General features: G+C 47.3%; 55 protein-coding genes, 1 tRNA gene and 1 pseudogene (2 of these 57 running past the window's edge). 39 read left to right on the top strand and 18 right to left on the bottom strand.

The features are described from left to right. Positions 1–349 carry the beginning of a tRNA (adenosine(37)-N6)-threonylcarbamoyltransferase complex transferase subunit TsaD gene (tsaD, locus tag KEF85_RS14075; RefSeq protein WP_215581639.1) on the bottom strand. Its footprint begins 668 nt before the window's first position, so 349 of the gene's 1,017 nt are visible here — the first part of the coding sequence; it begins with the start codon at positions 347–349; its stop codon lies beyond the left edge, outside the window. A 102-nt stretch (positions 350–451) separates the two neighbouring features. Here tsaD and rpsU point away from each other — a divergent pair, with 102 nt between their 5' ends. The 7 genes from rpsU (at position 452) to ahcY (ending at position 7,462) form a co-directional block, all read left to right on the top strand. Beyond that, positions 452–685 (top strand): 30S ribosomal protein S21, encoded by a 234-nt coding sequence (gene rpsU, locus KEF85_RS14070; RefSeq protein WP_215581636.1) that lies wholly within the window; start codon positions 452–454, stop codon positions 683–685. Between the two features lie 9 nt (positions 686–694). Continuing rightward, positions 695–1,144 carry a GatB/YqeY domain-containing protein gene (locus tag KEF85_RS14065; RefSeq protein ID WP_215581634.1) on the top strand — a complete coding sequence of 150 codons (450 nt, stop codon included), beginning with the start codon at positions 695–697 and terminating at the stop codon, positions 1,142–1,144. Between the two features lie 17 nt (positions 1,145–1,161). Continuing rightward, positions 1,162–2,895 carry a DNA primase gene (dnaG, locus tag KEF85_RS14060; RefSeq protein ID WP_215581632.1) on the top strand — a complete coding sequence of 578 codons (1,734 nt, stop codon included), beginning with the start codon at positions 1,162–1,164 and terminating at the stop codon, positions 2,893–2,895. A gap of 83 nt (positions 2,896–2,978) precedes the next feature. Beyond that, a complete protein-coding gene (gene rpoD, locus KEF85_RS14055; protein ID WP_215585179.1) occupies positions 2,979–4,790 on the top strand; it encodes an RNA polymerase sigma factor RpoD in 1,812 nt (603 codons plus the stop codon). A 26-nt stretch (positions 4,791–4,816) separates the two neighbouring features. Further along, positions 4,817–4,893, top strand: a tRNA-Ile gene (locus KEF85_RS14050). A 70-nt stretch (positions 4,894–4,963) separates the two neighbouring features. Then, positions 4,964–6,124 (top strand): methionine adenosyltransferase, encoded by a 1,161-nt coding sequence (metK, locus tag KEF85_RS14045; protein ID WP_215581630.1) that lies wholly within the window; start codon positions 4,964–4,966, stop codon positions 6,122–6,124. Between the two features lie 18 nt (positions 6,125–6,142). Next, the gene (ahcY, locus tag KEF85_RS14040; protein WP_215581628.1) at positions 6,143–7,462 is read left to right on the top strand and encodes an adenosylhomocysteinase; all 1,320 of its coding nucleotides are present in this window, start codon (positions 6,143–6,145) and stop codon (positions 7,460–7,462) included. Between the two features lie 94 nt (positions 7,463–7,556). Here ahcY and purD read toward each other — a convergent pair whose 3' ends face one another. From purD to KEF85_RS14025, 3 genes are all read right to left on the bottom strand, one after another. Next, entirely contained in the window at positions 7,557–8,837 is a 1,281-nt protein-coding gene (purD, locus tag KEF85_RS14035) for a phosphoribosylamine--glycine ligase (RefSeq protein WP_215581626.1), read from the bottom strand. Positions 8,838–9,107: 270 nt separating this feature from the next. Continuing rightward, positions 9,108–10,520, bottom strand: coding sequence for a glutamate--ammonia ligase (gene glnA, locus KEF85_RS14030; RefSeq protein ID WP_215581624.1), 1,413 nt, complete (start codon positions 10,518–10,520; stop codon positions 9,108–9,110). A gap of 164 nt (positions 10,521–10,684) precedes the next feature. Further along, a complete protein-coding gene (locus tag KEF85_RS14025; RefSeq protein ID WP_246534957.1) occupies positions 10,685–12,079 on the bottom strand; it encodes a porin in 1,395 nt (464 codons plus the stop codon). Positions 12,080–12,766: 687 nt separating this feature from the next. Between KEF85_RS14025 and KEF85_RS14020 the strand changes: the two genes are divergently transcribed. The 5 genes from KEF85_RS14020 to KEF85_RS14000 all read left to right on the top strand — a co-directional run bounded on the left by KEF85_RS14020 (position 12,767) and on the right by KEF85_RS14000 (position 17,410). Beyond that, on the top strand, positions 12,767–13,105 hold the full coding sequence (locus KEF85_RS14020; protein ID WP_215581622.1) for a P-II family nitrogen regulator: 339 nt from the start codon (positions 12,767–12,769) through the stop codon (positions 13,103–13,105). Between the two features lie 21 nt (positions 13,106–13,126). Continuing rightward, complete coding sequence (locus KEF85_RS14015; protein ID WP_215581620.1) at positions 13,127–14,527, top strand: ammonium transporter; 1,401 nt, start codon at positions 13,127–13,129, stop codon at positions 14,525–14,527. Between the two features lie 211 nt (positions 14,528–14,738). Next, the gene (locus KEF85_RS14010; RefSeq protein ID WP_215581618.1) at positions 14,739–15,077 is read left to right on the top strand and encodes a P-II family nitrogen regulator; all 339 of its coding nucleotides are present in this window, start codon (positions 14,739–14,741) and stop codon (positions 15,075–15,077) included. 234 nt (positions 15,078–15,311) lie between these two features. After that, positions 15,312–16,589: an ammonium transporter gene (locus tag KEF85_RS14005; RefSeq protein ID WP_215581616.1), complete on the top strand. Its 1,278-nt coding sequence runs from the start codon at positions 15,312–15,314 to the stop codon at positions 16,587–16,589. Between the two features lie 56 nt (positions 16,590–16,645). Next, positions 16,646–17,410, top strand: coding sequence for an inositol monophosphatase family protein (locus tag KEF85_RS14000; RefSeq protein ID WP_215581611.1), 765 nt, complete (start codon positions 16,646–16,648; stop codon positions 17,408–17,410). Between the two features lie 99 nt (positions 17,411–17,509). Here the strand turns inward: KEF85_RS14000 and ssb are convergent, their stop codons facing one another. After that, positions 17,510–17,989, bottom strand: coding sequence for a single-stranded DNA-binding protein (ssb, locus tag KEF85_RS13995; protein WP_215581607.1), 480 nt, complete (start codon positions 17,987–17,989; stop codon positions 17,510–17,512). Positions 17,990–18,017: 28 nt separating this feature from the next. Next, on the bottom strand, positions 18,018–19,409 hold the full coding sequence (locus tag KEF85_RS13990; RefSeq protein ID WP_246534956.1) for an MFS transporter: 1,392 nt from the start codon (positions 19,407–19,409) through the stop codon (positions 18,018–18,020). Positions 19,410–19,482: 73 nt separating this feature from the next. Here KEF85_RS13990 and uvrA point away from each other — a divergent pair, with 73 nt between their 5' ends. Further along, positions 19,483–22,299 (top strand): excinuclease ABC subunit UvrA, encoded by a 2,817-nt coding sequence (gene uvrA / locus KEF85_RS13985; protein ID WP_215581604.1) that lies wholly within the window; start codon positions 19,483–19,485, stop codon positions 22,297–22,299. A 74-nt stretch (positions 22,300–22,373) separates the two neighbouring features. Here the strand turns inward: uvrA and KEF85_RS13980 are convergent, their stop codons facing one another. The 3 genes from KEF85_RS13980 to glgB all read right to left on the bottom strand — a co-directional run bounded on the left by KEF85_RS13980 (position 22,374) and on the right by glgB (position 27,094). Continuing rightward, entirely contained in the window at positions 22,374–23,180 is an 807-nt protein-coding gene (locus KEF85_RS13980; RefSeq protein WP_215581601.1) for a hypothetical protein, read from the bottom strand. A gap of 288 nt (positions 23,181–23,468) precedes the next feature. Next, positions 23,469–24,902: a glycogen synthase GlgA gene (gene glgA, locus KEF85_RS13975; RefSeq protein ID WP_215581589.1), complete on the bottom strand. Its 1,434-nt coding sequence runs from the start codon at positions 24,900–24,902 to the stop codon at positions 23,469–23,471. A 14-nt stretch (positions 24,903–24,916) separates the two neighbouring features. Beyond that, a complete protein-coding gene (gene glgB, locus KEF85_RS13970) occupies positions 24,917–27,094 on the bottom strand; it encodes a 1,4-alpha-glucan branching protein GlgB (protein WP_215581587.1) in 2,178 nt (725 codons plus the stop codon). A 203-nt stretch (positions 27,095–27,297) separates the two neighbouring features. Here glgB and glgC point away from each other — a divergent pair, with 203 nt between their 5' ends. From glgC to malQ, 3 genes are read left to right on the top strand one after another with little or no spacing between them, the layout of a single operon-like run. Continuing rightward, positions 27,298–28,578: a glucose-1-phosphate adenylyltransferase gene (gene glgC, locus KEF85_RS13965; protein WP_215581585.1), complete on the top strand. Its 1,281-nt coding sequence runs from the start codon at positions 27,298–27,300 to the stop codon at positions 28,576–28,578. Continuing rightward, complete coding sequence (locus KEF85_RS13960) at positions 28,568–30,256, top strand: glycoside hydrolase family 57 protein (RefSeq protein ID WP_215581583.1); 1,689 nt, start codon at positions 28,568–28,570, stop codon at positions 30,254–30,256. The genes glgC and KEF85_RS13960 overlap by 11 nt, the downstream gene beginning before the upstream one ends. Before the next feature lie 18 nt (positions 30,257–30,274). Next, on the top strand, positions 30,275–31,765 hold the full coding sequence (gene malQ, locus KEF85_RS13955; protein WP_215581581.1) for a 4-alpha-glucanotransferase: 1,491 nt from the start codon (positions 30,275–30,277) through the stop codon (positions 31,763–31,765). A 107-nt stretch (positions 31,766–31,872) separates the two neighbouring features. Here malQ and KEF85_RS13950 read toward each other — a convergent pair whose 3' ends face one another. From KEF85_RS13950 to KEF85_RS17015, 6 genes and pseudogenes are all read right to left on the bottom strand, one after another. Next, positions 31,873–32,727 (bottom strand): quinoprotein dehydrogenase-associated putative ABC transporter substrate-binding protein, encoded by an 855-nt coding sequence (locus tag KEF85_RS13950; protein ID WP_215581579.1) that lies wholly within the window; start codon positions 32,725–32,727, stop codon positions 31,873–31,875. Between the two features lie 293 nt (positions 32,728–33,020). Further along, positions 33,021–34,874, bottom strand: a complete 1,854-nt coding sequence (locus KEF85_RS13945; protein WP_215581578.1) for a methanol/ethanol family PQQ-dependent dehydrogenase — start codon at positions 34,872–34,874, stop codon at positions 33,021–33,023. 376 nt (positions 34,875–35,250) lie between these two features. After that, positions 35,251–36,642, bottom strand: a complete 1,392-nt coding sequence (locus tag KEF85_RS13940; RefSeq protein WP_215581576.1) for a DUF6513 domain-containing protein — start codon at positions 36,640–36,642, stop codon at positions 35,251–35,253. After that, a complete protein-coding gene (locus KEF85_RS13935; protein ID WP_215581574.1) occupies positions 36,639–37,178 on the bottom strand; it encodes a flavoprotein in 540 nt (179 codons plus the stop codon). Before KEF85_RS13935 ends, KEF85_RS13940 begins: the two co-directional genes overlap by 4 nt. An 81-nt stretch (positions 37,179–37,259) precedes the next feature. Further along, positions 37,260–37,706 (bottom strand): ComF family protein, encoded by a 447-nt coding sequence (locus KEF85_RS17020; protein WP_343222200.1) that lies wholly within the window; start codon positions 37,704–37,706, stop codon positions 37,260–37,262. 66 nt (positions 37,707–37,772) lie between these two features. Continuing rightward, positions 37,773–37,958: pseudogene (locus KEF85_RS17015) on the bottom strand (double zinc ribbon domain-containing protein); the annotation flags it as partial. 72 nt (positions 37,959–38,030) lie between these two features. On the opposite strand from KEF85_RS17015, the gene bioB reads away from it, so the two are divergent. The 10 genes from bioB to KEF85_RS13880 all read left to right on the top strand — a co-directional run bounded on the left by bioB (position 38,031) and on the right by KEF85_RS13880 (position 47,534). Beyond that, positions 38,031–39,020: a biotin synthase BioB gene (bioB, locus tag KEF85_RS13925; RefSeq protein WP_215581570.1), complete on the top strand. Its 990-nt coding sequence runs from the start codon at positions 38,031–38,033 to the stop codon at positions 39,018–39,020. After that, positions 39,020–40,180 (top strand): 8-amino-7-oxononanoate synthase, encoded by a 1,161-nt coding sequence (gene bioF / locus KEF85_RS13920; RefSeq protein ID WP_215581569.1) that lies wholly within the window; start codon positions 39,020–39,022, stop codon positions 40,178–40,180. The genes bioB and bioF overlap by 1 nt, the downstream gene beginning before the upstream one ends. Continuing rightward, entirely contained in the window at positions 40,177–40,935 is a 759-nt protein-coding gene (gene bioH / locus KEF85_RS13915) for a pimeloyl-ACP methyl ester esterase BioH (RefSeq protein ID WP_215581567.1), read from the top strand. Before bioF ends, bioH begins: the two co-directional genes overlap by 4 nt. Then, the gene (bioC, locus tag KEF85_RS13910) at positions 40,932–41,723 is read left to right on the top strand and encodes a malonyl-ACP O-methyltransferase BioC (protein ID WP_215581565.1); all 792 of its coding nucleotides are present in this window, start codon (positions 40,932–40,934) and stop codon (positions 41,721–41,723) included. Before bioH ends, bioC begins: the two co-directional genes overlap by 4 nt. Positions 41,724–41,726: 3 nt before the next feature. Beyond that, positions 41,727–42,386 carry a dethiobiotin synthase gene (gene bioD, locus KEF85_RS13905; protein ID WP_215581562.1) on the top strand — a complete coding sequence of 220 codons (660 nt, stop codon included), beginning with the start codon at positions 41,727–41,729 and terminating at the stop codon, positions 42,384–42,386. A 95-nt stretch (positions 42,387–42,481) separates the two neighbouring features. After that, positions 42,482–42,877, top strand: a complete 396-nt coding sequence (locus KEF85_RS13900; RefSeq protein ID WP_215581560.1) for a bacteriohemerythrin — start codon at positions 42,482–42,484, stop codon at positions 42,875–42,877. Between the two features lie 246 nt (positions 42,878–43,123). After that, entirely contained in the window at positions 43,124–44,257 is a 1,134-nt protein-coding gene (coxB, locus tag KEF85_RS13895; RefSeq protein ID WP_215581558.1) for a cytochrome c oxidase subunit II, read from the top strand. A 53-nt stretch (positions 44,258–44,310) separates the two neighbouring features. Next, on the top strand, positions 44,311–45,939 hold the full coding sequence (gene ctaD, locus KEF85_RS13890; protein WP_215581555.1) for a cytochrome c oxidase subunit I: 1,629 nt from the start codon (positions 44,311–44,313) through the stop codon (positions 45,937–45,939). Between the two features lie 162 nt (positions 45,940–46,101). Further along, entirely contained in the window at positions 46,102–46,644 is a 543-nt protein-coding gene (locus tag KEF85_RS13885; protein WP_215581553.1) for a cytochrome c oxidase assembly protein, read from the top strand. A gap of 14 nt (positions 46,645–46,658) precedes the next feature. Further along, positions 46,659–47,534 carry a cytochrome c oxidase subunit 3 gene (locus tag KEF85_RS13880; RefSeq protein WP_215581551.1) on the top strand — a complete coding sequence of 292 codons (876 nt, stop codon included), beginning with the start codon at positions 46,659–46,661 and terminating at the stop codon, positions 47,532–47,534. A gap of 68 nt (positions 47,535–47,602) precedes the next feature. Here KEF85_RS13880 and KEF85_RS13875 read toward each other — a convergent pair whose 3' ends face one another. Further along, on the bottom strand, positions 47,603–47,863 hold the full coding sequence (locus tag KEF85_RS13875; RefSeq protein ID WP_215581549.1) for a twin transmembrane helix small protein: 261 nt from the start codon (positions 47,861–47,863) through the stop codon (positions 47,603–47,605). Positions 47,864–47,950: 87 nt separating this feature from the next. On the opposite strand from KEF85_RS13875, the gene KEF85_RS13870 reads away from it, so the two are divergent. The 12 genes from KEF85_RS13870 to KEF85_RS13815 all read left to right on the top strand — a co-directional run bounded on the left by KEF85_RS13870 (position 47,951) and on the right by KEF85_RS13815 (position 55,913). Further along, complete coding sequence (locus KEF85_RS13870; protein ID WP_215581547.1) at positions 47,951–48,682, top strand: SURF1 family protein; 732 nt, start codon at positions 47,951–47,953, stop codon at positions 48,680–48,682. Then, complete coding sequence (locus tag KEF85_RS13865; RefSeq protein WP_215581545.1) at positions 48,679–49,275, top strand: hypothetical protein; 597 nt, start codon at positions 48,679–48,681, stop codon at positions 49,273–49,275. The genes KEF85_RS13870 and KEF85_RS13865 overlap by 4 nt, the downstream gene beginning before the upstream one ends. A 3-nt stretch (positions 49,276–49,278) precedes the next feature. Then, a complete protein-coding gene (gene ftsY / locus KEF85_RS13860) occupies positions 49,279–51,273 on the top strand; it encodes a signal recognition particle-docking protein FtsY (protein WP_215581542.1) in 1,995 nt (664 codons plus the stop codon). 3 nt (positions 51,274–51,276) lie between these two features. After that, positions 51,277–51,933, top strand: coding sequence for a cell division ATP-binding protein FtsE (gene ftsE / locus KEF85_RS13855; protein WP_215581540.1), 657 nt, complete (start codon positions 51,277–51,279; stop codon positions 51,931–51,933). A gap of 2 nt (positions 51,934–51,935) precedes the next feature. Then, the gene (gene ftsX, locus KEF85_RS13850) at positions 51,936–52,898 is read left to right on the top strand and encodes a permease-like cell division protein FtsX (protein ID WP_215581538.1); all 963 of its coding nucleotides are present in this window, start codon (positions 51,936–51,938) and stop codon (positions 52,896–52,898) included. Positions 52,899–52,902: 4 nt separating this feature from the next. Continuing rightward, entirely contained in the window at positions 52,903–53,331 is a 429-nt protein-coding gene (locus KEF85_RS13845; protein ID WP_215581537.1) for a YcgN family cysteine cluster protein, read from the top strand. Positions 53,332–53,457: 126 nt separating this feature from the next. Then, positions 53,458–53,937, top strand: coding sequence for a bacterioferritin (bfr, locus tag KEF85_RS13840; RefSeq protein WP_215581530.1), 480 nt, complete (start codon positions 53,458–53,460; stop codon positions 53,935–53,937). Positions 53,938–53,955: 18 nt separating this feature from the next. Then, positions 53,956–54,438, top strand: a complete 483-nt coding sequence (bfr, locus tag KEF85_RS13835) for a bacterioferritin (RefSeq protein WP_215581529.1) — start codon at positions 53,956–53,958, stop codon at positions 54,436–54,438. Between the two features lie 117 nt (positions 54,439–54,555). Further along, positions 54,556–54,738: a (2Fe-2S)-binding protein gene (locus KEF85_RS13830; RefSeq protein ID WP_215581527.1), complete on the top strand. Its 183-nt coding sequence runs from the start codon at positions 54,556–54,558 to the stop codon at positions 54,736–54,738. Positions 54,739–54,983: 245 nt separating this feature from the next. Continuing rightward, entirely contained in the window at positions 54,984–55,214 is a 231-nt protein-coding gene (locus tag KEF85_RS13825; RefSeq protein ID WP_215581526.1) for a type II toxin-antitoxin system CcdA family antitoxin, read from the top strand. A gap of 1 nt (position 55,215) precedes the next feature. Continuing rightward, a complete protein-coding gene (locus tag KEF85_RS13820) occupies positions 55,216–55,497 on the top strand; it encodes a CcdB family protein (RefSeq protein WP_246534955.1) in 282 nt (93 codons plus the stop codon). A 92-nt stretch (positions 55,498–55,589) separates the two neighbouring features. Next, positions 55,590–55,913 carry a RipA family octameric membrane protein gene (locus tag KEF85_RS13815; RefSeq protein WP_215581525.1) on the top strand — a complete coding sequence of 108 codons (324 nt, stop codon included), beginning with the start codon at positions 55,590–55,592 and terminating at the stop codon, positions 55,911–55,913. A gap of 595 nt (positions 55,914–56,508) precedes the next feature. Here the strand turns inward: KEF85_RS13815 and KEF85_RS13810 are convergent. Both KEF85_RS13810 and KEF85_RS13805 read right to left on the bottom strand, forming a co-directional pair. Further along, entirely contained in the window at positions 56,509–56,847 is a 339-nt protein-coding gene (locus tag KEF85_RS13810) for a histidine triad nucleotide-binding protein (RefSeq protein ID WP_215581524.1), read from the bottom strand. Between the two features lie 42 nt (positions 56,848–56,889). Next, on the bottom strand, positions 56,890–57,408 hold the full coding sequence (locus KEF85_RS13805; protein WP_215581523.1) for a methylated-DNA--[protein]-cysteine S-methyltransferase: 519 nt from the start codon (positions 57,406–57,408) through the stop codon (positions 56,890–56,892). Positions 57,409–57,616: 208 nt separating this feature from the next. Here KEF85_RS13805 and KEF85_RS13800 point away from each other — a divergent pair, with 208 nt between their 5' ends. Continuing rightward, positions 57,617–57,671: the beginning of a YebC/PmpR family DNA-binding transcriptional regulator gene (locus KEF85_RS13800; protein ID WP_215581522.1), read on the top strand. 671 nt of this gene lie beyond the right edge of the window; the window shows 55 of its 726 coding nt (coding positions 1–55); it begins with the start codon at positions 57,617–57,619; its stop codon lies off the right edge, out of view.

Raw genomic sequence — 57,671 nt, 5'->3', positions numbered from 1 at the left:
GTAAATGGCCCTCCATATGGTGTACGCCGATGACTGGAATGCCCCAGGTCCATGCCAGGCTGCGGGCAGTGGCCGCTCCTACTAATAGCGCTCCCATCAATCCTGGTCCGGCAGTATAAGCTATGCCGTTTATATCATGCGGAGTGAGCTTGCCGTCTTGGATAGTCTGTTTAATTAGTGGAACCAGCTTGCGGATGTGATCGCGGGAGGCCAGTTCCGGTACTACCCCGCCGTAGGCGCTGTGAGTTTCGATCTGGCTGTATAAAGTATGGCTGATCAAGCCTTTTTCGGCATGGTAAATGGCAGTTGCCGTCTCGTCACAAGAAGTTTCTATGCCTAAAACGTACATTAAGTTTTTGAAAAAAATAATTTGCGGGTATAATCGATCGTTTAAACGGGTTATGATGCCCGTCAGCTCGATAGAATACTAACATAAATCGGATTTTTGATAATGCCATCAATTAAAGTTAAAGAAAATGAACATTTTGACGTAGCGATTCGTCGCTTTAAACGCGCTTGTGAAAAAGCGGGTGTTTTGGCCGAAGTGCGTCGCCGCGAGTTTTACGAAAAACCAACCACCGAGCGTAAACGCAAAGGTGCTGCTGCTGTTAAACGCCATTTGAAAAAATTGGCGCGTGAGCGTTATGCTTTGAAAAATCTGCGTCGCGGTCGTCCGCAAATCTAAGGCTGCAGGATGACCTTATTAACGGAACACATCAAGGACGAAATGAAAGCCGCTATGAAGAGTGGCGAAAAGTCCAGATTAGGTGTAATTCGTTTAATTCTGGCTGCCATCAAGCAAGTTGAGGTTGATGAGCGTATAGAGCTGGATGATGCCCGAGTAATTACCGTACTCGACAAAATGCTCAAGCAGCGCCGTGAATCCATCAAGCAATACCGGGATGCCAATCGTGTCGATCTTGCGGAAATAGAAGAATTTGAGATTGTGGTTATCCAGGGCTTTTTGCCGCAACCGCTCAGCGAAGTCGAAATAGACGCTTTGATTGCGGCGGCTGTAGCAGAGACTGGCGCTACTTCAATTAAAGATATGGGTAATGTCATGAGCTTGCTCAGGCCGCAAATGCTGGGGCGGGCGGATATGGCTTTTGTCAGTGCCAGAATCAAGGCTAGTTTAGTAGCCTGAACGTCGGCATCAGTAAAATGTCGGGCAAAATACCTCGGCAGTTTATAGATGATTTACTAGTGCGGGTCGATATTGTTGATCTGATCGATTCGCATGTCCCTCTTAAAAAATCAGGCAGCAGTTTTGTCGCGCGCTGTCCGTTTCATACCGAGAAAACCCCCAGTTTTTCTGTCAGTCGTCAGCGTCAGCTTTATCATTGTTTTGGCTGTGGAGTCAGTGGTAATGCCATCAGTTTTCTGATGGACTTTAATCATTTGGATTTTGTGGAAGCAGTGGAGGATCTGGCCGGTTTTATTGGGGTACAGGTTCCCAGAGAGGCCTTTGTCAATCAAAAGTCGGTTGATGATAAGCAGGATATTGCTCGGCTTTATGTCGTACTGGAAGGTGTTGCAGCATTTTATTCTGAACAATTGCGCAGCCCGGAAGGTCAAAAGGCGGTTGAGTATCTAAAAAACCGGGGATTGAGTGGTGAGGTGGCGCGTGATTTTGGCTTGGGTTATGCACCACAGGCTTGGGATGCCTTATTGGCTCGCTTCGATCAAAAAAGTCTGTTGGATGCCGGCATGCTGGTGCTCAAAGAAGATGGGAGGGCTTACGACCGGTTTCGCGGCAGATTAATGTTTCCGATTCGGGATAAGCGTAAGCGTGTTATTGGTTTCGGTGGTCGTGTACTGGATGCCTCTCAGCCAAAATATCTTAATTCTCCAGAAACCGTATTATTTTCAAAGGGTAAAGAGTTATATGGCCTTTGTGAATTGTTGGAGAAAAATGCCCGGCCTGCCCAAATTTTGGTGGTTGAAGGCTATATGGATGTCATCGCTCTGGCGCAATTTGGGGTTGTCAACGCAGTTGCTGCATTAGGTACAGCGACATCCAAAGCTCATGTCGATTTGCTGTTTCGCTTTAGTCCTGAGCTGGTGTTTTGTTTTGATGGCGATGCCGCCGGTTTGCAGGCTGCTTGGCGAGCTGTTGAGGCGGCCTTGCCATGTTTGCGTGATGGCAGGCAAATCAAGATCATGTTGCTGCCTCAAGGGTATGATCCAGATAGTCTGGTGCGAGAAGAGGGTCTGGTTGCTTTTCAGCAGCGCATTACTCAGGCAGAAGTGTTGTCCGATTATTTTTTTGGGCGTATGGGTGTTGACTTAAATTTAACGACTATGGAAGGACGATCCCGTTTGCTGGCCGCGGCAAAGCCGCAATTGGAAAAAATCCCTCAGGGTTTTTTTAGGGATTTAATGTTTAACCGTTTGCACGAATTATCAGGCGCCCGGGTTTCAGAAAAAGTCGAAAAAACCGCTAAACTTATGACTAAGAATTCGGTTAAGCGGCAGTTGCCTAAAAAGTCTCCAAAATCGAATTTAATGCGAAAAGTTTTGTCTTTGTTATTGCAGCACCCGCAGTTAGCAAAACAATTTGAGCAGCAACTTCTGGATCTTGATGTGCTGGATTTTGCGGGGGCTGATTTGTTGCGGGATGTGTTGAAGGTTATTGCGGCAACTGGGCCGGAAAATAATGCCATGCTCCTTGAAAATTATCGGGACACCCCGCATAACAAAACTATTGTGGCATTATCCAATTTGGTTTGGGATATTCCTGATGGCGGAGAAGCTGGTGAGTTTTTAGGCGCTCTGCAACAATTGGTGAGGTTGTCCAGAGAAAGCCGGATGAGTAAATTGATAGAAAAAGTCAGCCGTGGCGAAGCTTTGACTCCAGCAGAAATGGAGGAGTACAAGATGGGCGGTAAATTATAATCCAGGATGACAGTGGCGTGTTAAACATTTATAATACGCTGTTATGCCGTGATTGGTGCTGAAAAGTATTTTGTGAGTTAATGATGAATCAAGAGCAACAGCAATCCCAACTTAAACAATTGATCGCCAAAGGCAAAGCGCAAGGTTATCTGACCTATGCGGAAGTCAACGATCACTTGCCTAGCGACATCATGGATCCTGAACAAATCGATGACATCATTGGTATGATCAATGACATGGGTATTCAGGTTTATGAAGTTGCTCCAGACGATGACGATTCGCTGATTACTTCGGATGCCGTTGTCACTGCAGATGACGATGAGGAGGTTGCTGAAGTGGCGGCCTTGGCTTCTGTGGACAGTGAATTTGGTCGAACCACCGATCCGGTGCGGCTCTATATGCGGGAAATGGGTTCAGTGGAATTGTTAACCCGCGAAGAAGAGCTGAAAATAGCCAAACGGATCGAAGAAGGTCAGCGGCAAATGGTTAACGCCATTGCCCATTCCGGTTTTATTGTTGAATCATTTTTAGCCTCTTTCGATTCTTTGCAAAATGATGATTCCGAGCTGCGCCTGAGTGATATGGTGTTGGGCTTTGTGGATCTCACTGAAGTTGAGCTGGATGTCGCTGAAGAGCTGGACGCAGCCCCTGTTGAGGAAGCTGAGGAAGAAGAAACTCGGTCTATCGATTTCGAAGAAGTTAAACAAAAGGTGGATCTGGTTAGAAAAGCGCTTAAATCGGTTAATTCAGCGCTTAAAAAACATGGTTATGGTCAAGAGAAAACCGAAAAAGCTTTTGACGCATTGTCCGAGGTGTTTTCCGAATTCAAGTGGGCTCCACAATACCTGAAAAAAATGGTAACGCTTTCCGATGAGCTGGTGTTGGAGATACGCAATCAGGAAAAATTGTTGCTGGATATTTTTGTCAAGAAAGCCAAAATTCCGCGCAAAGATTTTGTGGCAGCTTTTACTGCAAACGAAACCAATAGTAGCTGGCTGCCTCAATACATCGAAGCTCATCCGCATTATGCGGCGGCATTGCAGGAACATCAGCAGCAGATTATAGCTTCCCAGCAAAAGATGGCTGAAATTGAGTCCAATTATGGTTTGAGTGTGGCGGCTCTGAAATCGATTTGTCGGAATATTACCCAGGGCGAAGCCAAAGCCAGACGCGCTAAAAAGGAAATGATAGAAGCCAATTTGCGCTTAGTAATTTCCATAGCCAAAAAATATACCAACCGTGGTTTGCAATTTTTGGATTTGATTCAGGAAGGCAATATCGGTTTGATGAAGGCGGTGGATAAGTTTGAGTATCGACGCGGTTACAAATTTTCTACCTATGCAACCTGGTGGATACGTCAGGCCATTACTCGATCAATAGCCGATCAAGCCAGAACGATTCGGATCCCGGTGCATATGATCGAAACCATTAATAAGCTGAATCGTGTATCCAGGCAAATTTTGCAGGAACTGGGGCGGGAGGCAACTCCAGAAGAATTGGCCGAGCGCATGGAAATGCCCGAAGACAAAATTCGTAAGGTACTGAAAATTGCCAAAGAGCCGATTTCCATGGAAACACCCATCGGTGATGACGAAGATTCGCATTTAGGTGATTTTATTGAAGATTCAAAGATGCTATCGCCGGTAGAATCTGCTACAATCGCCGGTCTACGCGAATCCACGCAAAATGTTTTGGCAGGTTTGACCGCGCGTGAGGCCAAAGTTTTACGGATGCGGTTTGGTATCAATATGAATACTGATCATACATTGGAAGAAGTTGGTAAACAGTTTGATGTAACCCGTGAGCGGATACGTCAAATTGAGGCGAAAGCGTTAAGAAAATTAAGACATCCATCCAGATCCGAACAATTAAGATGTTTTCTGGATGGTGAATAAAGCGGTATAAAATCGCAAAATTATCGGGGCCCTTAGCTCAGTTGGTCAGAGCTTCCGACTCATAATCGGCAGGTCGTAGGTTCAAGTCCTACAGGGCCCACCACTACTCAGGCCGTCTGGAGACGGCCTTTTTTATAACTACGAATTTTTTATTTTGGATTGAGGACACGCCCGTGAATAAAAACTACCTTTTTACTTCTGAATCCGTATCCGAGGGGCATCCTGATAAAGTTGCTGATCAAATTTCCGATGCTATCGTCGATGCTTTGCTGGCGCAAGATCCACGATCCAGAGTCGCCTGCGAAACTTTAGTCAAAACTGGCATGGTGGTATTGGCTGGTGAGATCACTACCAATGCCTGGGTGGATACAGAAGAGCTGGTTAGAAAAGTTGTTTGTGATATTGGTTATGATGACGGCGCCATTGGCTTTGATGGTCATAGTTGTGCTGTGTTGAATGCTATCGGCAAACAATCGGCTGATATTGCCATGGGGGTTGATGAGAGCGACAATCATGAACAGGGCGCAGGTGACCAGGGTTTGATGTTCGGCTATGCCAGCAACGAGACCGATGTATTTATGCCGGCTCCAATTACTTATGCTCACCGTCTGGTAGAAAGACAGGCCCAGGTGCGTAAAAATAAAACTTTGACTTGGTTGCGTCCAGATGCCAAAAGTCAGGTAACATTCCGTTATGAAAACAGCAAGCCGGTGGCAATTGATGCTGTTGTGCTGTCGACTCAGCATTCCCCAGAAATCGGCGGTAAATTGCTGGTAGAAGCGGTTATGGATGAAATTATCCTGCCGGTTTTACCAAAAGAATGGCTACATAAAGATACCAAATACTTTATCAATCCAACCGGACAATTTATTATCGGCGGCCCGGTCGGGGATTGCGGGCTGACCGGACGTAAAATCATCGTCGATACCTACGGTGGTATGGCCCGGCATGGCGGCGGTGCATTTTCCGGTAAAGATCCATCCAAAGTGGATAGATCGGCGGCTTATATGGGTCGATATGTGGCTAAAAACATCGTTGCAGCCGGTCTGGCCGAACGCTGTGAAATCCAGGTATCTTATGCAATAGGCGTGGCTGAACCCACTTCCATCAGCATTGAAACTTTTGGTACCGGTAAACTGGCCGAGGATGTGCTGGTTAAAATTGTTCGCGAACATTTTGATTTACGACCCAAAGGTCTGATTGCGCAACTGGACTTACTGCGGCCAATTTATCAGCCTACTGCGGCGTATGGACACTTTGGTCGAAACGAGCCTAGTTTCAGTTGGGAAAAAACAGATAAAGCTCAAGCCCTAAAAGATGCTGCCGGTCTTTAATCTAAAAGGAAATTAATCATGAGCCAAGCCGAATATAAAATTGCTGATGTTCCTGGTGACTATAAAGTCGCTGATCTTACTCAAGCTGAGTGGGGCCGTAAGGAAATCAATATTGCCGAAACCGAAATGCCGGGCTTGATGGCTTTACGCGAAGAGTTTGGAGCTAGTCAGCCTTTGAAAGGCGCACGTATCGCCGGCTGTTTGCATATGACTATTCAGACTGCAGTTTTGATAGAAACCTTAACCGCCCTGGGTGCCGAAGTACGCTGGTCGTCCTGCAATATATTTTCTACCCAGGATCATGCTGCGGCAGCCATTGCTGCTGCGGGTATTCCGGTATTTGCCTGGAAAGGCGAAACTGAGGCCGAAGCCGAATGGTGTATCGAACAGACCATTATCGGTGTGAATGGCTGGCGACCCAATATGATACTGGATGATGGCGGTGACTTGACGGTAATGATGCACGACAAGTTTCCGGAATTGATGGCCGATGTCAAGGGCTTGTCCGAAGAAACCACCACGGGTGTACTGCGTCTGTATGATATGGTCAAAAAAGGCACTTTGAAAGTACCGGCATTTAATGTCAATGACTCAGTGACCAAATCTAAGTTTGATAATTTATACGGTTGCCGGGAATCATTAGTAGATGGCATCAAACGTGCCACTGATGTGATGATAGCCGGTAAAATTGCTGTGGTTGCCGGTTATGGCGATGTAGGTAAAGGCTGTGCGCAATCATTGCGTGGTTTGGGTGCAACGGTGTGGATCACCGAAATTGATCCGATCTGTGCCTTGCAAGCAGCTATGGAAGGTTATCGTGTGGTGACTATGGAAGATGCTGCGCCCATTGCCAATATTTTTGTTACCGCCACCGGCAATTTTAGTGTTATTACCCATGAGCATATGCTGGCCATGCGCGATCAGGCCATAGTGTGCAATATCGGCCATTTCGATGCCGAAATTGAAATTGCCGCCTTGCGTCAATATACTTGGGAAAACATCAAACCCCAAGTTGACCATGTGATTTTCCCGGACGGTAAACGCATTATCGTGCTGGCAGAAGGTCGTCTGGTGAATCTGGGCTGCGCTACCGGTCATCCTAGTTTCGTGATGTCCAACTCATTTTGCAACCAGGTTTTGGCGCAAATTGAATTGTGGAACCATGCCGACCAATATCAGAATCAAGTTTATATTCTGCCGAAAAAACTGGATGAAAAAGTCGCACGCTCACATCTGGCGCAATTGGGTGTCAAACTGACCCAGCTAAGTCCTGAACAGGCGGCCTACATTAATGTAGCTGTTGAAGGGCCTTATAAATCCGATCATTACCGCTACTAAACAATTTGCGCAGTAACAAGATTGTTGCTGCGCGGCAAGATTTGCTAGCGTTTGAAATTAACCGGCGAGCAGTATTTTGCTTCTCGCCGGTTTTTTAGCGCTTAATCGCTTTAAAGCCTATGTCAGTGCGGTAATAAACATCCTGCCAATCTATGTTTTGGCACACAGCATAGGCTTGAAGTTGAGCTTCTGCTATATCATTTGCTAGTGCGCATACACATAATACCCGACCACCATTGGTTACTATTTGCCCAGTTTCATTCAGGCGGGTGCCGGCATGGAAGACTTTGCTGCTAGTACTGTTTTTGTCAGGCAAGCCGCTAATAACATGGCCTTTGGCGTATTCATCAGGATAGCCGCCTGCCGCTAATACCACGCCCAGAGCAACCCGCTCATCCCATACCGTTTGTATTTCAGCTAAATTCTTATCAAGCGCAGCCAAGCACAGACTAACCAGATCACTCTGTAAGCGCAACATAATCGGTTGTGTTTCGGGATCGCCAAACCGGCAATTATATTCCAACACCTTAATGTTGCCCTGTTTGTCTATCATCAGTCCGGCATACAGAAAACCGGTATATTCGTTACCGTCATCACGCATGCCGCGTAAGGTTGGCATAATGACTTCATCCATCACCCGTTGATGAATTTCCGGGGTAACCACAGGTGCCGGCGAATATGCACCCATTCCACCGGTATTCGGTCCTAAGTCGCCATTATCACGGGCTTTGTGATCCTGCGATGTTGCCATAGCCAGGGCATGTTCGCCATCAGCAATCACAATAAAGCTGGCTTCTTCACCTTTCAGAAACTCTTCAATTACGACCCTATGTCCAGCTTCTCCGAAACTATTGCCGGACAACATATCTTGTACTGCCTCAACGGCCTGTTGTTCTGTTTCCGCAACTATCACACCTTTGCCGGCCGCCAATCCATCAGCCTTAACCACAATCGGCGCACCTTTGGCTTTGATATAGGCAATAGCTGCAGTCTGGTCGGTAAAGGTTTGATATTCTGCGGTGGGGATAGCGTGGCGGGCCATAAAATCTTTACAAAACGCCTTGGAACCTTCCAGTTGAGCCGCTTTGGCGCTAGGGCCAAAACAGCGCAGACCGGCAATTGTGAAGGCATCGACGATGCCCTTTACCAATGGTACTTCAGGGCCAATAATCGTTAGATCGATTGCTTGTTTTTTAGCAAAATTCAGTAATGATTCGATATCGTCGGCCAGAATATCAATATTTTCGATGCCGGGCTCCATCGCTGTACCTGCATTGCCGGGAGCAACGAAGACAGATTCAGCCAGAGGAGATTGTTTAGCTTTCCAGGCCAGTGCATGTTCGCGACCGCCGTTGCCTACGATTAAAATTTTCATCAGGTCTATAGGTAAGAAACTGTTTAGTTAAAAAATTCCATAACTGCACAGCTGATATTCAATGAGAAATAGTGACGGAACTTCGCTGTGCTTGGTGGCTTGTATAATGAATTCCGCGCATAGCATTTAAAGGTATGGCTTCCGTATCACCGATAATTTTGTAAGTATCAATTATAAATGAGTTATGCCGGCTTTTGGACATGAAAAACCCCGCTAAGCACGAATGCTCGCGGGGTTTAAGCTCAAATCCAGAAAAAACGGAGTGAGAGCTTATAAGCTGTAATACAGATCCAGCTCAACAGGATGAGTGCTCATGCGCAGACGTTGTACGTCCTGGCTTTTCAGCTCAATATAACCATCAATGGTATCGTCGGTGAAAACACCGCCACGAGTCAGGAATTCACGATCATTATCCAGCGCATTCAAGGCTTCATCCAGAGAGAAAGCAACTTGTGGGATAGCTTTTTCCTCTTCCGGCGGCAGATCATACAAATCTTTATCCATGGCTTCGCCTGGATGAATTTTGTTTTGGATGCCATCAAGACCCGCCATTAGCATGGCGCTGAATGCCAGATAAGGGTTAGCGGTGGAGTCAGGGAAACGCACTTCGATACGTCGGCCTTTAGGGTTGGTAACAAAAGGAATCCGGATAGAAGCCGAGCGGTTACGGGCAGAATAAGCCAACATCACCGGTGCTTCAAAGCCAGGTACCAGTCGTTTATAGCTGTTGGTTGAGGCATTGGTGATGGCATTCAGGGCTTTCGCATGTTTAATGATGCCGCCAATATAGTACAGAGCCAGTTCAGACAGGCCGCCATAAAGGTTGCCCGTGAACAGGTTTACGCCATCTTTAGACAGAGATTGGTGGACATGCATGCCGCTACCGTTATCACCAACCAGTGGTTTAGGCATAAAAGTTGCGGTTTTGCCGTATGCATGGGCAATATTGGCCACTACATATTTCAATCCCAAAACTTCGTCGGCTTTTTTAACCAATGTATTGAATTTTACGCCAATTTCGCATTGACCGGCAGTAGCCACTTCATGGTGGTGTACTTCAACGGTTTGGCCTAACTCTTCCAGTACCAGACACATTGCAGAACGGATATCCTGGAATGAATCAACTGGCGGCACCGGAAAATAGCCGCCTTTAATGCCTGGGCGGTGACCGATATTACCGTTTTCATAAACTTTGGCAGAATTCCAGCCGGCTTCTTGAGAGTCGATTTCATAAGAACAGCCACCAACACCAGCATTCCAGCGCACGTCATCAAATACGAAAAACTCATTTTCCGGTCCGAAGAAGGCGGTATCGGCAATGCCGGTCGATTTCAGATAAGCTTCAGCGCGTTTGGCAATAGAACGAGGATCGCGGCTATAGCCTTGACCGTCTTTAGGTTCAATAATATCGCAACGCAAAATCAGAGTTTTGTCGTCAAAAAATGGATCCAGAACGGCTGTGCTGGCGTCCGGCAACAGAATCATGTCTGATTCGTTGATATGTTTCCAGCCGGCGATGGATGAACCGTCGAACATATTGCCTTCTTCAAAAGTGTCGGCATCTATGGTGTGGGCTGGATAGGTAACGTGTTGTTCTTTACCGCGAGTATCGCAAAAACGGAAGTCAACGAATTTAACATCGTTTTCCTTGATTAAATTAAGTACATCATCTACTGAGGACATCGTCAATGGTCTCCTACAAAATTATTATTATGATAGTGTGGTAAAACGTTGGTAACAATAGCATCAATTACCAGTTACTGCAAAGAGCTATAAAAGCAAAAGCTTCCAAGGCATCGCTGCAATGGAAGCTAAAGGGAACAAGCAAAACCTAGTTCATGATAACTTTAGAATATCACCACAGCGTCTGCGGTGAACAATACTTGAGTGTGCTCTTTCCCGCCAGCAAATTGTGCTGCGTTAGCATAGTCGAAGCGCACGTTAGGACGCAGATTCAACCATTTGATAGGTTTGTAAACCAAACCTGCGGTCAGCTCATAATAGCCGCTGCCTGCAAATGGATATGCGCCGAAGGCACTTGAATTACATGCGTAGTTGTAGTTGGTTGCTGAGGCGCCATAACCGTTGGTATTTGCCGCTGCGCCGCAACGACCCGGGCCGTCTATCCGCCAGCCGTTGTTGTCACGGAACCATTCCGCACGTAAACCGGCACCGAGTTTGTCCGTCACATCATATAACAGATAGGAGTTAAGACCATACCATTCGGCATTTTGCAGTGCACTGGTTGTTGATCCAGCTGCCACAGCATTCAGGCCGTTGCCGGTGATGACGTTATTGGCATAACCGTGGTCATGTTGCAGGATCAAGTGGAGTTTGTCGGTGATATTGTGTTTGCCGACGATACTGAAAATACCCCAGAAGCTACTGTTGTTATCAGATTGTGGGCCGGCGGTACCGGAAATATATAAAGAGGTACCCGCATCATCGCTGGTCCAGGTGCCGCCCAGCAAGCCTGACCAAGTTGCCAGATTGCGGTTGAAACTGCCGTCCCAACCACCAGTCGAGCTACCTGTCAGGGCACCGGCTGTTACGTTCCAGTTGGGGTTGAAAGTATAGCTACCCAACAAGCCGGTGTGTGTGAAAGGCTCCCCGTATTGGAAGGTATAGGGCTTGGTGACAAAGAAGTTATCCGGTGCGGTTACAACCTCATAGCCAACAGGCGTATAAAAATGACCCGCTTTAATATTCAAGCCTTCACCCATAGGCAAGTTGAATTCGGCGTAGGCATTCGGCATGGCAAAGCCGTAAAAACGATCGCCGCTGAGCTTAAGATCCCAGTTGCCGCGAGGTTCTGCGGCTCCAGTGTTTGGATTATAAGTAGGGTTACCATAGGCTTGAGTAAAGATGGAGTCGCTGCCAAACATGATGTCGAAACGACCGCCCCAATCGAAGGTATCTCCGCTAGCAGTTACACCTTTTTGCAAAAACATATTTAGCTGATTGAGCTGCAACTCTGAAGTACGATCCTGGAAAGTTACCGGGCCGTTAAAGCCATCGTGTCTAGCGTTATCATTGGCGCTGATACTGGTTTCTACCCAGCCGCCCAGCTTAAGATTGTTTTTCTTAAAAAAATTAAGATCATTAATATTATAGCCGCTGGCTTCAAACGCACCTGAAGCATCTTTCCAGTTGTCGGCATGAGCGGTGGTGGCACTCATTAAAACCAGGCTGGCAAGACAAGTGCGGGTCTGCAGCTTGTGGGTAACCTTCTTTAATTTCATGATAATTTCCTCTTGTTTTTAGTTACTACTGAAAATACTAATGCATTTTCTAGGCCAGATTTACTTCATTGAAAATCAAAGGGATAGCGATGTTTTGGGCGGGAAATGTTGCTCCAAATTGGTGCGACCATTGTTGGTCGCACCAATCCAATGCATTTTTGAAGCTTATTGGTGCAAGCAATGATGTTGATTGAGCTAAATATGAGTATATAGATAAGCCTGATAAAAGTTCCTGTATCAAGTTACGGTAATGGGTTGATAGAAGCTGGCAATCTCATGATTTTAGTCACTAAACAGATAGTGTGAGGGATCGTTATGAGCTGATCACTATCGCGATTCTGGCAATTTATGGGGTATCTGTTGCCAGAGATATTGGATTGATCCTGACAGACTGATGGGCCATAAATGATCTAGCTTTGGTCTCTGTATTCGCCTGGGTTTTGAGGTTTTAGTTGGTTTTAAAAGGGTTGTGGGGTGGCTAATGTGTTGGTAATTGGTTGGGCGTTCACTTAATGCGATGTGTTGTGGTGCGGTTAGCGCCTGTCTGCACCTAAATAGTGCGTTAAAGCTTAATTTCAACAAGGGATAAATTAAAAGGTAATATAAATCATTAGCTTGTAGAGTGGCATATATCATGCTTGCGTGATAGTGGGAATTTTTAAACTCAAGCATTAAAGGTGGTTAAATATGAAATTAATAACAGCGGTCGTTAAGCCTTTTAAGCTGGATGACGTGAGGGAGGCGTTATCCGAAATAGGCGTGTCCGGCGTTACGGTGACAGAGGTCAAAGGTTTTGGTCGCCAAAAAGGTCATACTGAATTGTATCGTGGCGCAGAGTACGTTGTGGATTTTTTACCTAAGGCGAAAGTTGAAGTAGCTGTAGCCGATAGTTTGCTGGAACAGGCGGTAGAAGCAATTGTTAAAGTTGCCAATACCGGAAAAATTGGGGATGGCAAAATTTTCGTCACTAATCTGGAACAGGTAGTCAGAATTAGAACCGGCGAATCCGGCGAAGAAGCGCTTTAATTTTTTACGAGGAGACATAATATGAAACGATTGTTAGCTGTCCTGGCTTTAATGGCAATGGCCGTTTTTAGCGGGGTTTGTTCGGCTGAGGAAGCTGCTGCTGCGCCGGTAATATCCATAAACAAAGGTGATACCGCCTGGATCATTGTTGCGACTATCTTGGTTGCTTTGATGGTCATTCCAGGGTTGGCATTATTCTACGGCGGTATGGTTCGCGCTAAAAACATGCTGTCCATTCTGATGCAAGTGTTTGTGATTTTTGCCTTGACTGCTATTTTATGGGCTGTCTATGGGTATAGCATCGCTTTTACCGAAGGAAATCCGTTTTTTGGCGGTTTGAGTAAAGCCTTTCTATTCGGAATTACCCCGGAATCTCCCGCAGCCACTTTTAGTAAAGGTGTCTATATTCCGGAATTTATCTATGTTGCCTTTCAGTTGACTTTTTCGGCAATCACTCCGGCGTTGATTATCGGTGCCTTTGCTGAGAGGGTTAAGTTTTCGGCCATCCTGTTATTCACTATCATCTGGTTTACCTTTGCTTATTTACCAATGGCCCATATGGTTTGGTACTGGGCTGGTCCAGATGCTTACACCGATGCAGCTGCAGCAGAAAAAGCGGCGGCTACTGCGGGCTTTATTTTCCAAAAAGGCGCACTGGATTTTGCCGGTGGAACCGTTGTGCATATCAATGCCGGTATTGCTGGTTTAGTTGGCTGCTTGTTGGTTGGCAAACGCATTGGTTACAAAAAGGAATTTATTGCGCCACATAGTGTTACCATGAACATGATAGGTGCTTCCTTGTTGTGGGTGGGTTGGTTTGGCTTTAACGTAGGCTCCAATCTGGAGGCTAATGGTTTAGCAGCATTGGTATTTGTAAATACCTTATTGGCTGCTGCTGCGGCCACCTTATCATGGGTTGCCGCCGAATGGCTGATTCGTGGCAAACCCAGCATGTTGGGTGCGACATCAGGTGCGGTGGCTGGCTTGGTGGCAATTACCCCTGCTTGCGGATGGGCCGGTCCTATGGGCTCCATTGCCCTGGGATTTGCTGTTGGTGCCGTTTGTTTTTGGTCAGTTACCAGCCTGAAACAAGTGCTTGGATACGACGACTCTCTGGATGCCTTCGGTGTGCATGGTGTCGGTGGTATTCTCGGTGCATTGGGCACAGCGATAGTTGCTAATCCCGCTTTAGGCGGCACTGGTGTGTACGATTACGTCAGTAATGCAGTGGCCGAATACGATACTGTTACTCAATTAATCAGTCAGGCTTGGGGTGTGGGTATTGCTCTGGTCTGGTCTGGTCTGGTTGCCTTTGTTGCATTTAAAATTGCCGATTTGACCATTGGTCTGAGAGTCAGTGAGGCGACTGAGCGGGAAGGTCTGGATCTTGCCGAACATGGTGAATCAGCCTATCACCAATAGACTGTTTTAGACTTTGTTATAGCCCAAAAAAGCGGGCCGTCTGACGACGGACCGCTTTTTTGTTTTTACACTGGATTGCATAATACTTGTATGAAAGCAAGCGCTTTAAGTGCAAAGTATTCACACAGTATGCGGCAATGAATTGTACCTTGCCCAATAATTCTTTATTATTGGCAATACAGATTACTTAAAATTATTTCGAGGGGAACACATGAAACTTATTACTGCGATTATCAAGCCATTTAAGCTGGATGATGTTCGAGAAGCATTATCCGAAATTGGTGTGTCCGGGGTTACGGCGACCGAAGTCAAAGGCTTTGGCAGACAAAAAGGTCATACCGAACTGTATCGGGGAGCCGAATATGTAGTTGATTTTTTACCTAAAGTAAAACTAGAAATCGCTGTGGTCGATACCATACTCGATCAGGCTGTAGAAACCATAGTTAAAGCCGCCAATACCGGTAAAATTGGTGATGGTAAAATTTTTGTATCAACTTTGGAGCAGGTTATCCGCATCAGAACCGGAGAAACCGGCGAAGAAGCGATTTAGTCTCAAATCTTGAGTGCCTAGAGCTTTAATAAGCTTTAAGCCAGCTGTTTACCATACCTACGCTGTACTAAGCGTGGTGTGGATTTAATCTAAATAATATTTATGGCCCTGCGAGTTTGGTGGCAGGGAGTGCAGTGGATGCCCTATGCCTCTCTAGGCTCTCCCAGTTGCCAAACCTCTGCCAGTTACCTGCCGCCAAATGCCTAAAATTGCAGTGCGATTGGCATTTTGATCATGAAAATCATAATAATTTTGGCTAGCTTAATGCTGCCTACCTGGGGTTCCGCACAAGAAATCAACCAGGCTAATACAGTCTGGGTACTAACATCTACAGCCTTGGTGTTGTTCATGACCTTACCAGGTTTGTCTCTATTTTATGCCGGACTGGTGCGCAGTAAAAATGTGTTATCCGTGATGATGCAATGTTTTGCCATCACCTGTCTGGTTTCTTTATTGTGGTTAGCGGGTGTTTATAGCTTTGTCTTTGCAGATGGGGGGGCTAATCAGCCATTAATTGGTGGTGCGGCAAAAATGTTTCTCCCAAACTTCAATACTTTGACGTTGATAGGCGATATTCCAGAAACCGTGTATTTTATGTTTCAGATGACGTTTGCCATCATTACCCCGGCTTTAATAGTCGGTGGCTTTGCTGAACGAATGAAATTTTCGGCAATGTTATGGTTTTCTGCGCTGTGGCTGATTATCGTGTATATGCCTATTTGCCACTGGATGTGGGGCAATGGTTGGCTGGCGCAACTGGGTGCCAAGGATTTTGCCGGAGGTATCGTCATCCATGTCAATGCCGGTGTAGCCGCCTTGGTTGCGGCGCTGGTATTGGGTAATCGACGCGGTTTTCCGGCAACGGCCATGCCGCCGCATAATATGACTATGGTTGTTACCGGTGCCGGGATGCTCTGGTTCGGCTGGTTTGGCTTTAATGGTGGCAGCACTTTAAAAGCGGACGGTTCCGCAGGTATGGCCATTGTGGTTACACATCTGGCTGCAGCCGCCGGATCGCTAACCTGGATGGCAATTGAATGGCTGCGCTATGGTAAGCCCAGCGTATTGGGTATAGTTACCGGCATGGTGGCCGGCTTGGGTACTATTACCCCGGCATCTGGTTTTGTTGGGCCTATAGGCGGGGTAGCGATAGGCATCATCGCCGGAGCCGTTTGTTTTTCAGCTACCCAATATGTGAAACGGGTACTGAAAATTGACGACTCACTGGATGTTTTTCCGGTGCATGGTGTTGGTGGGGCTGTGGGTTCCTTACTTACTGCGGTGTTTGCTGCCGAAAGCTTTGGTGGCTTGGGCTTGGGCAATATCAGTATCGCTCATCAAGCTGTTGTGCAAATTTTGGCAGTATGTGTTACCGCACTTTGGAGTGCCGTGTTCAGCTATCTTATTTTAAAGTTGCTGGAAAAACTGATAGGTCTGCGCGTCAGTGCTGATGAAGAAGTAGAAGGTCTGGATATTGTCCTGCACGACGAAACCGGCTATCACAAATTGTAATGAATCGCGGGTATTGTAGCGACTTGAAAGTACCCATCAAGCTATGAGAGAAACCAATGCCGATAACAGCGGATGCACTTGAAAAAACTGTCAGAGAAGCTGGCGCAATAGCTTTGCGCTATTTTAGTGATTTAAACGGACTAGCGGTAAAACACAAAAGCGCCCGAGACCTGGTCACCGATGCCGATGTTGCCGTAGAGCAATATCTTCAAGATGCATTAGGCAAGCAATGTCCCGAATACGGCTTTTGGGGAGAAGAAAGTGGCCAGTCTGCCAACCAAGTCAGCCGTTGGATTGTCGATCCTATAGACGGCACCCATTCATTTTCCAAAGGCCAATATTTTTGGAGCATCAGTGTGGCTCTGGAAATTAATGGTGAATTAATCATGGGGGCTGTGTATGCTCCAGCTCTGGATGATTACTATGCAGCAGAAAAGGGCAAGGGCAGTACTAAAAATGGTCGGGTTATCCAGGTTTCAGCCGAAACTCATTTGGCGGATAGCATGATTTCCACCGGTTTCGCTTGTTTACGCTCTTATCTGCACGAAAACAATCTGCAGCGCTTTTGCCGTATAGCTGAAGTCAGTACCGGTCAGCGCCGTTTCGGTTCCGCAGCCCTGGATCTTTGTCTGGTGGCGGATGGTCAGGTTGATGCCTATTGGGAACAGGAGCTCAATCTTTACGATGTTGCTGCAGGCGCTTTAATTGCTTTGGAAGCAGGTGGCAGCGTTACTGATTTTAAAGGGAATGCCGGCATATTTCCCAAACAGATTCTGGCCACCAACGGCAAACTGCTGGCGGAAATTTTGCCATTAATGTAATTAATCTAGTGGTTTTAATCACGCCATGCGCTGCTTGATGCGGCGCATGGGAAAACGGTTAGAGCTGAATTTAAAAATTCATACTGTAGATATCTCACCTTAGAAAGGAATATCATCATCAAAATCATCAAACGCCGCTGGCGCTGAGGCGCTTGATGATGCCGCAGAGGATGCAGACGAAGAACCTGCGCCATGATTGTCATAAGTGCTGAGTGGCGGGGCATTATCGGCGTAATTCGCCGTGCCGCCGCTGCGGCTGTCCAGCATGTGCATTTCGTCGGCAATAATCTCAGTGGTGTAGCGATCCTGTCCGTCCTGACCTTGCCATTTATTGGTGCGAATGCGTCCTTCCACATAAACTTGGCTGCCTTTTTTCAGGTATTCTCCGGCTACTTTAGCCAAGCCGGCAAAAAATACCACCCGATGCCATTCGGTCTCTTCTTTGCGCTCACCGCTATTGCGGTCTTTCCAGCGCCGGCTCGTCGCTAGCCGGATAGTAGTAATAGCATCGCCGCTGGGCATATAACGCACCTCCGGGTCAGCCCCCAATCGGCCTATGAGTGTGACTTTATTCAGCATGGTTGTCTCCGTATTGATATTGCTTTGGTCAGTGTGACTGCCAATGTTTTAAAAAGTGACTTAAAGCTTGTTTATCTAGTTTTTGGCTATCGACTTTTAAGTACGCTGCATTTTCAGCAAAATGTAGACGTACTTCCTCAACACCGCTGACTTTGAGTAACTGTTGGGAGAAGGCGGCACCCTGTTCTGGCGGGATGGTTTCCAGTGATAACAGCAGATTTGCCCAATAACGCGGGGTCGACATAAAACTGGCCAGTAGTATCCAACTGGCAGCCACTGCAGCCGAAAAAATAAATACTGCACCGACACCGTATTCGCCGTATAACCAGCCACCGCTGGCGCCGCCTAAAAAAGCACCGATAAATTGTGAACTTGAATAGATACCCATGGCCGTGCCTTTCAGGTCGCCAGGTGCGGTTTTGGAGATCAGTGAGGGCAGGGTGGCCTCGAGCAGATTAAAACCGCAGAAAAACAGCCATAAACAGGCAATCAGGCCGATCAACTGGTCATGAAAGATCAAAAAACCGATATTGGCCAACAATAAGATGCTGATCGCGCCGATAAAGACTTTCTTCATTTGGCGTTTTTTCTCGGCAATAATGATGAACGGTATCATTACCGCCATTGATGTCACCAATACCGGTAAATACACCAGCCAATGGCGGCCGCTGTCCAGGCCGGCATCCCGTAACAATAGGGGCACCACCACAAAGCTGGCCATTAAAATCAGATGTAATGCAAAAATACCGTAGTTCAATCGCAACAAATCGGGGTTTTTAATGACGGTACTCAGCTCCGAAGGGATATATTCAGCATCTCGATGAATTTTAATTTTGGTAGGATTCGGTACCACAAAACGGATCACCGGTATGGCCAGTGTGGCTAATAGTGCGATAATCCAAAAAATGCCGCTGATGCCAAACTGGTGGGCAATGATAGGGCCCATCGTGATAGCTACGCCAAACGATACGCCGATACTGGCGCCGATAGTTGCCATGGCTTTGGTGCGGTGCACTTCCTGAGTCAAATCAGCCAGCAAGGCCATGACCGCTGCGGAAATAGCGCCACAGCCCTGTATGGCCCGGCCCAACAGCACGCCGTAAATATCGGTAGCGAGGGCGGCGATTACACTGCCCAAGATAAACAGCAGTAAGCCAATGATAATGACGGCCTTTCGACTGATGCGATCAGAGAGTAAACCGAACGGAATTTGCAGTATGGCCTGGGTCAAGCCATAAATACCCATGGTCAACCCAACCAATTTTGGTGTGGCGCCCGGCATTTGTTCGGTAAATAGCGATAACACCGGCAATAACATAAACAAGCCTAGCATTCTCAGTGCGTAAATACTGGCCAGTGAGACGGTTGCCCGCTTTTCCATGGCAGTCATCGGACTGGTAATATCCTGAACCTGTGTCAAAACCAACTCCCCTTTGCTTTAAGACATTAAAGACACGTATAGTATCAGGTTCTTCAAGTTGCAGGAATCAACAGTGGACACGATTAGCATTCGCGGCGCCCGTACGCATAATTTAAAAAACATAGATTTGGATTTACCCAGGGACAGTCTGATTGTGGTTACGGGTCTGTCCGGTTCCGGTAAATCATCACTGGCTTTTGATACCATTTATGCGGAAGGCCAGCGCCGTTATGTTGAATCGTTATCCGCTTATGCCAGACAATTCCTTTCCATGATGGAAAAACCGGATGTCGACCATATTGAAGGTTTGTCACCGGCTATTTCCATAGAACAAAAATCCACATCGCATAATCCGCGTTCGACAGTGGGGACTATTACCGAAATTTACGACTATCTGCGTCTGCTGTACGCCAGGGTAGGTATACCGCGTTGTCCGGAACATGATGTTTCGCTGCAAGCCCAAACCATCAGTCAAATGGTCGATCTGGTATTGGCTCAGCCTGAAGGTGAACGCTGGATGCTATTGGCTCCGGTGGTTAATCAGCGTAAGGGTGAACATGTGCAGCTACTGGAGGATTTACGCGCTCAGGGTTTTTTGCGTGCCCGCATTGATGGAGAAGTGTATGAACTGGATGAACCACCGACGCTGGATCTGAAAAAGAAACATACCATAGAAGTGATTATCGACCGCTTCAAAATTCGCGACGATATCAGCTTACGTTTGGCTGAGTCCTTTGAAACAGCATTGCGGCTGGCCGACGGCTTGGCCATCGCCGCTTCCATGGAAAATAATCAGCAACTGCTGTTTTCTGAGCGTTATGCCTGCCCGCATTGCGGTTATAGCCTTAGTGAATTGGAGCCACGCATATTCTCCTTCAACAATCCTAAAGGGGCTTGCCCCAGTTGTGATGGTTTGGGGGTGCGCCAGCACTTTGATCCGCAATTGGTGGTACATAATGCCGACATCAGCCTGGCAGGTGGGGCCATACGCGGTTGGGATAGACGCAACGCCTATTATTTTCAGATCATTTCTGCGCTGGCTGCCCATTACGGCTTTGATCCGGAACAACCCTTTTCCAGCCTGCCAAAGTCTTTGCAGGCTATTATTCTGTATGGCAGTGGGGAAGAAAACATTAGTTTTAGTTTTCAGATGGGTACAGCCAAACCTAAGCTCAGCAAACATCCATTCGAAGGCATTATTGCCAATATGGAACGCCGTTATCATGAAACTGATTCACAAATGGTGCGTGACGAACTGGCCAAATATCTGGCGCAGCAGGTTTGCAGTACCTGTGAAGGTGCCCGTTTAAATCTGGCGGCTAGGCATGTGTTTGTCGAGAACCAGCCATTGCATCACATTACTTGCTTGCCGATCAAGCAAACCCTGGCGTTTTTTAAACAACTCGATATTCCCGGACATCGAGGTGAAATTGCCGCCAAAATCAACAAGGAAATTCAGGAAAGACTGGAGTTTTTAGTCAATGTCGGGCTGGATTATCTCACGCTGGATCGTAGCGCCGATACTCTGTCCGGCGGCGAAGCCCAGCGGATTCGTCTGGCCAGTCAAATTGGTGCGGGTTTGGTGGGCGTGATGTATGTGCTGGATGAGCCGTCTATCGGTCTGCATCAGCGCGATAATCAGCGCCTGCTCAATACCTTGTTTCGCTTGCGTGACCTGGGTAATACTGTGATTGTGGTAGAGCACGATGAAGATGCGATTCGCGCGGCTCAATATGTAGTTGATATTGGGCCGGGTGCCGGTGTGCATGGTGGTCATATAGTTGCCCAAGGTACGCCAGAACAGATCCAGGCCAATCCGGCCTCGTTAACCGGCCAATATTTATCGGGTGTTCTCAGTATTGCTGTACCCAAACACACCACACCGCGCAATCCTGACAAACTGATCAAGATTAAAAACGCCAGCGGTAATAATCTGAAAAATGTTGATGTCAGTTTTCCGGTAGGCTTGCTGACCTGTGTTACCGGGGTGTCCGGTTCCGGTAAATCGACACTGATCAACGACACCTTGTACAGCTATGCTGCCCGCCAGATCAATGGTGCCGGCTGTATACCGGCCCCTTGTGATGCTGTGGAAGGCCTGGAACAATTTGATAAAGTGGTCGATATCGATCAGAGTCCGATTGGCCGCACACCACGCTCCAATCCGGCTACCTATACCGGTATTTTTACCCCGGTGCGGGAGCTGTTTGCCGCCACCCAGGAAGCTCGCTCAAGAGGTTATACGCCGGGACGTTTTAGTTTCAATGTTAAGGGCGGACGTTGCGAAGCTTGTGCCGGTGACGGGGTTATCAAAGTGGAAATGCATTTTTTGGCCGATATCTTCGTGCCTTGCGATATTTGCCAGGGCAAACGCTACAATCGGGAAACCCTGGAAATTCGTTACAAAGGCAAAACCATACACGAGGTGCTGGAAATGACGGTGGAAGATGCTGCGCAATTCTTTGCTGCGGTACCCATGCTGGCCCGCAAGCTGCATACTTTGATAGATGTGGGCTTGAGTTATATTACGCTGGGCCAGAATGCCATTACTCTGTCAGGCGGTGAAGCACAGCGGGTTAAACTGGCCAAGGAACTTTCCAAGCGCGATACTGGTGCCACCCTGTATATTCTTGATGAGCCTACCACTGGCTTGCATTTTCATGATATCAAGCAATTGCTCACGGTCCTGCATACCTTGCGCGATCACGGTAATACCGTAATTATCATTGAACACAATCTGGATGTCATCAAAACGGCCGATTGGGTAGTGGATATGGGCCCGGAAGGTGGCAGTAGCGGTGGCTTATTAATTGCTGAAGGCAGCCCTAAACAGGTTGCCAAGTTGTCTGCCTCGCATACCGGTCATTATTTACGGCGATTTTTCAGTTAGTTTGGGGCCAGGCCGTATGAGTCAAGCGGTTGAAGTTTGCAATTCAGCCGCACTCTGTTGGCCTGGATATCAATTTATTCGGCAAAAGTGTGGCCGATATTGATTTCCCCTGATACGGCTTGACCATCAATCTCAGCGTTAGTGATGCTGATGTTAATGGCGTCTGTAGTAATGCTTTCCGCTGTGGTTTGACAGCCGCCGCTGGATGGACCGACAGTGCAGGACACCAGTGCCGCAATTAATTGTCTGTTCAGTGTCACGGTGAGTTGCTGGTTCTGAAATAAAACATAATCCTTACTTGGGTGCCCTTTATATTGCAAAGGCGTTTTACTGTTTATCAAGCTGCCGCTCAGTTGTAAAAACCCGATATTGGTATCGCCAGTCGGGGTAGTAAAGTTAGGGAAAACCCGATTAAAGCTTGAGCTTGAGCTGAGCCGATTTACAGTAATCTGCAAAAAAGGCTGTGGATATAACTGCGCTGATTTTGTAGGTGGTGGTGGATTCAGGGCTAGACTGATAACGGTGTTGTCGATAGCTGAATCTGCCAGAGTGGATGCCGTATCTATTTGGATGCCACTGGAAAAAATTTTGGATCTGATGCCATTGGCCGTTACAGTCAAAGTCGGCGTGGGATAGTGAGGAAGCAGGCCTACACTTTTATTGAAATGCGCCAAGTATTTGGGGTTGTTAAACGGTGCAGAGCTGTTTTGCACGGTGCCGATTAGGCCAGTCGTTGTTGTTAGGCCCTCACTGGAAAAATTGCCGAAAATAGCGGTTGCTGTCGCTGATGCCGCTTCAGCAGGCGCCAGAGAAATACCGCTAAGCAGGCTGCTTAACAATATGAGTTTGATCCGGTAGATCAAAATCTGTGAATTCTTCATCTCGTAACCTATAATAATTTTTAAAATTAATGAGTTGACTTATTTTGTATGCAGTATTTTTGGGCGTACTGAGTGCTATCTGCCAGTGAAAGTGTATTAAACATGGTCTAAATACGATGATCGTCAGCTGACAGCATAACATGTAAAATCAGTCAGTCAACTCTGGTAATGTCGAGTGTGGGCTAATAAACGCCGCCTATGTTTTGGCAAACACAAACGGCGCTGCTGGCTGGACAGATAGAAGTAAAGGTTTTTTGCTGCTATTCAGTGAAGCTTGTCCGTCAATATTTAAATTTGGCTATACAGCTCTAAATATTGAGATGCGCTATTTTGCCAGGAAAAATCCTTGGTCATGGCGCTGAGCTGAATTTTTTGCCAGGTAGGCTTATGGGCAAACAATACCAGACTGCGTTTGATAGCTTCTAAAAGTGCTGCCGGTACCGGATCGTTAAACACGATACCGCTGGCAGTCCCGTTTGTCATGCTATCCGGTAAGCTGTCCACTACCGTATCAGCCAGTCCTCCGGTTTTACGAATAATGGGGAGAGTTCCATAGCGCTGGCTGTACATCTGATTAAGCCCGCAAGGTTCAAAACGCGAGGGCATCAGAAAAATATCGGCACCGGCTTCAATTTGATGAGCAAGCGGTTCGTTGTAACCGATGGTGATGGCAATTTTGTCGGGATACAGTCTGGCAAAATCCTCCAGCTTCAGTTCTATGCTTTTGTCACCGCTGCCCAGTAGCACAAACTGCAAAGGTAGTGTGGTCATTTCCGGCAGGCAGCTTAGCAGCAAATCGATGCCTTTTTGTTCAACCAGACGCCCGATCAAGCCAAACAATGGAATATCTGCATTAATGGGTAAGCCTAGTTTTTCCTGCAATTCAAGTTTGTTTTGCAGTTTGCCGGATAGATTTTCGGCACTGTAATGATGATTAAGATAAACATCATCAGCAGGATTCCAGATTGAGGTATCAATGCCATTGATAATGCCGGACAAGATATCGTGCCGGTAGGCCAGTAATCCTTCCAGACCATAACCAAACTCCGGGGTTTGAATTTCCTGAGCATAGGTGGGACTGACTGTTGTGATTCGGTCAGCAAATTGTAAACCGCCTTTAATAAAAGACAGCATACCATGGTATTCCAGGCCATCTTGATGCCAGAGTTGACCAGGCAGATTCAAAGGCGTGTAAGCACTGGCCGGGAATATCCCCTGGTAAGCCATATTGTGTATGGTAAATATCGAGGCAGGCCGATTTTCTTCCAGAGACAGCAAAGCCGGTACCAGCCCGGTTTGCCAGTCATTGCAGTGCACCACATCTGGCTGCCAGTCCAAATAAGCCCGATTCATAGCAACTTCCACTACAATCCGGCAAAACAAGGCAAAGCGATCGCCGATATTGGGCCAGGGTTTACCGTTTTCGTCATGGTAAGGATTACCCGGAAAGTTAAAGAACGGCGGGTAATCCACCAGCCAGACGACTACCTCACTATTAGGTAACCGGGTTTCCAATAAATGAATATCGCTATTATTTACCCGCACAGTACACAGATAGCGTCCAGGTTCACAATTTTTAATGCCCTGATAATTAGGCATGATGACACGAATATCCTGGCCTAATTCGGCCAAGGCAATAGGCAGACTACCGGCCACATCCGCCAGGCCGCCGGTTTTGATCAAGGGATGTGTTTCGCTGCTGGCAAACAGAATTTTTTTCATATTTCGGAATAAGCTTACATTTTCAGGATAATGCCGGCCAAAGGCGGCAAGGTGACAACAATGGAATGTGGTTTAGACATCCATGGCACGGGTTCGGAGACAGCTTGGCCGTTGCCGGTATTGCTGCCGTTGTAATAATGCGAATCCGAGTTGAAGATTTCGGAATAGACGCCAGGGTTGGGTACACCAACGCGATATTTTTCGCGCGGGACAGGCGTAAAGTTCAGTATTACAAGCAGATCCTGGTCGGCACTTTTACGCCGGTAACTGATAATGGATTGCTGGACATCGTGGCAATCTATCCATTCAAAGCCGGCATGGTCAAAATCAAACTCATGTAAAGCAACCTGCTCAGTGTAGAGCTTGTTCAGGTCTTTCACCAATTGTAGCAAGCCATGATGATGTGGGTAGTCCAGTACATACCAGTCCAGAGCCCGATTCACGTTCCACTCCGTACCCTGGCCGAATTCACAACCCATAAACAGCAGTTTTTTGCCGGGATAGGTAAACATCAGGGTATACAACAAACGTAAATTGGCAAAACGCTGCCATTCGTCGCCCGGCATTTTATTCAGTAAGGAGCCTTTGCCGTGCACTACTTCATCATGTGAAAACGGCAGGATAAAGTTCTCGGAAAAGGCGTACAGCAAGCCGAAAGTTAACTGGTCGTGATGATAAGAGCGGTAAATGGCCTGTTGTTGCATATAGTTTAAAATATCATGCATCCAACCCATATTCCATTTCATGGAGAAACCTAAGCCACCTGTCCAGGTTGGACGTGTTACCTGCGGCCAGGAGGTCGATTCCTCGGCCATAATAACGGTGCCGGGGTGTTGTTGGTGGGTAACCGCGTTTAAGTGGCGCAGAAAGTCTATAGCTTCCAGGTTCTCATTGCCGCCATAGATGTTCGGAATCCAGTCGTTGGCTTCCCGGGAATAGTCCAGATATAGCATGGAGGCCACCGCATCAACGCGTAGGCCGTCCAGATGAAATTCTTCCAGCCAGAAGAAGGCGCTGGACAGCAAAAAGTTTTTCACCTCGTTACGGCTATAGTTGTAAATCAGGGTGCCCCAATCACGATGTTCGCCTTTACGCGGGTCGGCGTGTTCATATAGCGGCGTGCCGTCAAAGCGGGCCAACGCAAAGCTGTCTTTGGGAAAATGGGCCGGCACCCAGTCCAGCAGTACGCCAATATTCTGGGCATGACAGGTATCAACGAAAAAACGAAAATCGTCCGGTGTGCCGTAGCGGCTGGTGGGGGCAAAATAGCCGGTGGTCTGGTAGCCCCAGGAAATGTCGAGCGGATGCTCAGTAATCGGCAGCAGCTCAATATGGGTAAAGCCCATCGCTTTGACATAATCCACCAGAGTGACGGCCAGTTCACGGTAATTAAGGAAATTGCCGCGCGCATCGCGTTGCCATGAACCCAGATGTACCTCGTAGATAGACATCGGTTCATGTAGCCATTGTCTGTTGCGGCGCTGGTTCAGCCAAGTCTCATCTTGCCATTGATAATTGTGTTCGGCAGTAACTATCGCCGCCGTTTGTGGTCTGAACTCAAACTGTTGACCATAAGGGTCGGTTTTAACCAGCAGTTCCTGACTGTGCCGATTCAGAATCTCAAATTTATACAGGCAGCCGGCCTCCAGACCGGGAATGAAAATTTCCCAGATACCGCTGTCGCCCAAGCTACGCATGGCGTGAACTCTACCGTCCCAGCGATTAAAGTCGCCTACCACACTCACGCGTTGGGCATTGGGTGCCCATACCGCAAAGTAAACCCCGTCAATGTCATCTATGCTTAGTAAGTGTGCACCGAGTTTTTGGTAGATATGCCAATGCTGGCCTTCGGCAAACAAATGCCGGTCAAATTCAGTCAGTACTGGGCCAAAACTGTAGGGGTCTACATCCAGATGTGATTGCCCATCTTTATCTATCCAGTACAAGGGATAGTGCTTGGCAATTTGTTGGTCTCCGGGATAATATTCAAAGAAATCGGTACCTGGCAAACGTTGCATTTCAGGGCCGTTCTCGGCAAGCTGGACGGATTCGGCATAAGGTAAAAAAACCCGGATTAATGGTTTATTCTTTTGTTGGTGTAAGCCTAGAACTGAAAAAGGATCATGATGTTTGGCATCACTGATTTTTTTCAGGTTCGAATCAAACGTGTTTTTTGGGTTTGGCTTATTCATTTTGGAGAGCCTTGGTTATCATAGTAAGTTTGATTTTTAAAAGATTCAGCAGTGTTGTAGGGTATCGTTTCGTCGTATTGGTGGTTTGATTTTTACTTTTTGGTCAAGAGTAACGATAATGAACCAAGGCGGCAAGCAAAACTAGTTAGAATTTGCCGTGAGTCAAGTTTTGACGGAAATAATAATTTTTAGAGGGTTAAAAAATGTCAGCCGTGGATAAACAAAATCAGCCCAGACGAGTCAATGAATTGACGCGCAATACTATTGCCCTGATTTTAGCAGGGGGGCGTGGCTCCCGTCTTAAGCATATGACGGACTGGCGAGCCAAACCGGCAGTGCCGTTTGGCGGTAAGTTCCGTATTATCGATTTTCCCTTATCGAATTGCATCAATTCCGATATCCGCAAAATCGGTGTATTGACTCAGTACAAAGCCGATTCACTAATTCGGCATATCCAGCAAGGCTGGGGGTTTTTACGCGGCGAATTTGGCGAATATGTGGATTTGATGCCGGCGCAGCAACGCCACGATGAACATTCCTGGTATCAGGGTACAGCCGATGCGGTCTATCAGAATATCGATATTTTGCGGTCACGTGAGCCAGAATTCGTGCTGGTATTGGCGGGCGACCATATCTATAAAATGGATTATTCCGCTATGCTTGCTGATCATGTTGACAATAATGCCGATTTAACGATAGGCTGCATTGAAGTCCCGCTACAAGATGCAAAAGAGTTTGGTGTGATGGATGTTGATGAAAATCGCCGAGTCAGGGCTTTTGTGGAAAAACCGGAGCATCCACCAGTGATGCCGGGACGCGAAAATACGGCTTTGGCTTCTATGGGTATCTACATATTCAATGCTGGTTTTCTGTTCGAACAACTGATTAAAGATGCCGACATGCCTGGCTCAAATCGAGATTTCGGTAAAGACATTATCCCGGCGGTCATTGATAAATACCGGGTTAATGCCTATCCGTTTCTGGATATGCAAAGCGGTCAGCAGAGCTATTGGCGGGATGTGGGTACTATAGATGCCTATTGGGCGGCCAATATGGAGCTGATAGGTGTACAGCCCGATATGAATCTGTATGATAACACCTGGCCGATTTGGACTTATCAGGCTCAGACACCGCCGGCCAAATTTGTGTTTGATGACGATGATAGAAGAGGTCAGGCCATAGACTCTATGGTATCAGGTGGTTGTGTCATATCAGGAGCAACAGTCCGGCATTCTTTATTGTTTTCGCAGGTCAGGGTTAACTCTTATAGTACCGTTCGGGATTCGGTGATTATGCCGGATGTCAATATTGGTAGACATTGTCGGATAACCAAGGCTATTATCGAAAAAACCTGTCAAATCCCGGAAGGTACCGTGATTGGTGAAAATCGGGAGGAGGATGAAAAGCGTTTTTATGTCAGTGCGGGTGGGGTAGTACTAGTGACTTCCGATATGTTAGGACAAAGACGACACTATGTCAGATAAACTGAAATTGGTGTTGTGCTGGCACATGCACCAACCTGAGTATCGAGATATGCAAAGCGGCGAGTTTAAGCTGCCGTGGACCTATCTGCATGTGATTAAGGATTACATCGATATGGCCGGGCATCTGGAATCGGTTCCTGGTGCTAAGGCTGTGGTCAACTTCGCGCCGATTTTGCTCGAGCAGATAGAGGATTATTCCAATCAGGTCAGCAGTTATCTGCATGACAGAATTGCCATCAAAGATCCTTTGCTGGCGGCATTGGTTGAACCTTCGGTATCTTCGGATGTCGAAAAACGGTTGAAATTGCTCAGAGACTGCAAAAAAGCCAATCGGGAAAGACAAATAAATCGGTATCCGGCGTTTCGTAAATTAATAGAAATGAGCGACTGGATTTTGGCTCATCAGGATGCGGTTAATTACCTGAATGCCCAGTTCGTTTCCGATGTATTGGTTTGGTATCACCTGATTTGGATGGGAGAGTCCGTAAAGCTCAATGATGAACGAGTGCGGCGCCTGATTGAAAAAGGTAAAAACTTTACCTTGCACGATAGAATAGAAATTGTGGAAATCATCGGTGATTTACTCTCGAAAGTCATTTATCGTTATAAATCACTGGCGCGCAAAGGCCGTATTGAATTATCAGTCACCCCGTATGCTCACCCGATCATGCCCTTGATGCTGGAGATACAAAGTGCGCGGGAGGCCATGCCCACCGCCAGCTTGCCGATGCTGAACGACTATCCCGGTGGTGAGCAGCGGGTGTTATGGCACTTGCAGAGAGGCGTGGTCACCTTCAGGCATTTCTTTGGTTTTGAGCCTAAAGGCTGCTGGCCTTCAGAAGGTAGTATCAGTGAGCGCACTTTGCAAATACTATCTGATTTTGGTTTTAAATGGACAGCCAGCGGTGGCAATGTTTTACATAACAGCCTGCAAGCTTCTGGGATGAATGCCGCAACAACCAGCCTGCATCATCCTTTTAAATTGGAAGATACCAATATTGCCTGTTTTTTTCGGGATGATGGTTTATCAGATCTGATCGGCTTTGAATACTCCAAATGGCATGCTGACGATGCCGTAGCCGATTTTATTAAGCATCTGGAAAACATTGCTGATTATGAAAAACGTCCTGCGGTGGTTTCCATTATCATGGATGGTGAAAATGCCTGGGAATATTTCCCGGATAATGGGTATCATTTTCTGAATGCCTTGTACCGGCGTTTAAGTGAGCATCCCCGTATAGAACTCACTACTTTTTCCGAGTGTCTGGAGCAGGGCGAAACGCCCACTCTTTTACCTAAACTGGTGGCGGGAAGTTGGGTTTACGGCACATTTTCTACCTGGATAGGCGATGCTGATAAGAACTATGGCTGGGATATGCTGGGTGATGTCAAAACCGCATTCGATAAGGCCGTGGCCGAAGGCAGGCTCTCCGATCAGCAACTAAATATGGCTGAAGCTCAACTGGCGGTATGCGAAGGCTCAGATTGGTTCTGGTGGTTTGGCGACTATAATCCCGGCGAAGCAGTCAGCGACTTTGAAAAACAATATAGACTTAATCTCAGCAATCTTTATCGCTTACTGGGAGAAGAGCCGCCGGGATATTTGGCTTTGGCATTTACCCAAGGATCTGGTGCACCGGCCATGGGTGGGGCAATGCGCCGTGGCAACGAAATTTAATTTACTGATTAGGCATACATGAGTTCTTTTTTGGATCAACGCCGTGCAGGTGTATTGCTGCATATTACCTCCTTACCTGGCCGTGGTGAATGTGGCGATTTAGGCACTGAAGCCTATAATTTCGTCAATTTTCTGCATGATGCCGGTGTTAGCGTCTGGCAAACCCTGCCATTGGGTATGCCGCATAGTGATGGTTCTCCGTACCAATGCCTATCGGCTCATGCCGGAAATCCAGCCTTAATCAGCATCGATTGGCTGGTGGACAAAGGTTGGATACAAAGCCATGACAGTTGCAATGATTGTCACGCCAATCACGAATTTGGTAAAAGTTGCCTGATAGCCAAGGCCTTTTATGGTTTTCAATTATTGGCAGAAGCAGATGAACGTGAGAGCTTTCAGCAATTTTGTCAGGATAGGGCTAAATGGCTGGATGATTTTGCCATGTTTATTGCGCTGAGAAACCTGTTTTCACATAAGAGCTGGATACAATGGCCGGAAGCGTTGAAGGAGCGTGAGCCGGAAGCCCTCAGTGATGCCCGCAATTTGTTGAAAGATGTGCTGGAGGCCATCAAGTTTGAACAGTATCTGTTTTTTCGGCAATGGCAGGAATTAAAAGCTTATGCAGCCGAAAAACAAGTCTTACTATTTGGAGATATACCAATCTTCGTTTCCTATGATAGTGCAGATGTCTGGGCCAATCGTGATGAATTTAAATTGAATTCCACCGGGGGTATGGATGTCGTGGCCGGAGTGCCGCCGGACTATTTCTCTGCTGATGGCCAGCGTTGGGGTAATCCTCACTATGATTGGGAGTACCAGCAAAAAAACGGCTTTAAATGGTGGCTGGAACGTTTAGAGACTCAATATGAAATGTTCGACATTCTCAGAATAGATCATTTCCGAGGCTTTGAAGCTGCTTGGGAAGTGCCTGAGCAGGAAACCACTGCCATTAATGGCAAATGGGTAGCGGCCCCAGGCCGGGAATTACTGGCAACCATCCAAAAAGCCTTTCCGGCATTGGCCTTGGTGGCTGAAGATTTGGGTATTATTACCGAGGAAGTCGAAGCCCTGCGTGATGAGTTTCATTTACCCGGTATGAAAATTCTGCAATTTGCATTTGACGGCAATAATAACAATCCGTATTTGCCGATGAATTATCTGGGCAATTGTGTGGTGTATACCGGTACACATGATAACGATACCACTTTGGGTTGGTTCGAGACGCTTAGTGATATTGAAAAGCAAAGAGTTTATGACTATCTGGGCTGGTCCAGCTTGCCCATGCCTAATGCGCTGATACACGCGGCTATGGCCTCGGTTGCCAATCTCGCCGTGATACCGATGCAGGATGTGTTACGTTTGGGGTCTGTTGATCGTATGAATACACCGGGTACTACCGAAGGCAATTGGCACTGGCGATTCGACTGGTCGCAGTTGACTGCCGATAAAGTCAGTTACCTGAGGCATTTGATTGGTCTGTTTGGGCGCCAAGTACCAATTGGGGAATAGGAGTCGCCGGTCAGTTAGCTGTGTTGACATCATCCAGCTGTCTCTTGCCTATATTGGCAGAGTAATCCCTGACCGGTCCACCCCAGGCTTAATGCCGGCAAGCCCTGTTAATCATCATCTTTAGGTGCAGCCTGTACAGGTATCGGCAGACTTATAATGCCGTAGTTGCTGATGATGTCATGAATTTTAGCCTGATTTTTGGCTATTAAGTCGTTCAGCAACTGCTTGCGCTTATTATCACCAGGGCGCACTGCCATGGCTATGGAAAAATCAAACTGCAAGCTTGGTGTCGATATCATGGGGATGGCAATATAACTGCCCGGCGCACTCTGAGATTGCACATAAGCCGCCATAGGCCCCCATAGTATTACCATGTCTATGCTTTGTTTACGCAAGTCCTGCTCAATCTGCATGGCGATATTATGCTCATTATCGCCGGTCATGCTTTGATAGGGTATGCCTTGCTCCAGTAAACCGTGTTGTTGCAACCAGGTTGTGCCTGGTCCCCGGTCAAACATGGCGATTTTGAGTTTTTCCTGTTTTGCCAGAGGCAAGTTCGCCAGTTGCTCCGCCGAATTAATATCATCCCAGCCTCGGCCTTTGCCAATTAATAATACATAAGTGGAATGCAGATACGGATTAGTGGTATCTGCCAGTTCCGATCCTGGCGGCAAGCCCATGATCACATCGCATTTATAACCCTTGCCGTTGTCATTTTCAGCCTTGAGCGTGTTGCGGATAAAGCCCATACGTTCCGGAAACCAGAAGTATTCCAGTTCCTGTCCCAATTGTTCGGCGAACAGGGTAGCGATTTTATTTTCGTAGCCGCTATTATCCTTGCTCGAATAGGGTGGGTGCAGCGGATCGGCGCAGACCTTGAATTTATCTGCGGCATGAATAGTTGTCGGTATTAGCAGGCTGCCGACTAGCCATAGTTTTTTAAAATGGGCTGAGTTTTTCATCGTAACAGGAGTAGTTCAAAAAAGAGGTGGATCACACTGTACAGCTATTTTGGTGGGCATGGTAACTATTCGCGTTCAGAATTGAAACAATTTTTAACGCAGTTCATTGGTGCAATAGCGGTTAATAATCTGCACTGCGTTTTGGAAAGTTGGTGGCAGTGGGCTAAACAAAAAACATTCCGTTTGTTGAATTAACTAACCCGTGCTCAGCCAGAATAAAACTGGCGCATACAAAAAAGCCTTGGCCGATTTCTCGGCCAAGGCTGGCTTGACTAGCTTCTAAACAGCAGAAATTAGTCTGGCAGAGCGAATACAGTTAAAGTACCGCCCAGTTTGGTGTAAGAGCTTAAGCTTCTGTAAGCACCTACCGCGCCCAGACCTTCTGAGTTAGAAGAGCTAGAGCCGTCGTCCAGACCAGCTGCGATACCGATACCTGCCCAGCCGCCAATACCAGACAGAACGCCTACGTATTGTTTGCCTTCAAATTCCCAGGTATTAACGTTACCGATGATGCCTGAAGGGGTTTTGAATTTATACAATTCTTTACCGGTTTTAGCATCAACTGCTTTCAGGTAACCTTCCAGAGTGCCGTAGAATACAACGCCGCCAGCGGTTGCAACTGAACCTGACCATACTGAGAACTGCTCTTTGTTAGACCAAGCAATTTTGCCGGTTTTAGCATCATAAGCAGTAAACTGACCCAAGTTGGTAGTGCCGTCTTTTTTGCCGGTGATAACATCAGCGCCGGCAGGTGACATTGACAGGGTGGCACCAACATAAGGTTGACCAGCTGTGTAGGTAACTTCAAATGGTTCATACTCCATGCACAAATGGTTACCTGAGATATAGAACAGACCGGTTTGTGGAGAGTAAGAAACAGGCTGCTGGTTTTTTGCACCCAGAGCTGCAGGGCAAGTACCAACAGTGTTAACGTCTTCGCCGTGGAATTCAGTACTGAATTCAGGCACAACTTGTGGACGGCCAGTGTTCAGGTCAACGTGAGAAGCCCAGTTAACAGATTTGTCGAATTTTTCAGCAACCAACAGTTCACCGGTTTCACGATCCAGGGTATAGCCAAAACCGTTACGGTCAAAGTGAACGATGGTTTTGTGCAATTTACCTTTGACTTCTTGGTCAACCAGAACGGTTTCATTGATACCGTCATAATCCCATTCGTCATGTGGAGTCATTTGGTAAACCCATTTAACTTCCCCGGTGTCAGCATCACGTGCCCACAAAGACATGGACCATTTGTTGTCGCCAGGACGTTGTACTGGGTTCCAGGTAGAAGGGTTGCCTGAGCCGTAATAAACCAGATTCAGTTTAGGATCGTAGCTGTACCAGCCCCAGGTGGTGCCGCCGCCGATTTTCCATTGGTCACCTTTCCAGGTGCTAGTGCCGGAATCAGTGCCAACGACTTGAGTTTTGCCGTCTTTCCACGCGGTGGTTTTGCTTGGGTTGATCAGGGTGTCTTTATCAGGACCCATGCTGTAACCTTTCCAATCCAACTGACCGGTACGGATGTTGTAAGCTGCCAGGAAGCCGCGTACACCGAACTCACCACCGGAAATACCGGTAATGACTTTGTCTTTAACCACGATAGGTGCATTGGTGTTGGTCATACCCAATTTTGGGTCGCCGTTTTGTACGCTCCAAACGCGTTTACCGGTTTTGGCATCCAGTGCAGTCAGAACAGTGTCAGACTGTTGCAGGAAAATTTTGCCGTCGCCATAAGCTAAACCACGGTTAACAGTATCGCAGCACATGACAGGAATAGTCACGTCAGCATCTTGAGTTGGAGTGAATTCCCAGATTACGGCTTTGGTTTTTTGATCGATTGCGTAAACGGTGTTAGGGAAAGGTGTGTGTATGTACAGAACACCATTAACAACCAGAGGGCCGCCTTCATGACCACGCAGCACACCAGTAGAGAAAGACCAAGCAGGTTGCAGGGTTTTTACGTTTTGTGCGTTGATTTGTGACAGTTTGCTGTAACGTGTACCAGCGTAATCACCGCCCCAAGATGCCCAGTTGGCTGGGTTCTGTGTTAATTTTTCTAGGTCGCTGTTAGCAGTAGATACAGTGGGTGCAGCTATCAAAGCAGTTACTGATGCAGCAAGCAGCCAGTTTAGTACAGGCTTCTTCATATGTTTCCTCCTGGTAATCTGTTCATGAGACAGAGTACGAATTTTGTGTTGTTAAGACTAAATTTTAGTTTTAAAGCTCTGTTTGGATGACTGTCCGCAATGATTGTTTCGGCACTAGCCAAACGCTTTGGGGAGCCACACCAGCTGCTTAAATTGAAGGATTTTTTCCTAAAAGTCAACTCCAAATAGGTCTTCAGCAAATAATGCTAAGCCAAATAAATACTTATGAATGTCATGTGAAGGCACCTTTAATAAAATTGTCTCAAAAAACAATGGTGTTTTGTGCTATTTTTGGCAGTTTTAAGGCTTGAAAAATGCTGTATGCTAATTGGTTATTCCAAGCTGAGTTCGTCTTTAACTGAGTCGATAATGCAGGTTAATCAGTTTTTTTTAGCGTGCTGCCTGCAGCTTTAAAAGTATGCAAATCCACAGTCGATTCACTAGTCTCCTCTGCGCATCCCCAATTAAGGCGTTGATCCTGGGTAAAGCGTTTGCCCAACTGCCAGGCAATTTCAGCACGTGCAAGTTCCACGCCCAGATAAAAGGCATGACCGCCGTCAGTTTCCACCTGCAATTTTGGATAGAAATCGAAAGGGTCTTGAGCAGTATGCATACCGTCCCGGTTAAAGACATGTAAACCGGTTTGACTGGTTTGAATTCGGTAACTCGGGTCTTTAATTTCAGCGGCAATCGCCGCGATTTCAGTTTCACTATAAGGAAAAGGCGAGATATCGTGTACGGTCAGCAAGTCGGGGGCAATATGTTTGGGTAAGCTGTTATGCTGCTTGGCCGCGTACATGATCCGGCGGGCACGGTCAGCTTCGCGCACCGCCCGGCAGGCATGTTTGCTGACTTCGGTGGTCAGAATATGATTAATATTCAGCTCTGAACAGATACCCAGCAATAAGGCGTTTATGCCGCAAGTATCGGCATGCGTCAGTTCGGTAATATTACCTACCCCCAGCATCATTTCCAAGTCCGGGTAGCGTTGCCGGAAAGCATGATTGCGCACCAAGGAATCGGTAAAGCCAAAATGAATAGGGTCGAGGATGGGGTCAACAATGAAGGCGCGATTTTTTGCCTGAAAATGATTAATGGCGGCATCCAGGGAATCCAGGTCGCCATGCCGATCCGGAATCAGAATAGGGGTCGCGGCAACTTCGTCGGCAATCCACAGGCTTTGACTGGTCAAACTTAATAAATAATCGGCACCAGCCTGACCGCCCGCCAGCAAATCACGAGCTTCCAGGGAGTCGATGCTGACCAGGAAACCGGCCTGTTTGAGAGTGGTGATACATTCAGTCAAATGCGGAAAGGGCACGCCGGGCAGGCAACCTATATCTATTACGTCCGCGCCGTTAGCTTGGAAATAGTGGGCGCGAGCCAGTACTGCTTCCACGCTAATGTGGGGGGCCTCCACGATTTCGGCAAAAATCTTGGTCTGATAAGCGCTTAGATCATAATGCTGGGCCAATTTGCCGAAATGTTGCGGCAAATCTTTAACTTCCTCTGGGCCGCGTTCTACTGGTACTCCCAATTGCTGGGATAAGGCAGTAAGGTCGCCGCGACACCGGCCGGGAATAATGATACGGTCAGCCCCAAAAGTATCTTTGAGTCGGCGGCCTATCATGTCTGCCGTCATCAGTGCCGCTACCTTTACCCCCATTTCCAGAACCATGTAACTGAAATCCGGTTCCATGGCAGCTAAAATCTGACGTAACTGTTTTTCCGCCAGTTTGCCGGTTAAAAACAGTATGTGTTCACTCATGACAGACTGGCCAGTCGCGTTAAAACCGCTGTTTGCAGCGCGTCTACACTGTCAACCACCTGAGTATAGGGAAATTCTCGTATTCTGGCGGTAGCTTCCAAATCTATAGGGCGGGGATAGACCATGACTTTCTTATGTCCGGGAGCAGTGGTTTCCATCTCAGGGGCAATGTCGCATGGATAAACAATGCTGGCCACCCGGCATTTGCCGGCCTGGGCATATAGATTAGTGATCAGGCTGTCGGCTATTCCTACTACGCATTTGGCAATAGTATTGGATGTGGTGGGGGCCATCACCAGCGTATGGTAATGGCCTGTATAAAACAGACCAACCGGTGGGGCTGAAGCTGCCTTATCCCGGTACACCGGCAATTTGTCTTTCAGATCCGTCAAGGATATGCCGTACATTTTTAATACTTCCTCTCCTGCTTGACTTAAAAATAAATCAACATTGTCCAAGGTCAGTAAAAAATCCAGGCATTCGGTAATGTAATGTCCTGAGCCAGTGATAGCCCAGGCGAGACGAGATGCTGGCATAAGGGTTTCCGGGATAAGCAAACCCATAATTATACTGGATATGCTAACGCTGCAAATTAAGCAATGAACGCTAGCCCGGATTCAGGCGCGTGCGCATACCCAGACATCGACACGGCTGATGCCGGTTTCTTTTAAGGTCAATGCCAATGCGGAGGCAGTGGCGCCGGTGGTCATGACATCATCGACGATAGCCACATGTTGAAATTTCAGCGGTTTTGCCATGCTGAATGCCTTGCGCATGTTTTTTAAACGCTGGGCGGCGGGCAAACTGGTTTGCTGAACGGTATCGCGTTGACGCACACAGCTATGCAAATCCAGTGAAATATCCAGAAGTCTCGCCAAATGCCGGGCAATTTCGATTGATTGGTTGAAGCCGCGTTCCTGATAACGATTGTGGTGCAACGGCATGGGTATTATACATTCCGGTAACTCGGCGCTGGCGCTCACATATTTGGCCAATAAGCTGCCCAGTAAGCGGGCGTGTTTATATTGGTGTCCGAATTTGAGCTGAGTAATTAAATAAGCCATGCTGTGCTGATAGAGATAAGGTGCATAAGTTTCATCAAAATGCGGTGTGTTAGTCAGGCAACGCCCACATAATTGCGCTGAGTTTGAGGCGTTTGAAAGGTTTTCCGCGCAGCGGTAACAACAAAAATTATTAAGTGGCAAGTCGTTAAAACAAGCGTTGCACAAGTCCAGATCAGCAAATCCTGGGCGATTGCATAAGATACAACGTGGCGGGAGCCATTTGTTCTGTATAATATTCAGCCAATTGTTCACTAAATTTTTTTCAACAGGTTGATAACTGGCAAAGTCAGCGATTCGGCCTCTGTCAGATTGGAGATTACCCCGATGAATGCTACCTCAGAACTGCTCACCAGCAAAGCCCCTCTGCGTCATGACTGGCAGCTCCAGGAAGTCGAAGCCCTGTTTGCGTTGCCGTTTAACGACTTATTGTTTAAAGCTCAGGCTACCCATAGGCTGTTTTTTGATCCTAATCAGGTTCAGATCAGCAGTTTGTTAAGTATCAAAACCGGTTCGTGTTCGGAAGATTGCGGCTATTGTCCGCAAAGCGCCCGCTATGATGCCGATTTGCATCCGGAAGCACTGTTACCGCTTGATGCCGTGATCAAATCCGCGCAACAAGCCAAACAGCAAGGTGCTTCACGGTTTTGTATGGGGGCCGCCTGGCGTAGCCCCAAAGATCGCGACATAGCCAGAGTGGTGGAAATGGTGCAGGAAGTCAAAGCCTTGGGTATGGAAACCTGCGTCACACTGGGGATGCTCACCGATAGTCAAACCCAGACCTTGAAAGCAGCCGGATTAGATTATTACAACCATAATCTGGATACTTCAGAAGATTATTATTCGGAAGTCATCACAACCCGAACTTATCAGGATAGACTGGATACTTTGGCCAGAGTCCGTGATGCCGGTATTAATGTGTGTTGCGGAGGCATAGTCGGGATGGGGGAAACAGCTCAGGATCGCGCCAAATTATTGTTGGAACTGGCTACGTTACCGAAGCATCCGGAAAGCGTGCCCATTAATCTACTGGTACAAGTGGAAGGTACCCCTTTATATGGTATCGATAGTCTCGATCCACTGATTTTTATTCGCACTATTGCCGTGGCACGTATCCTGATGCCGCAATCACGCGTGCGTTTATCGGCAGGTCGTAACGACATGAGTGATGAAATGCAGGCTTTGTGCTTTTTTGCCGGCGCCAATTCCATATTCTATGGCGACAAGCTGTTAACTACCGATAACCCTATGACTAATCACGATCTGCAATTATTTGAACGTCTGGGTATCCACACAGGTGGTTCAAGCTATAACTAATGGCTAAGGATTTTTACGATTTCAGTGCCGAGCTGGCTGCATTAAAACAGCAGCATCTATATCGGCAGCGGCAAATCGTCACCGGTCCGCAAGATGTGGTGTTGAACAGCTGTGTTGGGCCGGTCATTAATTTTTGCAGCAATGATTATTTGGGTTTGGCCAATCACCCCGGTGTGGCAGCGGCATTTAAAGCTGGTGTGGATCGCTATGGAGTGGGCAGCGGTGCTGCCCACTTGATATGCGGACATACTCAGGCCCATCATGCTCTGGAGGCCGAGCTGGCCGCATTTACCGGCCGGGACAGAGCTTTACTGTTCTCCACCGGATATATGGCTAATCTGGGCGTCATTTCGGCTCTGTTGGGGCGTCACGATGTTATGCTGGCAGACCGTTTAAATCATGCTTCGCTGCTTGATGGGGCTCGTTTGTCAGGAGCTAAACTCAAGCGTTACCGGCATGGCAGTCTGGAGGATATACAGCAGCAATTGGGTTTGTGCCAAACCAAAGCCTTGATAGTCAGTGATGGTGTTTTCAGTATGGATGGCGATTTGGCGCCTTTGCTGGAATTGGCAACGCTGGCCGCAGCAAACCGGGCCGGTTTACTGATAGATGATGCGCATGGCTTGGGTGTGTTGGGCAAAACTGGCGGCGGGTGTGTAGAACATTTTGGTTTTAGTCAGGCCCAAGTGCCGATTTTGATGGGGACACTGGGCAAAGCCTTCGGTTGTTTTGGCGCCTTTATTGCCGGTTCCGAAGATTTGATTGAGCTATTGATTCAAAAGGCCCGCACTTATATTTATACAACTGCGCTGCCGGCGGCGGTTGCTGAAGCGGCGCGCGCCAGTCTTGATTTGGTGCAGACCGAATCCTGGCGGCGGCAGAGGCTGCAGGAGCTGATCATGCGTTTCCGGGCCGGAGCGGATAGCCGGGGTTGGCAATTGGCGGATTCGCAGACCGCCATACAGCCTGTCATTATCGGCGATAGCGAACAGGCCATGATAATCAGTCGGCGTTTGTTGGAGCAGGGCATCTGGGTTAGTGCGATTCGTCCACCTACTGTTCCGGCAGGAACGGCCCGATTACGCATCACTTTTACAGCCAATCATACTGATAAGCACGTGGATACTTTATTGGCCGCCTTGGCCAAGGTCTTACCGTGAATCAAATCCAAACTGCTGCTGGACAGCGGCGCGTAATTGTCATGATTCCTGGTTGGGGTATGAATAGCAGCGTTTGGCAGCAACTGGCCGAAAGACTGGCAATAAATCATCACCTTATCGTTCTGGATTTACCCGGACAAGGTAGGAGTCAGGTTCTAGAGGTGTTTAGTTTGACGGCAGTGGCAGAAACTTTGCTGAATGTCATTTTGGAGCCAGTGTTTACCTTGGTCGGTTGGTCATTGGGTGCAAGTGTAGCGATAGAAATGGCCAGGCTTAGCCCGGATCGCGTGCACAGTCTGATGCTGGTGGCGGGTACTCCCAAGTTTGTCAAAACAGCAGATTGGCCAGGTGTGCCGGCGCAGGTATTTGATGAATTTGCTGTGCAATTGGCCGCCGATCTACCGCAAACCATGTTGCGTTTTCTGGCCCTGCAGGTTTATGGTTCCGCAAATGCCAGGCAGGCTTTACAGCAATTGAAAACAGCTTTGTCTGCAACAGCATTTCCGCGACTGGACACATTGATCGGTGGTCTGAATATCCTTAAATATAGCGATGTCAGACCGGTGTTGCGTCAGCTAAGTTGCCCGGTCAGGGCAATTTACGGGGCAAATGACCAGCTAATCCCTGTGGCAAGCGCATCGGCATTACGAGACATTAATCCGGCTATCTGCGTGCATATTATCGACACAGCCGGACACGCGTTGTTTTTATCACATCAACAAGAATTTTATGACTGGCTGCTGGCAGGACTATGAAACAGGATAATCAGTTGGATAAACCCAAAATCAGACATTCATTTACCGCTGCTGCTGCCGGCTATGATGCGGCGGCAATGCTGCAGCGTCAGGTTGGCGGACTGCTGCTCAACAAATATCCTTTGCAGATCTATCCAGGCATGATTTTGGAGTTGGGCTGCGGTACCGGTTTTCTGACCCGGTTAATAGCCGGTCAGGCAGCCAAGCGAGCTGTGCTGGCACTGGATATTGCCATGACTATGCTGACTGCAGCCCGGCGTAAAAACGCCGGTATGTCTATTGATTATTTATGTGCCGATGCCGAAAAACTACCCGTGGCGACCGGCACTATCCAGCAGATTTATGCAAATTTAGTCATGCAGTGGTGTGAGGATCTGCCGGCTGTGTTTGCCGATTGTCGCCGAGTGTTAAAAGCGGAGGGGCAGTTGGTGTTTGCTACTTTTGGCCCGGCTACTTTGCAGGAATTGAAAGCGGCATGGGCGACCGTGGATGATTACACGCATGTCAATCAGTTTTATAGTGCTGAGCAAGTCAGCAATTTTCTGGCGAGTGCCGGGTTTGTCGAAATAAGTAGCGAAACCTTGGTCTTTCAATGCCGTTACGCCTCTGTGATGGCCTTGATGCGCGAACTCAAAGGTTTGGGCGCACATAATGTCAATTCTACCCGTAATCCTAAAGCCACCACCCGGCAACAATTGCAGGCCATGATTGAAAATTATGAGTCCAGTAAACTGGATGAAGAAATAGTTGCCAGTTATGAAGTGATATTCATGCGTGCCAGTGTATAGTTGATGAACAGCGGTTTTTTTATCACCGGTACTGATACAGATGTCGGCAAAACCTGGGTGAGTGTCGCACTACTGCGCAAATTCCGTCGCCAGGGTTACACAGTGGCCGGCATGAAACCGGTAGCTGCCGGTTGTGAATGGCGTGACGACTGTTTACGGAATGGCGATGCACTCTTGTTGCAGGCAAATTCGGTACCTCAACTCAACTATAGCCAGATTAACCCCTATGCTTTTGCCATGCCGGTTTCGCCGCATCTGGCATGCGGTGAAATCCAAGTCAATTTGGCGCATATCTTGGATCAACTCCAGACTATTAGGCAGCGGGCGGATTGGGTTTTGGTCGAAGGGGCCGGCGGCTGGCTGTCGCCACTGAGTTCAAGTCTGGATAATGCCGGTTTGGCAGTAGCTCTGCAATTACCGGTTATCATGGTGGTTGCTTTGCGGCTGGGCTGTCTCAATCACGCCAGATTGACTTATCAAGCTGTTTGTCAGCAAGGCTTGCCTTGTGCCGGATGGGTGGCTGTGGAAATTGAAGCCGGCCGAACTGATGTACACGCCAATCTTGACTATCTGCGCCGGCACATAGCGGCACCGCTGCTGGGGGTGATGCCATATCAGGCAATACCGGATTTCGATGTGCTAGCTGATAATCTGTCGTTCTGAATTTGGCCGATTGTTGATGCAGATCAATAAGTCAACTGGCTGCTGCGCCGACAATGCCAACTCCATTATAACTAGAAACAACTTGGAGACGTGTTATGGCATTAATAACTTGGACTGCAGAACAATATGGCACTGGCGTAGGTTTTGCCGATGACGAGCACAAAACACTGTTTGGCTTGTTAAATAAACTGTATGATGAAGCCACCAGCGGTGCTGATCGGGCAACAATTGGGGCTTCTCTGGATGCTCTGATTGCTTATGTTGTCGATCATTTTGCTCACGAAGAAAAAGAAATGGTAGCAAAAGGCTATGGCGGTTATGATCGTCATAAAGAAGAACATGTAGCATTTATTGGCATAGCAGCCGATTTGCAAAAAAAATTCCACGCAGGCGAAGCAGAAGTCACTGAAGCGGTTGGGCAGCTAGTTAAAGGCTGGTTGGATAATCACATCCCAACTTTCGATAAGTCTTATTCAGATGCATTGAAATAATGCCGGAATAAAGCTTAAATCGGTGATCAAAGGCTTGCGGGCAGCAATGTCCACAAGCCTTTTTTGTATCTACTGCCGAAATAGGCAAAGCTCCTCTGGTTTAGAGTAGAGTCATAGGGTAAAATTGCTCAGTTAATTTGTGATAATTATTTTTAAAAGGAATTGTCGCCGGATATCACTAGGCAACAAGATCACAAAAAGATATAACGCATATAAGTTTATAACTACAATCTGGGGGGCTGCTCCGTGAAGAAATCAAAGCAACTGCTCGCGTGTCTGGTGTTAATGCTCTATGGGCTTGGCACTTCTGCACATGCGGACTACAAACTCAACCTTACACAAGGGCAAACACAACTCAGTCATGAGATTTATGATTTACATATGCTCATTCTGTGGATATGCGTGTTCATTGGTATTGCCGTGTTCGGCACCATGTTTTACTCAATTTTTCACCATCGCAAATCTAAAGGTCATCAGGCTGCGCAATTTCACGAGAACACCACCGTCGAAATTATCTGGACCATTATCCCCACATTGATTTTGATCGGTATGGCGATACCAGCCACCAAAGCTGTTGTTGATCTTGATACCGTGCATGATTCCGATATGACCATTAAAGTCACCGGTAAACAATGGTATTGGGAGTATGAGTATCTGGACAGCGGCATTCGTTTTGAAAGCCATCTGGATGAAGCCAGCGAAAAAACCCATCGGATCAGCTCCCTGGATCCGCGTTCGGTTGCCAATTATCTCTTGAATGTAGATAAACCTCTGGTAGTGCCGGTTCATAAGAAGATCCGGTTTTTATTTACTGCCGCCGATGTGATTCACTCCTGGTGGGTGCCTGATCTGGGCTGGAAAAAAGACGCCAACCCCGGTTTTGTCAATGAAGCCTGGACTTCAGTTGATAAGCCTGGTATCTATCGCGGTCAATGTACCGAGTTATGCGGCAGGGACCATGGTTTTATGCCTATTGTCGTTATCGCCATGGAACAAGACAAATACGACCTTTGGGTGAAAACAACCCTGGATAAACAGAATGCGGCTCCGGATTTAACCGATCAGCCTCGTTCAGTCCTGATTTCCAAAGGTGAGTCGGTTTATTTGAAAAACTGTGTGGCTTGTCATCAGATTGATGGCAAAGGCATTTCCGGTTGGTATCCTGCCTTAAGCGGTAGTGCTAAAGTTACCGGCAGTATCGACCAGTTAATCGGGTTCATCCAGGCCGGCACCAGTAAAATGCCGTCGTTCCGCAAATTGCCTGACAATGAATTGGCGGAGCTGATTACCTACATCAGAAATGCACCGGAATTAGGCAATAATGTCGGCGATGAAATTCAGCCCAACAAAATCACACCTAAATGGGACGATGATGAATAAGCTGCTGGAATTCGCATTGCACAAATTTTCAATTTATTGTTGAGGTATAGAGTATGTCTGCTGTCGTAGCCGAGCATGATGATCATCACGACCACGATCACGACCACGATCATGGTCATGGCCCGGAAAAGGGTATTTTGCGGTGGATAATTACCACCAACCATAAAGATATAGGCACTTTGTATTTGCTGTTTGCGCTGGTGATGTTTTTTGTCGGCGGCTCAATGGCATTAGTTATTCGTGCCGAATTATTTGAACCGGGTCTACAATTTGTTGACCCGAATTTCTTCAATTCCATGACTACCATGCACGCGCTGGTCATGGTATTTGCGGCGGTAATGCCGGCATTCGTTGGCTTGGCCAACTGGATGATACCGATGATGATCGGTGCTCCGGATATGGCTCTGCCACGTATGAACAACATGAGCTTCTGGATGCTGGTTGCCGGCGTATTGCTGATTGCCAGCACCTTGTTCATGGAAGGCGGTGCTCCTTCAGCCGGTTGGACATTTTATCCGCCGCTGGTTATGCAAACCGGTAAAGCTTTCCCGTTTGCGGTGTTTGCCGTACATATGCTGGGGGTTTCCTCCATTATGGGTGCGATTAACATCATCGCCACCATTTTCAATATGCGCGCCCCAGGCATGACGCTGATGAAAATGCCCTTGTTCGTTTGGACTTGGTTGATTACCGCATTCCTGCTGATTGCCATCATGCCGGTATTTGCTGGAGCAGTCACCATGCTGCTCACCGACCGCTTCTTCAACACCAGCTTTTTTGACGCGGCTGGTGGTGGTGATCCGGTACTGTATCAGCATATTTTCTGGTTTTTCGGTCACCCGGAAGTATATGTAATGATCCTGCCCACCTTCGGTGTGGCTTCAACCATTATTCCGGTCTTTGCCCGTAAACCCCTGTTCGGCTATGCCTCCATGGTCTACGCCACAGCGGCTATTGCCTTCCTGTCATTTATCGTTTGGGCACATCACATGTTTACTGTCGGTTTACCGGTAGCCGGCGAGTTGTACTTTATGTACGCCACCATGTTGATCGCCATTCCGACTGGTGTGAAAATTTTCAACTGGACCGCCACCATGTGGAAAGGTTCTTTGACTTTTGAAACGCCGATGCTGTTTTCCATTGCTTTCGTGGTGTTATTTACCATGGGTGGCTTTACCGGTTTGATGATGTCGGTAGCGCCAGTGGATTTTCAATACCACGATACCTATTTTATCGTTGCCCATTTCCATTACACTCTGGTACCTGCCGCGATCTTCATCCTGATGGCTGCCGGTTATTACTGGTTGCCAAAATGGACCGGCAATATGTATAACGAAAAAATCGGCAGACTGCATTTCTGGTTGTCGGCAATCTCGGTCAATATTTTGTTCTTCCCGCAGCACTTTTTAGGTTTGGCGGGTATGCCGCGGCGGATTCCGGATTATGCCATCCAGTTTGCGGATTGGAATATGGTATCCAGTATTGGCGCTTTCATGTATGGCTTCAGCCAGCTGCTGTTTGTTTATATCGTCATCGACACCATCAAAGGCGGCACAGGTAAAGCCACCGATGAAGTGTGGGAAGATGCCAGCAAACACGGATTGGAATGGACTGTACCATCACCAGCGCCATACCATACCTTTAGCACACCGCCGGAAATTATCCCGACTGAGCATTTTTAAGCGCTTATCGGCCGCCAATTAAACTGCCTCCTGACTAGAGTCGGGGGGCAGTGGGTCTGGTGAAAATATGGATACCAAGAAAAAGAATATTCTGACCGCCGTGGTGCTGACCTTGATAGCCGTCACCATTTATGTGTTCGCGGTATTAAAGGCTATGTCGCAATGAGCGAGGAACTGGCACGTAAAAATACCAAGCTAGTGAAAAAGCTGGTGTTGATCGCGTTGCTGATGTTCGGCTTCGGCTATGCTCTGGTACCGCTTTACAATGTATTGTGTGATATTACCGGTCAGAACATAAAGGTTCAGAATGCGGTGGAAAATAACGGGGAGTTTGTGGTTGATGAAAGCCGGGAAATTCGCGTTGAGTTCATCACTTCGGTTAACGCCGCCACTCCGCTGAGTTTTAGTGCTGAGACCAGTAGTATTAAAGTTCATCCGGGGCAATATTACACAGTGAATTTTTATGCCAAAAACAAAACCGGCATAAACCTAAAGGCGCAAGCGATACCAAGTATCACACCTGGGCTTGCCGAACAATTTTTTAAAAAAATTCAGTGTTTTTGTTTTACCACGCAAACGTTTGCACCGAATGAGGAAAAGACCATGCCGGTTCGGTTTGCGGTCGATCCCAAGTTACCCGAGCGTTATAAAACCATTACACTGTCGTATACTTTTTTTGATAGAACTAACATAACTGAAGATTAACAAAGGGGAAGGTCATGTCTACTAACACAGCTTATTATATCCCGCATAAGGCCACATGGCCGGTTCTGGCAACCGCCGGGCTAATGACTATGCTGGCTGGTTTTGCCAATCATTTAAACGGTTCAAGCATCGGTTCCGGCATGATGCTGGTCGGTTTTGTCGTGTTCTTGGCGATGCTTGGTGCCTGGTTTGCTTTGCAAGCCACTGAAAGCGAATCCGGCATGTACAACCACGGAGTAGGTATTTCCTACCGGATGGCCATGATGTGGTTCATTTTCTCCGAAATCATGTTCTTTGCCGTATTTTTCGGCGCCTTATGGTATACCCGCAACCTGTCAGTATCCTGGCTGGGCGAGAGCGGAGCCGTCAGTGGTCCAGGACGCTCAACCCACGAAGTACTATGGCCGGCCTTTCAGGCAATCTGGCCCACCAATGGTCCCGGTAATGTCGGCGGACATTTCGAAGCTATGGGCGCGTTTGGCTTGCCTTTGCTGAACACCCTGTTGCTGCTGTCCAGCGGTGTTACCTGCACCTGGGCGCATCATGGCTTACTGGCTAAAAATCGCGAGCAGTTGATAAAAGGCTTATTGGCCACTGTCGGACTGGGCTTTATATTCGTTGCTTGTCAGGCTACTGAATATTATGAAGCCTATCACGACATGGGCTTGACTCTGGGTAGTGGAATCTACGGATCAACCTTTTTCATGCTCACCGGTTTTCACGGTTTTCACGTTATAGTAGGAGCCATTATCCTGTCCGTGGTTCTATTCAGAAGTTGGAAAGGTCATTTCACGCCAGAAAATCATTTTGCCTTTGAAGCCGCCGCATGGTATTGGCATTTTGTTGACGTAGTTTGGTTGGGGCTGTTTATTTTTGTCTATATTGTTTAGTTTAGCCAAACCAATATAAAAAGCGCGGTTCGCTTGAATCGCGCTTTTTTTTTGCCAACTTTACAGCATCAAGGTGAAGCAGTTGAGTTGTTCTGCAAATGAGCGCGCTCGATATTGGCACCTATCCCATGCGGTTGGATCAAGCCAGTGGCCAAAGCCAGAATCAGAAACACAAATAGCAGTAAGGACAAAGTAATCCTCACTGTTAAAGCCTTGGCAGTTTTAGTCGATTCTTCACCCGCCCGACGCTTTACCAGAAAAAACAGAGCAGTGACCAAGCTGGCAATAATGGCCAGGAAAGCAATAATAACGATAGTTTTTACGAGCATGGCGCAGAATAAAATGTTAAAACCGGCATTCTCGGCTATCCGTCTCAGCTTGCCAATAAAAATTAATCAATACACAGACTAAAACACATGAAAATTTTGCAGCGGGAAGTTAAATGTTCGTGGTTAAGCATAGCTATCTATCTGGGATTAATGGCCGCACTGTGCAGTTTGGGGTTCTGGCAGTTAAACCGAGCCGAACAGAAAAAAGCCTTTTTAGCTCAACAGCGGGCAGCCATCAGTGCCGCAGTACTTGATTTAAACCAGCAAGCACTCGGAGCCGACATCAGCACATATCGATACCAAAATATTCAGGTAAGTGGCCATTATGATGATGCTCACCAGTTTTTGCTGGATAATCAAATGATGGAAGGTAAGCCGGGCTATATGGTGTTAAGCCCGTTTTTAATTGACGGGGAACAACGGGCTGTACTGGTCAATCGTGGCTGGTTACCTTTAGGTATTAATCGCCAGACTTTGCCAGATATCAGTATACACAGCCCTGTTATGCACATTTTGGGGCGCATCAATCAATTTCCGGGGGTGGGTATTAAACTGGCTGGTGCTGAAATTCCCACGGCCGGTTGGCCGGCAGTTGTTCAGGTTATCAACAGTCAGATTTTGGCCGCCAAACTGTCTTATGATTTATATGACTTTCAGATCGAGCTGGACGCCAAAGAGACAGAAGGCTATAAACGCCAATGGCAAATCAGTACTACGATTCCGCCTGAGAAACATCAGGCTTATGCAGTACAATGGTTTGGTTTGGCGCTGACTCTTACCGCGCTGTTTTTTTGGATAACAATAAGAAAAACCCAGTGAACACACAGCTTAAAAAAAATCGCATCCTTATTATCGTCATTTTTGCGATGAGCATTATTCCGTTTCTGATTGCCTGGTATTTAGCCAAAAACCCGGCTGCATTGCGCTTAGGTGCCAGTAATGGCGACTTAATTACCCCACCGTTACCAATTGCTATTAGCGAGTTTTCCGGTTATGACCCGTTTAGTGCCGAAAAAATCAATGAATTGCAAGGCCATTGGGTATTGGTCAATCTGGTACCTAACAATCAATGCGGCCCGGTATGCGAGGATGCTTTATATAAATCAAGACAGCTTTCCCTAATGCTGGGTAAAGATATACCAAGAATCCGGCGCGCGGCTATAGTAATGGCAAAAAATGCGCAACCGGTATTTTCTGCGGATTGGCAAACTGATGGCCGGCTGCTGAAAGTTGAGATATCCAGCGAATTATCAGCAAAACTGCAGGCTATTGCCGGTCAGTCCATTACCGAAGGCATGTTGTTCATTATGGACCCGCTGGGTAATTTAATGATGAAATACCCGGTTGGCTACGATCCCTACAAAGTTAGAAATGACTTAAGTAAATTACTCAAAATTTCACAAATCGGTTAGCACATGTTTAGAAAAATATCGTTGTTTGGAGTCATACTGGCTCTGCTGGTCATCGTCGTGGGAGCTTATGTCCGCTTGTCGGATGCCGGCTTGGGTTGTCCAGATTGGCCAGGCTGTTACGGTAAATCAGTGCTTAGTGCCAGCCCGGAATTTAAAGCCGATGCCGCCACCGCATTTCCGGAAAATCCGTTGGACACCGCCAAAGCCTGGAAAGAAATGAGTCATCGTTATCTGGCTGGTTTACTGGGATTGATCGCACTGATATTGCCGGTATTGGCCTGGTTGGCCAAGCCGCAATCACGCAAAGCCTTTGCCTGGTCCTTGGCGCTGCTGATCATCATAGCCGGGCAAGCTGCTCTGGGTATGTGGACAGTCAATCTCAAGGTCATGCCTATCGTGGTAAGTAGCCACCTGTTGCTGGGCTTCATTACTCTGTGGACCTTGGTGTGGATTTATCTGCATAGTCATCCCCAGCTCAAGCGCCGTCCACAACGCTTAGGCCCCACGCTGTTGACTGGAGTAGCCATACTGGTATTACTGCTGCAAATCGGCTTGGGTGGCTGGGTCAGCAGTAATTATGCTGCTCTGGCATGTGTGGATTTCCCACGTTGTAATGGGGCCTGGTTACCGGATGCTGATTTTGGCGGTGCCTTAAATTTATGGCATGGCCTGGTCAGCGGCGATGCCAGCATTCTGCCGGCAGCCGCTCAAATTGCCGTGCATTGGTTACACAGGCTAGGTGCCTTAATCAGCTTTGTGTTGCTGACCTTGGTCATGTTGTCAGCTACCGCAGAGCAAAACCCCAAACCACTACGTCGGGCTGGCGTTTGGTTAAGCCTATTGTTACTGGTGCAAATCGGTCTGGGCATTTTTACTATCAAACATGATTTACCCTTATGGTCAGCAGTGGCTCATAATGCCTTTGCGGCTTTATTGATGTTGCCCTTGTTGCTGATCAACTTTTATGGCAAATACAGCAGCGGTACAGATGAACTGCCCGAAGCGGAAACCTTGCCAACCGGGCTGGAAATACCTGTCCAACCAGTTAGTCTGGAACCCCCAATCCAGCCGGAGCCGGAATCACTGTTTTTCCGCCTGAAACACCAGCTCAGCAAAACTCGGGGTAGTCTGGCCAATGTCCTCAGCAGCGTCAGCATAGGCCAAAATAAAATCAGCCGTGATCTGCTCGAAGAAATCGAAGCCCGCTTGTTAATGGCGGATTTAGGCATGGAGACCACCACTAAAATAATCAGCCAATTGACCGCAAGCCTGGAAAAAGACCAGCTTAAAGATGGAGTAGCCTTAACCCAGGCTTTAAAACAAATTCTGTATGAAATGCTGGAGCCTTGCAGCCAGCCCTTGCGGATTCCAGCTCAGGACAGTCCGTTTGTCATTCTGGTAGTTGGCGTTAACGGTGCCGGTAAAACCACATCCATAGGTAAGCTGGCGCATCGCCTGCAGGGTCAGGGCCATAGCGTCATGCTGGCGGCAGGTGATACCTTTCGGGCCGCCGCTGTCGAACAGTTGCAAACCTGGGGTGAGCGCAATAATATTCAGGTGGTTGCCCAGCATAGTGGTGCAGATTCAGCTTCGGTTATATTCGATGCCCTGCAGTCTGCCAAAGCCAAAGGCGTGGATGTGTTGATTGCCGATACTGCCGGACGCTTGCATACCAAGTCCAACTTGATGGAAGAATTGAAAAAAATCAAACGGATTATGGGTAAGCTGGATGAAAATGCGCCTCATGAAGTGTTATTGATACTGGATGCCTGCACCGGCCAAAATGCCTTATCACAGGCCCGCTTATTTAACGAAGCCGTCAAGCTGACCGGTTTAGCCTTAACCAAATTGGACGGCACCGCCAAAGGTGGGGTGATTTTTGCCTTGGCTAACCAGTTGCAAGTGCCGATCCGTTTTATCGGTGTGGGAGAAGCCATTACCGACCTGCAAGACTTTGATGCCAAAACCTTTGTAGATGCCTTGTTTGAAACCGACTAAACCATGCTGAAATTTGAGCACGTCAGTAAACGTTACCCTGATGCCGGCGAAGCACTGTCGGATGTCTGCTTTCACCTGTATCGTGGGGAAATGGCGTTTCTGACTGGTCGCTCCGGGGCCGGTAAAAGTACTTTACTGAAACTGATAGCCATGATGGAACAATGCAACCGAGGCGTCATCACCCTGGATAACCAGAATATCAGTCGCATTAGTGATTGGCGCATTCCTTATATCCGCCGTCACTTGGGATTGATTTTCCAGGACTATAAATTACTGAACGACAGAACCGTGTTTGATAATGTAGCCTTGCCCCTGATTGTCAGCGGGGTTAACCATCAGGAGATTTCCCGGCGGGTAAGGGCAGCTCTGGACAAAGTCAAATTACTCAGCAAAGAAAGAAAATATCCGCTGGCCTTGTCCGGCGGTGAACAGCAGCGGGTTGGCATAGCCAGAGCAATTGTCAACAAACCCAAACTGATACTGGCCGATGAGCCGACCGGAAATCTCGATCCTGATTTGTCTGCCGAGATTATGTACATGTTTGAAGAGTTTAAACAGGTAGGTGTCACCATTTTAATTGCCACCCACGATATAGAACTCATTAACAGTCTGGGCCATCGGGTTTTGACACTGCATAAAGGCCATCTGGTAGCGAGTTGAGCATGAAAAAACGCAACGCAAAACCGTTTGCCGATAGGCTTAAAGAACAATTTTCCGCCTATTTGCTTAATCATGCTCACGGCTTGTTTTCCAGTTTAGGCCGGCTCAGCCGTACCCCCTATACGTCAGCCATGACCTTGCTGGTATTATCCATTGCGATTTCCTTGGCCGGCGGTTTTTATATCGTGGTGGCCAATATCCAGCAATTAACCGGTAATCTGCAGGCTACCAACCAAATGTCGCTGTTTTTGCGTGATAACGTCACCGAAGCGGCAGGTCTGAAACTCACCGAACAATTAAAACAGCATGACAGCATCGTCGATGCCAAATACATCAGCAAAAAACAGGCGCTGGAAGAATTTCGCCTCAACAGCGGATTTGCCGATGCTCTGAAAGCCTTGGATACCAACCCTTTGCCCAGCGTGATACAGGTATTACCCAAAAACGTACTGGAAACCAAAGCCGATATCGATAAACTTCAGGGCGAATTCAAGCAAATGCCTCAAGTGGAATTTGTGCAGGTGGATATGCAATGGGTGGAGCGGGTGCAAACTATTATGCAAATCGCCGGGCGCGGCGTTACTCTGGTCAGCATCCTGCTGGGTTTTGCCGTCACCTTTGTTACCGCCAATACCATACGTCTGGAATTACAAAATCGCCAGGATGAAGTATTCATTTCCAAACTGGTAGGCGCCACCAATGCCTTTATTCAGCGGCCATTTCTGTATACCGGATTTTGGCTGGGCTTTCTGGGCGGTTTTCTGGCCTGGATCATCATTACTGTCATGCTATTTATCGTCGAATCGCCGGTGGAAAAACTCTCCATACTTTACAATGCCTCATTCGAATTACTATTTTTAAGCTTTACAGAATTTTTATCCCTGCTGATGATAGCCTCCTTGCTGGCTGTGTTCGGCGCTTGGGTGGTGTTGTATTATCAATTGCGTATACTCAAACCTCAATAAAGCCATGAACTTCTGGGAAACCAAATCACTAGCCGAAATGAGCACTGCCGAATGGGAGTCACTGTGTGATAACTGCGGAAAATGCTGTCTGCATAAACTGGAAGATGAAGACAGCGGCGAAATTGCAGTCACCCGGGTAGTCTGCGAATTAATTGATCTGGATAGCTGCCGTTGTACGCGTTATAGCGAACGCTGCACCCTGGTACCGGAATGTTTGGACTTAAAACAGCACGATTTCTCCGGTTACAAATGGCTGCCGGATACCTGCGCCTATCGCCTGCTGACCATAGGCGAACCCTTACCAGTCTGGCATCCGCTGATTAGCAAAGACCCGGATTCGGTCAGAAAGGCCGGCGTATCCATACGCAGTTATGCCATTAAAGAATCACAAGTCGAAGATATGGAAGATCATATTATCGGCTGGATTAAATAAACTGGCCTGCTAAACCCAAGTCAGTATTAATTGGACAAACTTTAAGTTGACGGCCAGCCCGGCAAGCGTAAAATCCAGAACAATAAGATATAGCTAAGTGCTGTCTGCACATTTTCGGAGACGACCATGAAAGGCGATAAAAAAATTATACAAATACTCAACGACTTGCTCGCCGGGGAGTTAAGCGCTTCAGATCAATACTTAATTCACGGCGAAATGTATGCCGATTGGGGCTTACACCATCTGGCCGAAAAAAGTCTGCACGAATCAGAGCATGAACGCCAGCACGCCCGTGCCCTGATCCAGCGCATTTTGTTTCTGGAAGGCAAGCCCGATCTGGTCAAACGTACCGAGTTAAAGGTGGGCAGTAGCGTACCGAAAATGCTGCAAGCTGATCTGGATGTGGAATATCATGTGGTCGGCGAACTCAAAAAAGCCATCGCCGCCAGCGAAATAGCCCAGGATTATGTCACGCGCGACATGCTAAGCCAACAGCTGGAAGATACCGAAATGGATCATGCCTATTGGCTGGAACAGCAATTGCGGTTAATTAAACTGCTGGGGCTGGAAAATTATCAGCAAAGCCAAATCAAGCCTGGTGTTTAAACGTCTGCGGAGTAGAAAATGAAAGGCGACAAAAAAGTTCTGGAAATACTCAATAAAGTTCTAAAAAACGAGCTTACCTCAATTAATCAGTACTTTCTGCATGCCCGCATGTTTCGTAACTGGGGTCTGGAAAAACTAAACGATTACCAATACAAACAATCCATCCGGGTCATGAAGGAAGCCGATGAACTGATTTCCCGCATTCTGTTTCTGGAAGGCCTGCCCAATTTGCAAAACCTGGGCAAACTGCTGATTGGCGAAAATGTCCTGGAATGCCTGAATGGCGACCTGGAATACGAAGCTAATATACAGCGGCCCTTGCTGATTAAAGCAGTGGCTTTATGCGAAGAAGTGCAGGATTACGTCAGTCGCGATTTGCTGGTGGAATTACTGGAACATTGCGAAGCAGCCATAGACTGGCTGGAAACCCAACAAGGCCTGATTTCAGCGGTAACACTGCCCAATTATTTGCAATCGCATATTGAGCCGGGTGCCGATTAAAATCATTGCCGCGGTTTTGACGATGGTAAACATATTAAATACTTGACAAGCCCTAAAAAGTAAATGAGAATGCTTCTCAACAATGTTGAATAAGCATCATGCTGAGGAGTATTTTCAATGTATGTCTGTGTATGTCAGGCCGTTACCGACAGCCAAATTCGTGAGGCAGCCATCAACGGCGCCAAAACCCTGAAAGATTTACGCCGTGAATTGCAAGTCAGCGTCGACTGCGGACGTTGCGCCAGTTGCGCCCGCAAATGCCTGAAAGCCGCCAACGATAGTGGCAAGCTTTCCGCCTGATTCGAATAGCTTTTTCAAACAGCAAACCAGCGTACCCGTAGCCCGGATGCAGCGTCAGCGGAATCCGGGAAATCGCAGCCCACAACCTATGCATAAAGGTAAGATTTGTGATAGCTATTGATTAGCCAGGCAGTTATCCCTGTCAAACTCTCAAGCTAACTGTAGAATTTCTACCCTTTACTGGCAATCCCATTCATGTGGTCTTAGAATGCGTATTAAGTATCAACTTATAATGCGTCCTTGCCATGTCCACTACACTTAAAAAAGCCACCAATATTAGCCTTTCTGTCGATGTGTTAACAGAAGCCAGAGCTTTGGGTATCAATATTTCGCAAGTTTGCGATCAGTTTCTTCGGGAACGAGTCCGCCAGGAACGCGAATTGCGCTGGCAACAGGAACACAGTGATTTCATAGCGGTTTACAATCAATTATTGGCACAGGAAGAATTGCCGCTGCAAAACTGGCGTTCGTTCTGACATGGCGCGGTATGATGTCTACCGCAATACTGGGGAACATGCTGGTATCGTTCCGTATTTGTTGGATGTGCAAAGCGAAGTACTCAGTGGACTGGATACTCGCATCGTTATTCCTTTACGCCGCCGCGATAGTTTTCCAATCAGCCGAATGCCGGCCAATCTGTTGCCTGAAGTATGGGTGGAAGAACTTCTCTGTATTGTCGAAACCCCCAAACTTGCCGCAGTGCCGCTACGCATCCTAAAAACCCCCGTCACCTCGCTCGCTGGCCGCCAAACATTTTGAAATCACGGCAGCACTGGATTTTTTATTTCAGGAGTTTTAAAAGCAAAACTTGGGGTTGAAGTTGGTGATTGTTTAGGATAATTGGGATAGATATGAGCGAGAATAGCGAACAAAATAGTCAAACAGATCCACTATCTCAATATCTATCCGATTTTGGTGTTTCTGATTACGATAAAGACAAAAAGAAACTAACGGCTGCGTTGACTAATGCTCTGGATACCAGAAAGTTTGAAATAGAGCTTTACTGGAAGAGAGCCACATATTTTTGGACGTTTATTGGTGTAATTTTTGGTGGTTATGCACTTGTATTTACAAAAATGGAAAGCCCAGGGAGGGAAGATTTGTTAGTAAACAATGGCAGGAAAATTGGGAAAACCATGTTTGTATGTTGGAAGACGAAATTATTGGTCCACTAACAAAACAAAAACGGCTGGTAAGGAACCTCTGATTAATGCAGTTTTTCAAGAAAAACCAATCCGCAAGGCATTGATTTTATTGGTACCGAAATTCGAGATAACGAATTAATCAGAGGTTCCGTAAGGAAGATAAAATAAGTATTAGAGAATATATTAATGAATATATAATTGGGCCTGGCCCATATTCAGTATCTAAGATAAATATTATTATTAGTCTTTATGTGACGATTATTTGGGTTGTGCTGGTTGGACATCATTTTATCAAGCTGGTCGTGGTGTGGTGTGATTTTGTAAGAGTATTGATCCCTATTTTATCCAAATAGCAGCTATCATTTTTACCATTTTGTTTTCTATAAGCTTTTACTGGGTTGGGCAGTCTTCCTATGAAAAGTCACCTGAAGAACAGTATAAATTTCAGAGAATATTGCGTAAAGCATCAATAGCTAATAAAAATTTAAAAGGTCTTTCTATAAGATATTGCATGATGATTAATCTAACAATGCTCTCGATTGTTTTTTGTATTGTTTTTCATTTGGCGATTTCAGTATAAAATTTCTCTGCCTAAAAGTTACATCACTTAATTCTTTGAAATACATCAACCCGGCGGCCAATGCATTTGCCGACCACCCAGCACATGCAAATGCAGATGAAATACCGTCTGCCCGCCATCATTATTGCAATTAAACACAGTACGGTAGCCTGATTCTGCGTAGCCCAGCTCTGCGGCCAGTCTGGCGGCGGTTTGCAACAGACGGCCACCCAGTGCCGTATCATCCAGTTCATTCAGATTGCTGATATGGCGTTTGGGAATAACCAATACATGCAACGGTGCTTGAGGATGAATATCGCGGAAGGCCAGTAATTCATCGTCTTCATAAACCACATCCGGTTTAATCTGGCCGGATGCCATTTTGCAGAATAAACAATCAACCATTATTTAAGCTCTCTTTAATGAGGTAGTATAAAAGCGAAACTATCAGTGCGGCTTCGGCAATGATTCGCGTCTTAATAACTCAGCTTTGCGTTCAACTCCCCAGCGATAGCCGGACAACTTGCCGTTACTAGCCACCACCCGGTGGCAAGGGATAGCCAGCGCCACAGGGTTAGCGCCACACGCCCTGGCAACGGCGCGTACCGCCGTGGGTTGGCTGATGCGATTGGCCAGTTCCGCATAACTGATTTGCTCAGCATAACGAATTTGCCGTAAAGCTTGCCAAACCAATTGCTGAAAATCAGTGCCGCGCGCGTCCAGCCGCAAATCCAAGCCTAGCGCCGGGTTGGCGATAAATCCGATTATTTTAGCCAGAATTTCCGGCAATTGCGCATCACCGCCGAGTATTTCCGCCTGTTTGAAGCGGCTGCGTAGTTCATCCAGCAACTGATCGGGGCTATCCCCCAATAAAATAGCGCACACACCCTGCTCAGTGCGGGCTGCCAATACCCAGCCCAGCTCAGATAGCGCTGAATCCTGCCATAACCTGTCATGATGGTTCATTGTCGTATTGCCGGTTTCTAAGCAAGCTATAGTGTACCGCCAAACTGTCCGGTGAGGGAGTTTTGTCGGTCCTGAAGATTATTTTGCTCAAACCCTGAGTAATTGGCGGCATAAGCACTTGTGGTAAACCGACAACAATTCTGACAACGGCACGACTTAGCTGTAAAATTCGCCAATTTAGTTGTCAATTCAATGGAGCAATAATCAAATGGGTAGAGCGTATCAAAACCGCAAAGTTTCCATGGCCAAAACCTCGGATGCCA

Source organism: Methylomonas paludis (genome assembly GCF_018734325.1).
GTDB classification, from domain to species: domain Bacteria; phylum Pseudomonadota; class Gammaproteobacteria; order Methylococcales; family Methylomonadaceae; genus Methylomonas; species Methylomonas paludis.
The sequence above is the reverse complement of the archived record's forward strand: the minus strand, read 5'-3'. Positions and strand labels throughout refer to the sequence as shown.

Coding starts and splice junctions, on each gene's coding strand:
- rpsU (WP_215581636.1), top strand. CDS start 452: ATGCCATCAATTAAAGTTAAAGAAAATGAACATTTTGACGTAGCGATT.
- bioC (WP_215581565.1), top strand. CDS start 40,932: ATGAAACAGGATAATCAGTTGGATAAACCCAAAATCAGACATTCATTT.
- KEF85_RS14015 (WP_215581620.1), top strand. CDS start 13,127: ATGAAACGATTGTTAGCTGTCCTGGCTTTAATGGCAATGGCCGTTTTT.
- KEF85_RS13820 (WP_246534955.1), top strand. CDS start 55,216: ATGGCGCGGTATGATGTCTACCGCAATACTGGGGAACATGCTGGTATC.
- ahcY (WP_215581628.1), top strand. CDS start 6,143: ATGAGCCAAGCCGAATATAAAATTGCTGATGTTCCTGGTGACTATAAA.
- bfr (WP_215581530.1), top strand. CDS start 53,458: ATGAAAGGCGATAAAAAAATTATACAAATACTCAACGACTTGCTCGCC.
- rpoD (WP_215585179.1), top strand. CDS start 2,979: ATGAATCAAGAGCAACAGCAATCCCAACTTAAACAATTGATCGCCAAA.
- KEF85_RS13825 (WP_215581526.1), top strand. CDS start 54,984: ATGTCCACTACACTTAAAAAAGCCACCAATATTAGCCTTTCTGTCGAT.
- bioB (WP_215581570.1), top strand. CDS start 38,031: ATGAATGCTACCTCAGAACTGCTCACCAGCAAAGCCCCTCTGCGTCAT.
- KEF85_RS17020 (WP_343222200.1), bottom strand. CDS start 37,706: ATGGCTTATTTAATTACTCAGCTCAAATTCGGACACCAATATAAACAC.
- bioD (WP_215581562.1), top strand. CDS start 41,727: ATGAACAGCGGTTTTTTTATCACCGGTACTGATACAGATGTCGGCAAA.
- ftsX (WP_215581538.1), top strand. CDS start 51,936: ATGAAAAAACGCAACGCAAAACCGTTTGCCGATAGGCTTAAAGAACAA.
- glgC (WP_215581585.1), top strand. CDS start 27,298: ATGTCAGCCGTGGATAAACAAAATCAGCCCAGACGAGTCAATGAATTG.
- KEF85_RS13960 (WP_215581583.1), top strand. CDS start 28,568: ATGTCAGATAAACTGAAATTGGTGTTGTGCTGGCACATGCACCAACCT.
- KEF85_RS13810 (WP_215581524.1), bottom strand. CDS start 56,847: ATGGTTGATTGTTTATTCTGCAAAATGGCATCCGGCCAGATTAAACCG.
- ssb (WP_215581607.1), bottom strand. CDS start 17,989: ATGCTGAATAAAGTCACACTCATAGGCCGATTGGGGGCTGACCCGGAG.
- KEF85_RS14020 (WP_215581622.1), top strand. CDS start 12,767: ATGAAATTAATAACAGCGGTCGTTAAGCCTTTTAAGCTGGATGACGTG.
- KEF85_RS13845 (WP_215581537.1), top strand. CDS start 52,903: ATGAACTTCTGGGAAACCAAATCACTAGCCGAAATGAGCACTGCCGAA.
- KEF85_RS13940 (WP_215581576.1), bottom strand. CDS start 36,642: ATGAGTGAACACATACTGTTTTTAACCGGCAAACTGGCGGAAAAACAG.
- KEF85_RS14005 (WP_215581616.1), top strand. CDS start 15,312: ATGAAAATCATAATAATTTTGGCTAGCTTAATGCTGCCTACCTGGGGT.
- ftsY (WP_215581542.1), top strand. CDS start 49,279: ATGTTTAGAAAAATATCGTTGTTTGGAGTCATACTGGCTCTGCTGGTC.
- bioF (WP_215581569.1), top strand. CDS start 39,020: ATGGCTAAGGATTTTTACGATTTCAGTGCCGAGCTGGCTGCATTAAAA.
- dnaG (WP_215581632.1), top strand. CDS start 1,162: ATGTCGGGCAAAATACCTCGGCAGTTTATAGATGATTTACTAGTGCGG.
- KEF85_RS13815 (WP_215581525.1), top strand. CDS start 55,590: ATGAGCGAGAATAGCGAACAAAATAGTCAAACAGATCCACTATCTCAA.
- KEF85_RS13945 (WP_215581578.1), bottom strand. CDS start 34,874: ATGAAGAAGCCTGTACTAAACTGGCTGCTTGCTGCATCAGTAACTGCT.
- KEF85_RS14065 (WP_215581634.1), top strand. CDS start 695: ATGACCTTATTAACGGAACACATCAAGGACGAAATGAAAGCCGCTATG.
- KEF85_RS13880 (WP_215581551.1), top strand. CDS start 46,659: ATGTCTACTAACACAGCTTATTATATCCCGCATAAGGCCACATGGCCG.
- KEF85_RS13950 (WP_215581579.1), bottom strand. CDS start 32,727: ATGAAAAACTCAGCCCATTTTAAAAAACTATGGCTAGTCGGCAGCCTG.
- bfr (WP_215581529.1), top strand. CDS start 53,956: ATGAAAGGCGACAAAAAAGTTCTGGAAATACTCAATAAAGTTCTAAAA.
- glgA (WP_215581589.1), bottom strand. CDS start 24,902: ATGAAAAAAATTCTGTTTGCCAGCAGCGAAACACATCCCTTGATCAAA.
- KEF85_RS14000 (WP_215581611.1), top strand. CDS start 16,646: ATGCCGATAACAGCGGATGCACTTGAAAAAACTGTCAGAGAAGCTGGC.
- ctaD (WP_215581555.1), top strand. CDS start 44,311: ATGTCTGCTGTCGTAGCCGAGCATGATGATCATCACGACCACGATCAC.
- KEF85_RS13885 (WP_215581553.1), top strand. CDS start 46,102: ATGAGCGAGGAACTGGCACGTAAAAATACCAAGCTAGTGAAAAAGCTG.
- KEF85_RS13805 (WP_215581523.1), bottom strand. CDS start 57,408: ATGAACCATCATGACAGGTTATGGCAGGATTCAGCGCTATCTGAGCTG.
- glgB (WP_215581587.1), bottom strand. CDS start 27,094: ATGAATAAGCCAAACCCAAAAAACACGTTTGATTCGAACCTGAAAAAA.
- KEF85_RS13900 (WP_215581560.1), top strand. CDS start 42,482: ATGGCATTAATAACTTGGACTGCAGAACAATATGGCACTGGCGTAGGT.
- KEF85_RS14010 (WP_215581618.1), top strand. CDS start 14,739: ATGAAACTTATTACTGCGATTATCAAGCCATTTAAGCTGGATGATGTT.
- KEF85_RS13830 (WP_215581527.1), top strand. CDS start 54,556: ATGTATGTCTGTGTATGTCAGGCCGTTACCGACAGCCAAATTCGTGAG.
- KEF85_RS13935 (WP_215581574.1), bottom strand. CDS start 37,178: ATGCCAGCATCTCGTCTCGCCTGGGCTATCACTGGCTCAGGACATTAC.
- KEF85_RS14025 (WP_246534957.1), bottom strand. CDS start 12,079: ATGAAATTAAAGAAGGTTACCCACAAGCTGCAGACCCGCACTTGTCTT.
- KEF85_RS13980 (WP_215581601.1), bottom strand. CDS start 23,180: ATGAAGAATTCACAGATTTTGATCTACCGGATCAAACTCATATTGTTA.
- purD (WP_215581626.1), bottom strand. CDS start 8,837: ATGAAAATTTTAATCGTAGGCAACGGCGGTCGCGAACATGCACTGGCC.
- KEF85_RS13875 (WP_215581549.1), bottom strand. CDS start 47,863: ATGCTCGTAAAAACTATCGTTATTATTGCTTTCCTGGCCATTATTGCC.
- ftsE (WP_215581540.1), top strand. CDS start 51,277: ATGCTGAAATTTGAGCACGTCAGTAAACGTTACCCTGATGCCGGCGAA.
- KEF85_RS13870 (WP_215581547.1), top strand. CDS start 47,951: ATGAAAATTTTGCAGCGGGAAGTTAAATGTTCGTGGTTAAGCATAGCT.
- malQ (WP_215581581.1), top strand. CDS start 30,275: ATGAGTTCTTTTTTGGATCAACGCCGTGCAGGTGTATTGCTGCATATT.
- glnA (WP_215581624.1), bottom strand. CDS start 10,520: ATGTCCTCAGTAGATGATGTACTTAATTTAATCAAGGAAAACGATGTT.